Raw genomic sequence first — 57,433 nt, forward strand, 5'->3', positions numbered from 1 at the left:
GGCCGGTACGCGAGGCGAGCTCGCGCGCCTCGACAATGGCGGGCGAGGCGGCGTGGTCGAGCAGTTCAACCGCGCCGAGCCCGAGCAGGGCCGTGACCCGCGCCGGAATCAGGCCGTGTTCCGCACCGGTCTGCGCGGCACGCGCATAGGCGGCCCGCGCCGTCGCGGTGTCGTGGCGCATCGCACACCGGCCCAGAGTCGTGAGCGCCTGGCACACCGTCTCCCAGCGCGCCTCCTGTTCCGCCCGGCCGGCGGCCGTCGCGGCCAGGTCGCCCGCCCGCCGCAGATCTCCCGCGCCGAACGCGGAGTCGGCGGCCAGAACCAGCGCCCGGGCGTCGCCGGGCCGCCCCGCCCGTTCGATGAACCTGTCGGCTTCACCCCAGCGACGCGCGACGATGGCCGCCTCGGCCAGCCGAAGGCACAGCTCGGCGTGCCGGTCGCCCACCACCTCGGCCAGCGCCCCGGCACCGGCCTCCAGCGCGGCGGGCGCCTGACCGAGCAGCGTCAGCAGACGGACGTGTTCGATCACCACCATCGGCCGCAGCGTCCTGGTAGCCGACGCCCGCACCAGGTGATCCTGCGCGCTGCGCAGCGCGCCGGTGTCCATGTCGCGGCGGGCCAGCCGGAGGAAGATCTCGGCCGATCTCGTCCCTTCGCCGGCCGCGGCCAGCAGCTCGGCCGCGTACGCCTCGCGCGCCGGTTCGCCACGGCTCAGCAGCACCTCGGCGGCGCGGCGGGCCACGGCGGCGCGCTCGGGCGGCGTCACATGTGCCAGCACCGCCGCTCGCGTCAGCGTATGCCGCCAGTGCAGTTCGTCTCCCGCCGAGACGAGCAGGTGCGGGGTGGCGCCCCGCAGCGCGCCCAGCACCAGCGGCTCCGGCACGCCCGTCACCGCGCCCAAGATCGTCCAGTCCGGGTCCGTGCCGAGCACGGCGGCCGCCTCCAGCACACCGCGCTGCACGGGTTCGAGCGCCGCCAGTCGAGCGGCGACGCGGCAGACGATCCCCTCCGGTACCGCCGGTGTCCCGCGCCCGAGAGCCGACTCGAGCACACCGGCCACCAGTTCCTCCACCATGTACGGCAAGCCGTCGGCGTGCTCCACCACGAAGCGAAGCCCGGCCTCGGCAAGCGGGAGACCGCCCGTACGGTGCTCGGCCAGGGCCTCCACCTCGGCCGTGGTCAACCGCCCCAGCCGCAGCGCCGTGACGTCCTCCCTGCGGCTCAGGCGGCTCAGGCGGCTCAGCACGCCAGGCAGCGGCTCATCGTCACACGCCGACGCCGCGACCAGGATCGGCTGGCCCCGCACCGCCCCCGCCAGATACTCCACCACAGCCAGCGTCTCGGCGTCCGCCCAGTGCATGTCGTCCAGGACCAGCAGGCAGCCATGGTCGCCGCCGATGACCCGCAGCAGCGACAGCGCCCCTTCGCAGACGACCAACGCGGGATCCACGTTCAGCGGCATCCCGCCGTCGCCGGCCCACTCCGGCAGCAGCCCTCCGAGGACCGCCCGGCACGAGGAGTCCTCGGCGGAGGCAGGCCACGCCTGCCGCAGATGGCCGACCAGCGCTTCGGACAGCGGGCGATAGGTACCGCCCCCCTCCACGGCACGTCCGGTCACCACGGCCAGCCCCGCGTCCCTGGCCCGCTCGGCGGCCTCGCGAAGCAGGCGGGTCTTCCCGATGCCCGCCTCCCCACTCACCAGCAGCACCCCGCCCCGCCCTCGCCGCACCCCGTCGACCAGGCTGCGCACGGTGGCCAGTTCGGCCGCTCGACCCACCATCACCCCGTCACTCGCCATCAACCCCATCCCTTCAGTACAGCCGACGGGCCACATCGGGAGTAGGTCGTAATGCGCACTCGCTGATCCCCGGCCCCAAGGCCGTGCCATCTTCGAGGGCCCGAGTCATGCATTCCGCCGCTCGCGGCCTACACGGGGGCCGGCATCGACACCACGATCAACTCGATCGCCGATGCTCGAGGCAGCCCTCGCCATCGTCATCGTCGCCGCGCTGTACGCGTCGAAAACGATCAGCGACCGGGCTTTCCTCATGCTGCCGTGGACAAACCCCACCCGATCACGCCGCCAGTGAGCGGGCTTCGGCGATCAGTTCGCACTGGCGCTGCCAGTCGTCGCCGATGACGCCGAGGACGAGGTGGTCGGCGCCGGCTTCGGCGTACTCGCGGAACCGCTCGGCTGCCTGGGGTGGGGGGCCGGTGATCGGTAGGTGGGCGGCGACCTCGGGGGGCACGCCGTACTGGGTGAGCCCGGCCGTGGTGTCGCTGAGCAGCGACTGGGAAGGGGCGGGGCCGAGTAGTACGCTGCCGCCGACGGCGAGTTGCGGCATCGGGCGTCCGTACGTGGCGGCGAGCTCGGCCAGCTCGCGGCGGCCGTCGGCGACCGCCGTCGCGGTGATCATGGAGGGGAACCAGGCATCCGCGTATCGGGCGGTGCGGCGCAGTGCCGCCCGGGAACCGCCGCCTACCCAGACGGGCGGCATGGCCGCTCCCGGGGCCAAGGCGATGGAGACGCCGGATGGCAGCACCGCCGACCGGCCGGTGACCAGGTCGGGCAGCACGTCCAACGCGGCATCGGTACGGCGGCCGCGCTCGGCGTACGGGACTCCGACCGCTTCCCAGGCGCTGCTGCCGTGCACCGCGCCGCCGGAGCCGACCCCGAGGATGACCCGGTCTCCGGACAGGTGCTGGAGAGTCGCGATCTGCTTGGCGGCCCAGGCCGGGTGGCGCAGCGCGAGGACCATCACCCCGAACCCGATCCGCAGCCGCTCGGTGACCGCGGCCACGGTGGCGAGCGTGAGGGTGCTCTCCATGGTCCCCACGGTGGCGGCGAGGTGGTCACCGGTGAACAGCGCGTCCAGGCCGAGGCTCTCGGCGTGACGCGCGCAGGCCCGGACATCGACGGCCGCGCTCCGGGACGACGGAAACATCACTCCGATCGACAGGCGCTCACCGTGCCTGATCACTGGGCGCCCCCCGGAGATCGTACGAGGAGGAGGGTCTTGCCGACGGTCGCGCGGGAGGCGATGGCGGCGTGGGCGTCGGCCGCGCGGTCCAAGGGATACGTCTGGCCGATCAACGGCTTGAGCCTGCCGGTGGCCGCCGCCGTGAGGGCGGCCTGGGTCAGCTCGCGCATCTGTGGCGGGGTCGGGGGAGTACCTCGGATCGGCGTTATGTTCTTTCCATCGGGCAATGCGGTGAACGATCCGCTGGCCATGCCGTACGACGACAGCCGCCCGCCCTCGCGCAGCAGGCCGGCCGCCGCGCCGCCGATCTCGCCGCCCACGCCGTCGAAGACCACGTCGACGTCGCCCACCTCGCTCCTGACCTGGTCGGCCCAGCCGGTGACCGTGTAGTCCACCGCCACGTCGGCCCCGAGGTCCTTGGCGATCCCGGTCTTGCGCGGCCCGCCCGCCGTGGCCACCACGCGGGCTCCCGCGTCGCGCGCGAGCTGGACCAGCAGGCTCCCGACCCCTCCGGCGGCGGCCTCGATCAGCACGGTCTCCCCGGGCCGCAACGCCGCGGCACGGATCAGGCCGACCGCGGTCCGCCCGTCCGCGAGCAGCGCGACGGCGTCGGCCAGGCTCAGCTCCGGCGGGACGTCGATCAGCCCGGTCGCGTCGACCACCGCCAGCTCCGCGTAACCGCCGCGACCGCCCGTCGTCGTGATGACGCGCCGACCCGCCAGTGCCGGATCCCCCCCTTCGCCGACGGCGGTCACGATGCCACCGACCCCGTTGCCGAGGATCGCGGGCAGCGGCGGCAGCATCGCCGGATTGGGCGCCTGGCCCGCACGCACCTGGGTCTCCACGAACGTGATGTTCGCCAGGTGCACGTCGACCAGGACTTGGCCCGGACCCGGCACCGGGTCCGGCACCTCGGCCAGGGCGAGGTTGGCCGGCGGGCCGAACTCCGACAACACCACAGCGAACATGAGTGTCACCCCCAAAGGCTGCTATCGGAGCGAGATGCTCCGATTTACCGTGAAGGCATGCTATCGGAGTGTTTTGCTCCGAATGAACTAGGCTTCGCTCGTGGCAGAATCGCAGCACCGCTCCCGGCGGGGGAGGCAGGCCGAAGCCGAGCGGAACGACCGCCGCGTGCTGGACGCGGCCCGGGAGGTCTTCGCCGCGCACGGCGCCGACGCCACGGTCGCCGAGATCGCGGCGCGGGCCGGGGTCGGGATGGGCAGCCTCTATCGCCGGTACGGCAGCAAGTCCGACCTGCTGCGGCAGCTCTGCACGCAGGCCATGGAGGAGTCCATTCAGGCGGCCGAGGCCGCGCTCGCCGCCCCCGACGCCTGGACGGGCCTCAGCGACTACGTGCGCGCCTGCGTCGCGCGGGGTTCGGGTGCGCTCGCGCCGCTGGCGGGCTCGCTGGAGACCACCCCGGAGATGTGGGAGACCAGCAGGCGGGGCCGTCGCCTGCTGGAGCACGTGGTGGCCCGGGCGCACAGCGAGGGCGTGCTGCGCTCCGGCGTCACGGCCCTGGACGTCGCCTGGCTGGTGGAGTTCTTCGGGCGGCGCGGCCCGGCCGCACCGGGCACCGAGGACGAGGCCATCCGCCGGCGACTGCTCGCCATCAGCCTCGACGGCCTGCGCAACCGCGACGCCGGACCACTCCCCGGCCCCGCGCCCAGCGCACAGCACTACGAGCGACGCTGGCAGACCGAACCGCGCACGAGCTGAATGCCCGCGGATCGAGGCCATCGATGAAGCCCATTGATAACAATCGTTTCTGTAGATCGATCCGCGTCCTTACGCTGGTTCACGCCGTCACATCGAATCCTTGTAAAACTGGAGGTGGCGTCCGTCATGACCAGCTGTCCTATCCGCTTCGACCCGCTCTCGCCGGAGCAACTGGCGGATCCGTATCCGCTTTACGCTCGGCTGCGGCGTGAGGCTCCGGTCTTCTACGCCGAGGCGCACGGGCTGTGGGTCGTCAGCCGGTACGAGGACGTGCTCGCGGTCGTGCGCGACACGGAGACCTTCTCCTCCCAGAACGCGGTCCGTGCCTCCGTGCGACCGCTTCCCCAGCCGGTGCTGGACGTCCTCGCCACGGGCTGGCCCATGTCGCCGACGCTCACCGACAGCGACGGGCAGGTTCACCGCAGGCTCCGCCTGCTGGTCACCAAGGCGTTCACCCCCAAGCGCGTCGCCGAACTGGAGGGCCGCATCCGGGAGAACGTAGACGCTCTCATCGACGAGTTCGCCGATGACGGCCGCGCGGACATCATCGAGAGGTTCGCGTGGAATCTTCCGATGTTCACCCTCACCGACATGCTCGGTATCCCCCGCGCTGACATACCCACGCTGCATCGGTGGAGCGTCAGCTGGTTACGCATCCTGCAGGCGACCGACAGCGTCGAGGAACTCGTCATTTGCGCGCGCGACGTCGTGACGATGCAGCGGTATTTCATGGACGAGTTTCAAGGGCGGCTGGGCGAGGACCTCATGTCGAGCCTGCTGGCCGCCCGCGTGGCCGGCGGCGAGCCCATCAGCCATGAGGAAGCCATGCGCGTGATGATCAACCTCATCATCGCCGGACATGTGACCGTCACCCGCAGCATCGGCAATGGTCTCACCACATTGCTGGCGCACTCGGATCAGCTTCAGGCCGTGCTGAACGACCCGGACCTGGTTCCGGCCATGGTGGAGGAGGTCCTGCGCTTCGAGTCACCCGCGCAGGGACTTTTCCGTACCGTCCGCAAGGGCACCGTGCTCAATGGCGTGGAAATCCCGGCCGGCGCGCACCTGATGGTCCACTGGGCGTCGGCCAATCGGGACGAGCAGGTTTTCGGCGAGTCCGACGTCTTCGATGTCACCCGCGACTCCATGGCCACCCACGTCGCCTTCGGAAAGGGAGTCCATGCCTGCTTGGGCGCCCCGCTCGCCCGCCTTCAGTTGAAGATCGCGTTACCTCGGCTGTTCGAGCGGTTGCCGAATCTCCGCATGGCCGCGGGTGCGGACACCGCCGTGCGCGACACCATCTTCTTCGCGCGCGGATTCAAGCGGCTCGAGATCGAATGGGACGTGCACGAGCCCTCGGCCGGATGAAACAGGCTCCGCTCGAGCAGCCCAGGTCCCTGGCGGCAGAGCTCATCGATCACAGCGATGACATCCATCGATGACAACCGTTTCCGGTGCTTCCCGTCGTCGCGTAGGTTCACCGCAAGACACATCTTTCAGCTCGCCAGGTGAACGCTTCCGGCTGAGCGACCGGTACGGGTCATTTCGCGGTACGCACAGAGCGCCGCACGCACGCGCCAGCCGTCGATGGCCGGGCTTTGTCCGGCGGTCGGCAGGAGAACGCCAGGACTCTTCTAGGAATACCTGACAAGGAGGAACAGTGAAGGCCACCTGGTTCACCCGCATCGCCGGGGCCGCCGGAGTCGTGCTCATGGTCGCCGCGTGCGGCGGCGGAGGCGGCAACGAAGGTCAAGCCGCCGGCGCCCTCGAGCCCGTCCGCTATCTGACCTCGTTCAACACCTTCGGCCGCGACGCCTACGCCTATGTGGCGCTGGAGAAGGGCTACTTCAAGGAAGCCGGGCTCAACGTCGACATCAAGCCGGGCACCGGCACCGTCGACTCGATGAAGCTGCTGGCCGGCGGCCGGGCCGACTTCGGCATCGGCGACTTCACCGGCACGCTGATCACGACGGCCAAGGAGAAGCTGCCCGTCATCGCTGTCGGCATGGTGCACCAGAACTCATTAGCCGCGATCATCGCGCTGGAGGAAGGCGGGATCACCACGCCGAAGGACCTGGAGGGCAAGACCATCGGCGACCAGCCGGGTTCCACCGTCCAGGTGACCTTCCCCGTGTACGCCAAGGCCGCCGGCATCGACGCGTCGAAGGTCAAGTTTGTCCCGGGCGCCCCGCCCGCGTTACCGCAGCTGCTGGCGAGTGGCTCGGTGGACGCGATCGGCCAGTTCGTCGTCGGCCGGGGGCTCATCGAGAAGGCCGCACAGGGGAAGAAGGCCGTCGTCCTCCCCTACGGCGAGGTCTTGCCCGACCTGTACGGCAACGCGTTGCTGACCTCGAACACCATGGCCAAGGAAAAGCCCGAGGTGGTCAAGAAATTCATGGCCGCCCTGTTCAAGGGCCTGGAGTACTCCATCGCCAACCCCGAGGAATCCGGCGAGATCCTCAAGAAGTACCAGCCCACCCAGAACCCGGAGGTCGCGGCCGCGGAGGTCCGGGCGATGGCTCCCTACGTCACGGCGCAGGGCCAGCCGATCGGCGCGGTCAGCAAGGCCAAGGTCGAGGCGAACATCAAGCTTCTCACCGAGTCGGGTGCGATCCCGGCCGGAATGACTCCCGAGCAGGTCATCGACCTGTCCTTGACGCCGCAGGGCTAGGCGCGGCGGCATGATCAAGCTCACGCACGTCTCGCACGTCTTCGCCGGACGTCAGGGTGAGGTCCATGCGCTGGACGACATCACCCTTGAGGTGCGCCGCAACGAGCTGGTGACGCTCGTGGGCCGCTCGGGCTGCGGCAAGTCGACCATGCTGCGGATGGTCGCTGGGCTGCTGCGGCCCTCGTCGGGAACGGTCACGGTCGCCGGTGAGCCGGTGGGCAAACCCCGGCAGGATGTCAGCTTCATGTTCCAGCGTGCGGCCCTGCTGCCGTGGCGTACGGTGCTGGACAATGTCCTGCTCCCGGTGGAGATTCTCCGCCTGGACCGGGCGGCCAAGCGCCGGCGGGCCCATGAGCTGCTCGAACTCGTCGGCCTCGCCGGTTTCGAGAAACGGCTGCCGCACGAGTTGTCGGGCGGCATGCAGCAGCGCGCGTCCCTGTGCCGTTCGCTGATCCAGGATCCCCTCGTCCTGCTCATGGACGAGCCCTTCTCCGCGCTCGACGCGCTGACTCGGGAGGAGCTGTCGATAGAGCTGCAACGCATCCGCATGGAGCAGGAGATGACCATCATCTTCGTCACCCACTCCATCGAGGAGGCGGTGCTGCTCGCTGACCGGGTGGCGGTGCTCAGCCCCCGGCCCGGCCGGCTTCGCAAGATCGTCGACGTGGACATCCCGCGCCCGCGCACACTCGGGCGCAACGCGTACGCGGACCGGGTCGCCGAGGTCAGCGCCGAACTGCACGAGCTGCTGATGCCGGCGCCGATCGCATCGGAGGGTGCCGTATGACCGCCGCGCGGCGGAGCGGCTCCAGGGTGGCCCGGCGCCTGGTGGACTGGGGTCTCCCGGTCCTCGGGCTGGCCGCCCTGGTCGCCCTGTGGTGGCTGGCCACGATCGTCTTCTCGATCGAGAAGTTCCTGGTGCCCGCGCCGGACGACGTGGTCGAGGCCTTCATCGGCCAGGCCGGCTTCCTCATGGAGCAGACCTGGGTGACCCTGCTGGAGACGGTCCAGGGGTTCGCGGTCGCGGTCGTCGTCGGAATCCCCACGGCGATGGCGATCGCCAGTTCGCGGTTGCTGGAGAAGATGATTTACCCGCTGCTGCTCGCGGTGAATGCCGTACCGAAGATTGCGATCGCGCCGATCCTGGTGGTCTGGATGGGCTTCGGGCCGGTTCCGAAGATCGTCATGGTGTTCCTGCTCTGTTTCTTCCCGATCGTGATCTCGACGGCCACCGGCCTGAAATCCACTCCCGCCGAGCTGACCGAGCTGGTCCGCTCCTACGACGCCAGCCGTCTGCAGGTATTTTTCAAAGTTCGTTTTCCGTACGCGCTGCCGCAGGTGATGGTGGGTCTCAAGACAGCGATCTCGCTGGCGGTCATCGGGGCGGTCATCGCGGAATTCGTCGGTGCTGACGCCGGGCTCGGCTTCGTCATCGTGCAGTCAGGCGCGAGCGCGGACACTCCGCTCGCCTTCGCCGCCATGGCCCTGCTCGGCGTCATCAGCATCGTGCTCTTCTACGGACTGAACGCGCTGGAGAAAGTCATTCTCCCGTGGGCGGAGGAGAACCGTTGAACCACCTCCACGTCCGAGATGCTCAGATGGTGCGAGCCGTGTCGATGATCCGGCGGCGGAGCCACTGATGCGCGAGGTCGGCGTTGTCGCGAGAATTCCAGTACATGGCTTCGTGGATGGCGCTCAGCGACAACGGATATTCCACGATCCGCAGCTGTGCCACGCTGACCAGTTTGAGCGCCAGCCGTTCGGGCGCGATGGTGGCCAGCCGGGTTCCGGCGAGCAGGAGCAGCGGCACCACGAAGCTCTCCGTCGTCAGCTCGACCGGAACGTGCACATTCAGCGCCTCCAGATCCACGTTGGTGATCGGTGAGACGGTTCCCCCGCTGAAGGCGACGTACCGGAGTGAGGTGGCCTGTTCGGGTGTCACCGAATCGTTCACTTCAGGGTGGTTCCGATCGACCACCAGCACATAGCGATCGCTGAACAGCGGCTCGTGGGGGAAGGGAATCTTCCGGTCGGCGAGCTTGGTCGGGATGATGACCATGTCGACCGCTCCCGAGCGGAGCTGGTCGGCGAAATCGGCCTCGACCGGACGCATGCAGATTCGAAGGTGCGGCGCCTCTTCGGCGATCGATTCCAGCAGTGGGCTCAGGAGCACGATCGTGACGTAATCCGCCGCCATAATCGTGAATGCGGCCTTGTCCCTTGCCGGGTCGAAGCTCGGCGAGCGCAGCAAAACCGCCTCGGCGGCACTCAGCGTCTCCCGCACCGGCCCGACCAGCGCATCAGCAAGCGGCGTTCGCTGCAGGCTCCGCCCTTCCCGCACCAGCAGCGGATCATCGAAATGCTTCCGCAGTTTCGCCAACGAGGCACTCATCGCAGGCTGCCCGACCGACATCCGCTCGGCCGCCCGCGTGACGTTACGCTCAGTCAACAGCGCGTCCAGCGCGACAAGAAGGTTGAGGTCGACACTCGTCAGCCTCATGAGGGCTCCGGCCGCTTATCAGACAGATCGACAACTCTCCACCGACGCTACCACTCCCTGAAGCGCAGCGCGTCTATCCCCACCTTCCACCGAGTGGGGCTGCTCCGGCACATGCTTCGCCTTCGGCCACGCCAGTAGCGTGGAGGCCGCTTCCTGACGTGAGGCGCACGCGGACGGCCTCGTCTTTGAACTCCCGCGAATACGCGACCCTACGCCGTGCCAACTCCTACATCCTTCCGGTCGCCCCAACCCTAGTCGGGGAGCTGTCCGGAATCTCTAGGGCACCTCAACGGTCACGGGCCGATCCTTCCTTGTCGTCTGACGTCTGACAAGTGGCTCGTAAGTGTTCTGCAAGTGGTGATCGCCATGCTGGAGCCACCTAAGAGAAGGAAGGAAATCGAGATGCGAAAGATCGTGGCTGTGCTCGCCCTGGTGGCCGGAGTGGCGGGAAGCGTCGCTGCAACGTCCAGCGCAGCGCAGGCGAGGCCGAGCGTTTGCGCGGCAATCTGGCAGGCTATGTCGGACTCGCTGGACATGGCGTCGGATGCTTACGAACACGGAGACTCCGCTGGCGGCGACGAGTGGGTGGACACGTACTGGATGGCTTCCCGCAACTACAAAAGGTTCCGCTGCTAGTAATGCCTGTAACAAAGGCAGGTTAGCCAGTCGTTGATGATAGCGACCAATTGTCGTTTGCTCCAGTTCGACGGTCGGCCCGGCAGTGCGGGGATCTTTCTGCCGGGTCTTAACCTTTGTCGGCCACGGCCTTAGCGATCTCGGCGATGGCTGCCGGGCGGACTCTGCAACATCCGCCCACGATCCGTGCGCCGTCGGACACCCAGGAAGGCCAGCAGGTCCTCCTGCCCCGCCTCCCGCAACGTCCGGCCGCCCCGGTGCTGATCGAGGAACCGGCCGAACACCGCCAGATCATGCGCGTAGGCATTGATCGAGTTCGGCGCGTGGACGCCCCAGCCCGGTAGCTCTCGCAGGAACCGATTCAGCTCCACGTCGTAGGAGCCATCGGCCGACAGAACGAACGGCGTCCCGTCCTTGCCATCGACCCGGGACAGCACCGCAGCCTCCCCGCCAAGCACACACGGGGTACCAACTGCCCGCTTCAGAGACGTCTTGTAGACGAACAAGCCCAGCCCTCCAACGCCCTACCCAGAGAAACAAGTGAGGCTAATGCGACACCAGAGAACTGTGAACATAACTTACGATCTCCACGGGGTTTCCCATGAAGGTGGTCCAGGAACGGCTTGGCACGTCCTCAAAGGCATGCACGCGACCGGTGCTCAGGCGCTGACGGCTAGCATCTCGCGGAACTCCTCGACCACCGGACGTTCCCGTTGCGGAAGGGGTACGGCGCTGAAGACTCGCCGCGCTGTCTCCATGATCATGACGTTGCGGTAGGCGTCCGGCAAAGAGTCGATCACTGTCGCGGCCTGTCGGATTCCCTCATCGACGCCGCCGTTGACCACGGTGCACCAGGCGGTGTGCAGGCGCAGGTTGATCGGGGTGTGGTAGCCGTGAGGGTTGCTCGCGAGCGTGTGTTCCTGCGCCTGGCTGGCCTCGGCTTCGTTGCCCGCAGCCGAGAAGACCTGACTTGCCGTGAAATGGACGGGGTTAAACGAGGAGTCCCAGAATCCGAGGACGACAGGTAGCTGACTTGTCTCGACCAGATCGATAAGGGCTTGTAGGGTGCGGCGGGCTTCGTCGTGGCGGCCCAGCAGGGCCAATATTTTGGCCTGTGCGCGGAGCAGGGTTGCCTGGCCGACCGAGGGACGGGCGGTCATGCCGGTGATCTGCTGGGCGCTGTGGATCAGGCGCAGGGCGGTGGCCGGATCGTGCAAGCCAAACTCGCTATGTCCCGCTTCGTGGGCGCGGATTCTCACGCGCAGGTCGAGATCGTTGGTTGCGTCAGCGGCGGTGCGGGCGGTGCGGTACCAGCGCAGCGCGGAGCCTGGTTCCCCGAGGCGGACCAGGACGCTGGCGTGGAAGGCGGCGAGCACGGCGGTGACGCGGTTCAGCTCGATACGGTCGTTGTCACCGGCGGTGTGCAGCTGTCGCTGTATCTCCGACAGGTCGGCAAGGAGATCGTTGTGAACCTGGTCGGCGGGCCGGGTGTTGATCGCGTGCAGGTGGTCGGCACAGGCGAGTTCCCAGTCTTCGACGCTGCGATGCTGATCGCCGAAAGACAAGTCGAGTAGCTGGCGTACCGGCTCGCCTGCCGCGCCGAGCACTCCGATCCCAGCGCCTGCGGCGGCAAGCTGCAAAAGGCGTCGGCGTTCCATGTCCTCATCCTTGCTGTGAGCGGGGGAGGCTGTATTGAGGGTATTGCGCCGTAGTCGATCCAGCTCTTCTGCAGCGGTGTGCAGCGCCACCAGGTAACCATCCGCGCCGAGCCTGGCATCCAGGGCCTTGACCGCGTCGGCATGTGGTTGTTGTTCCCCGCGTTCCCATTTGGCCAGAAGGGAGTAGCTCCAGTGGATTTCCTCGGCGAGGGGACGCAGATGGATGTTGCGTACCTGCTCACGCCAGTGGCGGAGGGCGAAGCCGAACAGATGCCAGGGCGATTGATTCGGGTCGATCGGGTTGGACTTCGGGCTGGATGTGGTCATCCCTGTCATCCCTTGTGATCGTGTCACGGCGTGTCATTGGCCCATGACACGCTATTTGTCTTTCCCGTTCTTTGTGGCGTGCCAATTATGGCACTGCAATAGGCGAATTCCCGGAGAACGTAAGCGGCTCGGCTGTCGCTGGCACGATCAGCCGAGCCCTGATCGCAAGCGAGGTGCGATCGTGAGGAAGTTTAGGGCTGCGGTCGATCGCAGACGCAAAGACCGTCGAGCGGTCCGTCAGGAGGAGCGGTGCCCGGTGACGGATGTGGTGCGGCTGCGGGAGGAACTACGGCGCGAGCGGTTCGCCCATCTGGCGTTCGCGCTTAATGGACAGGGCGTGTCCTGCACGCTGCGGCTGCCGGGACAGCGCCGGGAGTACGCGGTCCTGGAGATGCCGGGCGGTGCCAGCGGGCTCGTACGGGCGGAAATGCGCAAGGAGACCGCTGGCTGGCGATACACCATGAGCGCCTACACCCTGGGTGGGCGCACCGTGGATGCCCGCACCGTATGGGCAGCGGATGCCGACCCGGTGGGGCGCATTCTGCGGGCGGTGTCGCGGTGACGGTCATGCGGGTGATGGGGTCATTTGTTCTGCCGGGTGAGGCGTTTTCGGTCACGTTCGGGCGTGCGCTCGTGCGGGCGCTGCTGAAGCGGGAGGGCGTCGGCGAGTCGGCGGATGCGCTGCTGCTGGTATCGGAGCTGCTGGGAAACGCGCTCAAGCACTCCAGGTCCGGCATGCCGGGCGGCCGGGTGGAGGTCGCGGTGATCGACTGCGGTGACGGGGTCGTGCGGCTGGAGGTGACCGACGAGGGGTCGGAGGCGAGCACGCCGCAGGTCCGGGACGTGCCCCGTGTCCACGGAATAGGTGACGGGCTCGATGGCCGAGTGCTGGCCGCCGATGGGCATGGTCTGCGGCTGGTGGAGCAGATCGCTCGCCGGTGGGGCTGGGAGAACGACGGGCGCGGCCGGATGGTGTGGTGTGAGGTGGCCCGGTGACCGCGTGGGCGTGGATTTTGGTCCAGCGGGTCACCGATGAGCTGGCCGGGCGGATCACCAGTGGTGAGCTTGGGCCGGGTGCGCCGGTGCCCACGGAGGCCGAACTACAGGACACGCACAGCATTCAGCCCGCGCAGGCGTACTGGATCTGGCGTCAGCTCCAGAAGCGGCGGCTGGCCCACATGACCCGCGGCCGGGTCCTGGTCGTCGGGCCGCCGGCTGAGCAGTGGCCGTCGATGTGGACACCGCCCATTGAGCGGCGGATCGCGGAGGTCGTCGGCGTGCTGGCCAGGCGGATCCAGGCCGGTGAGATCGCCGTGCATGAGCGGGTGGCCACCCAGGAACAGCTGCGGAGCGAGTTCGGGATCTCCCGCGAGGTGGCCACCGAGGTCAGGTACCGCCTGGAGGATCTGGGCTGGGCCTACAGCATTCCCCACTACGGCATCTTCGCGGCTCCGACCGATGAGTGGCCCGCCCAGGGCGGCGGCGAATGACGGAGGTCCACAGCGCGGGGACGCCACAGCTGGACAGAGCCGGTCCGGTTCCGCTGTATGTGCAGATCGCCGACCTGGTGGCGGACCAGATCGAGCGCGGGGAGCTGAGGTTGGGGGAGTCGGTTCCCACGGAGACCGAGCTGCTGCGGGCCTATCGGATTTGCCGGGGGACCGCGCGGCATGTGCATCGGGAGTTGCGCGAGCGCGGTCTGGTGTACACGGTGCCGGGGACGGGAACCTTCGTCGGGCAACTAGGCGTCCCACCCTCACCGTATTCGATGCCCGCGTACGTGCTGATCGCCCGCGACCTGGCCACGCAGATCCAAAACAGCGTGTACCCGCCCAATCGGGCGATCCCCACTCATGGCCAGCTGAGCAAGCACCATCAGGTCTGTATGGGTACGGCCCGGCGCGCGGTGAAGATGCTACGGGAAGCGGGCTGGGCGTTCTCCTGTGGGCCGCGCGGGACCTTCGTGGCACCGCCTGACCAGTGGCCCGATCCCGGATTGTGGCACAAGATGATCACGGCCGCTTGCGGTGCGAACCGGGCTGAGCACGCGCCCGGGGAAGACCCGCCGGATCTGCGCCGATGGGATGACACGTCCGCGCCGGTCGACGGTGAGCCGGTCGCGGGGATCCGGGCCGGTGTGAAAGCCGCCGAGGATCATCTGTCGAAGGTAGGCTGGCTGCGCTCCGCCGCCATCGACCGGCCGCCGTAGAGCCTTCTTCGACATCTCGCGCAGAGGAATCCGCATTGCTGATGATCTGCCTGTACGGGCTCGCCGGCTCGGGCAAGTCGACCGCCGCCGTCGCGTTGAGAACCCTGCTGACCGAACGCGGCTATGCCGTGGAGATCATCAAACTGGCCGCGCCCCTGTACGCGTTGCAGGGTCAGGTCTACCGCGCGGCGGGGCGGCAGATCGGTGCGTGGGAGCACGACAACGAGCTGCTGCGTAGCCTGGCCGCCCACCTTCGGCGGATCAACCCGACTTCGCTGGTCGACAACTTCCTGAGCCGGGTGGACCGGGCACAGCATGAAGGTGCCGACATCGTCATCAACGACGACATGCGCAACGTCGATCCCGATTACCACGCCATGCGGGCTGCGGGTTTCTCCTTCGTACGAGTGGCCTGTTCCGATGAGGTTCGTGCACGGCGTCTGACCGTGCGTGCTGACCGCAACATCGTCGCCGACAGCGACGCCACCTGGGGCTACGACCAGATCGAACCCGACTGGACCATCGACACGAGCCCTGAGGACACCGATCTCGACCACCAGGTCGAGATCGTCGCCGACAAATGGCTGGCACGCGAAACCACGATGTGACGCACGGAACGGCGCAGCCATCCGGTGGGGTGCGATGGCTGCGCCGTGTGCGAGCTCCGGCATCAGAGGGTGGCGGGCCTCGGCCGGCAGCGAGGGCGGAGCATCATCCCTTCAAGCCCGTGTGCGCCAGCCCCTCGATGAACTGGCGCTGGGCCAGGACGAACACGACCAGGATCGGCAGTGCCGTCAGTGAGGCCGCGGCGAGCTGGATGTTCCACATGGGGCCGCCGTAGGCGTCGACGAACTGGGTGAGGGCCTGGGGCAGGGTGAACTTCTCCGGCGTGGAGAGGAACACGATTGGTTCCAGGTAGAGGTTCCACGAGTGCAGGAAGGTGAAGATGGCGACCGCGCCAAGAGCAGGGCGGGCCAGAGGGAGCGCCACCTTGCTGAAGGTGCCGAAGCGGCCCAGCCCGTCGACGCGGGCGGCCTCCTCCAACTCTCTCGGCAGGCTGATGAAGAACTGGCGCATGATGAAGGTCGCCATCACGCTCGGCGCCCCGAGGATCGGCACCAGGATCAGCGGCCAATGAGTGTCGGTGAGGCCGAGTCCGTGGAACATCTGGAACAGCGGCACGATCGTCACCTCGCTGGGGATCAGCAGCCCGATCAGCACGACGACGAAGAGCACGTTCTGGCCGGGGAAACGGATGCGCGCGAAGGCGTATCCGGCCATCGCCGAGACCGCCATGGTCCCGGCGGTGACCAGCAAGGCGATGTAGAGGCTGTTGAAGTACTGGGTGGTGAAGGGCTGCAGCTCGAAGACCTGCCGGTAGGCCGACGTGTCCCACGAGGAGGGCAGCAGGGCGGGCGGGAAGGCGAAGATCTCACTGTCCGGCTTGAACGACGAGGTGACCATCCACCAGGTCGGGAAGACGAAGGGCACACACAGCACGCAGAGCAGGCCGTACAGAGTGATCTTAAGTTTAGGACTCATGGAAGACCCACTTCCTGCGCATGCGCCACTGCGCGAAGGTGAGCGCCGCCACGATCGCGAACAGCAGGGCCGACAGGGTCGCACCGTAACCGAAGTGGTGGAACTGGAAGGCCTGCTGGTACAGGTAGTAGATGAGCACGGTCGTGGACAAGCCCGGCCCGCCCTGGGTGAGGACGGCGATCTGGGCGAACACCTGGAGCGAGCCGACGACCGTGATGATCGAGGTGAGCAGGATGGTGGGGCTGATCAGCGGCACGGTGATGCGGACGAACCGGGTCCACACCCCCGCGCCGTCGACGCGGGCGGCCTCGTGAAGCTGGCTCGGCACGCCCTGCAGGGCCGCCAGGAACAGCACCATGTTGAGGCCGACGTTCTTGAGCACCTGGACCACAACCACCGACACCATCGCCGTGGTTTCGCCACGCAGCCAGTTGGGTCCGTCTACCCCGACGGCACCGAGCAGGCCGTTGACGCCGCCGTCCGCCTGGAGCAGGAACCGCCACACGATCGTCCACGCCACCAGCGAGACCACGACCGGGGAGAAGAACAGGGTCCTGAAGAACGTGGTGCCGCGCAGGCGCTGGTTGAGCAGGATGGCCAGCACCAGGGCAAGGCTCAGGTTGAGGACGACCAGGCCGACGGAGAACATCGCGGTGCCGCCGAGCACCTCGCCCAGCTTCGGGTCGTTCAGCAGCTTGGTGTAGTTGTCGCCGCCGGTGAACTGGAAGGTCCCGGCCAGCACGTTCCACTCGTGCAGGCTGTACCAGAGCACCAGCCCCAGCGGAAGCAGCACGAAAAGCACACTGCCGACGAGCTGCGGCGCGATGAACAGGTAGCCGACGAGGTTGTCCCGGCGGCGGAACGTCCAGTACGGGGAGACGACGGCACGGTGCGTCGCCGTCGTCTCCCTGGTCCGGGTGAGGGTCACGTCACGCGCCGATCATCGGCTGGATCTTCGCGCAGACTCCGTCCAGCACCGCCTTGACGTCCGCGTCGGCCTTCCACAGCGGGTCGAGCTCCGCCCGTACGGTCTGCGACAGTTCGGCCTGCCCGATGTGGCTCGGCTTGACGACGGCCTTCGCGATGCCGTCGATCACGACCTCCTTGAGCTGTTCCGGCTTGAGCAGCGGGTTGGACTTGGCCAGCGTCTCGGTGGTGAGCTGGGAGGCCCGGGGCGGCGGGAAGTAGGCGGCGAGCTTGGCGGAGTTGGCGGGGTTGGTGAAGAAGGCCAGGAAGTCGATGGCCTGGGCGGCGTTGGGGGACTTCTTCAGTGCGCCCAGACCGGCCTGGCCGATGACCGCGTAGTCGCCCTTCGGCCCGGCCGGCAGCGGCACCAGGTCCCACCCGAACTTCGCCCCGTCCAGCAAGGAGGCGCGGGAGATCTGGGTGATGGTCATCGCCGCGTCACCGGCGAAGAAGTCGACGGTGGTGCCGGGGCCCGGCAGCGCCTTGTCCACGAAGATCGCCTTGTGCAGGAACGTCATGGCCTCGAGCATCTCGGGGCTGTTGAAGCCGCACGTCTTGCCGTCCTCGCTCCACGCCCTGGCGCCCCAGCCTCCCCAGATGGAGGCGAGGTTGTCCCAGCTCTTGTAGTCGAAGTCACGGACGATCAGGCCCGCCTTGCCCTCCTTCGCCACGGCCGCGTTCATGGCGACGGCGTTGTCCCAGGTCCACTCGCCGGCCTCGATGAGCTCGCGCGGTGTCTTCTGCCCGGCCTTCTTGACCAGGTCGTCGTTGACGAAGATGCCGAATGGCGAAGTGGAGAACGGGTAGGCGTACAGCTCGCCGTCCTGCTCCCACAACTTCGTCGCGGCCGGAGTCAGGTCGGCCAGCTCGTACCCCTGCGCTTTGCCGAGCTCTCCCTTCAACGGCGCCAGCGCGCCGGAGGAGACGAAGTCCGGGGCGGAATTCTCCAGTACCCAGGCCAGGTCGGGGGCGTTGCCGCCGGCGATCTGCGTGGTGAGGGTGGTGGTGTAGCTCTCGAAGGGGATCGAGTCGAAGGTGATGGCGCCGACGTCCGGATGCGTCTTCTTGTACTCGGCCGCGATCTCGTTGAAGAGCTTCAGGTGGGCCTCGTTGGACGTCCAGATCGTCATGCGCAGCGGCTGCGGGCCTTGCTCGGCAGGTGTCTGGCCGCCGCCGCACGCGGTGACGGTGAGCAGGGCGGCCATGGCGAGAGCGGCCAGTGTCCTGGTTGGCTTCATGGGGTGATCTCCTTATGTGGCTTCCCCCGAACGGTCATGTGTCAGTAGCCGGTGACGTCGGGCCAGCGAAGCTCGACGCCGTCGCGGGTCAGGCGCTGCTGGAAGTCCGCGAGGAGGGTTTCCTTCTCCCGTACGGCGTGTGGGGTGGTGGCCTGGTCCAGGCAGAACGCGGCCAGCGCGCCCGCGGCCTCGCCGGCGTTCCACTCCACCGGGTGCAGCCGGTAGGCGCCGTTGGTGATGTGGGTGGTGCCGATGTTCTTGCCCGCGGCCAGCAGATTGGTCATGCGGCGCGGGATGAGCGCGCCCAGCGGGATCTCGAACGGCGAGCAGGCCACGTCGATGTAGTTGTCGCCGCCGGTCGAGGGGTGCAGGTCGATGCGGTACATGCCGACGCCGACCGAGTCGGTGTAGGAGACCGCGCCCTTGTCACCGCGTATGGCCAGCGACAGGTCCTGCTCGGTGACGGTGCACAACGCGCGGATGCGGCGGGACTCGCGGATGTAGGCCGCCTGCGCCAGGCCGTCGGCGCCGCCCGTCACGTCGCCGCGCAGCCGCAGGCCGGGAAAGCCGGTACCGCCGTCGGCACGCGGCGCCTCGGTCTGCAGCCAGTAGAAGACCGAGCGCGACAGCTCGCGAGCCGCCTCCAGGTGCCGGGCGGCGTCCGGCACGTCGATGACCGGTCCCTCCAGATAGTCGATCATCGGCCAGTTGACGAGCGTGATGTCGCTGGCGTACGCGCCCTCGGTGAAGTTGCGGCGGGCGGCGATCCTGCGGAAGGTCCACAGGTTGGCGTCGCCCGCGCTGATCCGCTGGTCGGCCTCGACGAGCTGGGGGTGGTCGTCGGGGTTGGGAGTGAAGGAACGCTCCATGATCGCGAGCGTGCGCGGGTTCGGGCACCGCCACGACAGCAGCTTGTCGCCCCAGAACGGCGGCTCGTAGGCGCGCCAGAAGTCGTAGGAGGCGGGCCGGTCGATCGTGTGGTCGCCGTCGACGTGATCGATCGCGAAGCAGACGGACACGGCCTGCATGTTCAGCGGCTGCGCCTCGGCCGGAGCGCTCGGCTCGCCCGTCTCGGACTGTGCCTCGAACCCGGTCACGTACTCGGTCCCCGTCAGCGGCAACAGCTCGCCGGTCTCGGTGGCGTCCAGCACGTACGGCGCGCGGAGCACGACCTGCTCGGCGGTGTCGCGATGGGCCAGCCGTACGGACGTGACACGGTCGCCGTCCACCTCCGCGCCCACCGGCCGGTACGGCTGAAGCACCCGCAACCGGCCCGAGCCCCGATAGGGGGCGAGCATGGCCTCGATCACCGCGACCGCGACCCTGGGCTCGTGGCACAGGCGGCTCACGTGTCCGGCGCCGGGGTTGAACTCCCGCTGCGCCCGCGCCCGCTCGGTGAGCGGGTAGTGGTCGCGGTAGTAGCGCCGGATGCCCTCACGCAGGGCCCGATAGCTCGCCGTCACACCGAACCGCTCCACCCAGGAGTGCTCGTCGGGCGGGACGGCCTGGCTGGTGAGCTGGCCGCCGAGCCAGTCATGCTCCTCCGTGAGGACCACCGTGCGGCCGGCCCGCAGCAGGGCCAGCGCGGCGGCGACGCCCCCCAGCCCGCCGCCGACGACGGCCGCGTCTGCCGATATCTCAACCACGGGGGAGGTCTCCTGTCAGATTGGGGGCCGGGGCCAGCGTGGTGCCGTCGACCAGCTCGCAGGGCAGTAGTTCCTGCGGGGTTCCGCCGGTCTCCAGAATTTCGGCCAGCAGCTGGACGGCTCTGCGGCCCATCTCGCGCCTGGGGATGCGAAATCCGGTGAAATCTGTGTCGACCTGGACGGGCCGGGTTAATGCGCCCAGGGTGAGGATGGAAAGGTCGTGGGGCACGTGGACGCCGCGCTCCGCGGCAGCTGTGGCGATCGCGACGCAGTCGGCGTACTCCTCGACGAAGACCGCCGTCACCCCGGACGCGACCACGTCCCCCAGCGGCACGTCCGGGGTGAAGTGACGGCCGTCGGCGCCCGTGGCGGCCACACCCTCATGGAATCCGCGCAGGCGGTCGGCCATGGACTCGCCGCCCGTCCCCGCCCCGACGTAGCCCAGCCGCCGGTGGCCGAGGGCCACCGCCCGCTCGACCAGAGCCAGGACGGCCGGAGGGTAGTCGGCCCCCACGTACGGCACGGGCCCGCCCGCGTCGTCGCGGCGGCCGACGGAGACGAACGGGATGCCTTCTGCCAGCAGCCGGGCCAGGTCCTCACGGTCGACCGTTCGGCCGAGTAACACGCAGCCATCGGCCAGCCGTACCCGGCTCTCCTCGTTGAAGATCCGCCGCCGCGCGCCCGAGGCCGCCTTGGCGCTGGTGAACAGCAGCAGGTCGCAGCCGATCTCCTGGGCGCACTCCTCGATGCCGACGAGGAAGGGGTGATAGAAGTCGGCGCTCTCGGCGGGGAAGACCGCCTCGTAGGTGAACACGCCGAGGATGCGGTTGCGCCCGTAGGCCAGCCGCCGCGCGGCGGGATCGGCCACGTAGCCGGTCTCCCTGATCGCCTGCAGCACCCGTTCGCGGGTTTCGGGCGCGATCCGCACGTCGGCGTCGCCGCGCTTGTTGAGCACTAGCGAGACCGTCGTTTGGCTCACGCCGGCCATCCTGGCGATGTCCTGCTGCGTGAGACGCCGACCTTGAGTAGTCACCGTCCGTATCCTTCGTGATCAGGTAATGCGCATTAGCCGCTGGTGGAGCATCATCCTGGACAAGGCCCCCCATTCCTGTCAAGAGTCGATATTTCCTGAAGTAATTCGCATTAGCACCTTGACGCGGTATTCCTCGCGGGATGAACGTGTGAATCCGCACCACGACGTAGCGTGAAGGAGCAGACGTGGAAACTCCCCAGCAACTGATCGGACGGCGGACCGTGTTGCTCGGCGCGGCGGCGGGCGTGGCCACGGGCCTGGGACTCGGATCGCCCGCGAGCGCGGCGGCGGGCCCCGCCGGAATGCCGACCTACCGCTACCTGCGCGACGCGCTGTCCTTACCGCTCAGCCACAACCCCACCGGGGAGTTCATCTTCCCCTGCATCAGAGGGATGTACGACAAGCTCAGCAATCCCCGGGCGCGCTACTACCTGTACTACGCCCCCCACGAGAACCCCGGCGGCATCTGCGTGGCCTTCGCCGACTCCCTGGCCGGACCGTTCGACGACTACTCGGGCAACCCGCTCATCGACAACCGCCTGCCGACCACCACGGTCTCCCACGTGTCCTCACCACACGTGACCTGGGACGCCGCCACCAGGCAGTTCTTCTGCTACTTCCACGGCGAGAACTTCACCACGCGCGTGGCCCGCTCCACCGACGGCATCAACTTCACCAACGAGACCCCGATCCTGAGCACCCGCCTGGTGTCCGGCACCTCCGAGACCTCCTACGCGAGGGTCTTCGAGCACTCGCTGCCCGGCCGGAACAACAAGTACGTGATGATCTTCATGGGCGTACGTAACGGCCGCCGCCTCTTCTACGGCTGGTCGCCCAACGGCTGGGACAACTGGCAGTTCAGCGCCACCGCGCTGGTGAATCCCGAACCCGACGGTCTGACCGACATCTCCGGCCCGCACCTCGTCAAGCGCAACGGAACCACCTACGTGGCCTATCACGGCAACGACGGCAGAATGCGGATCACCGAGGTCGGCAACGCGTTCGACCGGGAGACACACCTCGGCGTCTTCCACTCCCCGATCCCCTCCGACAACGGCAGGGTGGCGGCACCGTCATTCGGCACCCAGGACGGCGTCTCCTACATGTTCTACGAGGCCGGACCGCGACTGGACGCGCGCATCTGCATCGCCCGAGAAGTCTGAGACATGCGGTCGGGCTGGTGAGATGTCGCGGACCACGTTGAGCAGTGGGCGCAGCAGCGGGGAGTCCGCGTCGGCGGTACGCCACAGGACGACCTCGAGCGTTTCGTGGTGCAGGCCGGCGACCGGTCGCCAGACGGCCGAGCCGAGGGCCAGGCTGGCGGTGTGCTTCTCCGGCAGGAACGTCAGGCCGTCGCCGGCTGCCACCAGCGTGATGATGGCCTCCAGGTCGGTGATGTGGGTACGGATGTCCGGGTGCACGCCGCGCGCCCGGACCATGGCGAACAGGTCGTCGTGCAGCCTGGGATAGAGGATCCAAGGTTGTAGCAGCACGACCTGTCCGTGGAAGTCCTCGACCCGGAGCGCGTCGCGAGCGGCGAGCGGATGGTCGTGCGCGAGGACCGCGCCGAGCCGGTCCCTGGCGATGACGGCCGAGGTCAGCGTCGGATCGTCGGCCGGGTGGAAGCCGTACCCGAGCGCGATCTCTCCGGCGCGCAGCGCCTCCCACTGCTCGGCGCCGGTCATCGGGGTGAGCTGGATCGTGATGCGCGGCTCGCGGCGGCGCGCGGTGCCCACGATGCCGGCCAGGTGCCCCCAGTAAGCGGTGCCGGTCTCGAAGCCGATCGTGACCGTGCCGATCTGGCCGGCCGCCACCTGCCGCGCGCCGTCGACCGCGGCCTCGGCGGAAGCGACGATCGAGCGTGCCCGGTCCGCGAAGTAGCGGCCGGCGGGAGTGAGCCGCACCCCGCGGCCGTCCGGTTCCAGCAGTTCGACGCCCATCTCGTTCTGCAGGTCGCGCATCTGCCGGCTGAGCGGGGACTGCGACATGAACAGTCGCTGCGCCGCGCGGTGGAAGTTTTCCTCCTCGGCGATCGCGATGAAGTAGCGCAGGTGTCGCAGTTCCACGGCATGCCCCTCGCTTTGATGCCTTCGAGGTCTCAATATGGTGCAAATAATATCTTGGACGACAGAATGGAGTGCGCTGAAGAATCGGCGCCATGAACCGAATCACGACCGCCGGCGACCTCGAGGCGATCATCGGGCGTCCCGCGGACCTCATCCTCGCGAAGGAACTGCCCGCGCTGGACGACGCTGCCCGGCATGTGCTCGCCACCGCGCCGATCGCGGGCTTCGGCTACCTCGACGCGGCCGGGCGGCCGTGCACCACCCTGGTCGGCGGCCGACCGGGCTTCGCGGAGTCCGCGTCGCCGACCAGGATCGTGATCCCGGCCGACGTCGACGCGGACGGCCCGGTCTCGTTCGTCTTCCTGATGCCCGGCGTCGGCGAGACACTGCGGCTCAACGGCACGGTCGCCGCGCGCACGCCGGGCCGGCTCGCTATCACGGTCGAACAGGTGTACATCCACTGTGCGCGCGCGATCCTTCGCTCCCGGCTGTGGGAGACGGCTTCGCCCGCCGCCCCGGCGATGCCCAGCACAGACGGCCCGCTCGCCGGCCCGCGCGTGGCCGGATTCCTCGCTGCCGCACCGTTCCTCGTCGTGTCCACCTGGGACGGTGCCGGCGGCGACACCAGCCCGCGTGGCGACCTGCCCGGCTTTGTCCGGGTACTCGACGGGCGCACGCTCGCCATCCCGGACCGGCGCGGCAACAAGCGCGCCGACACCGCGCACAACCTGCTCGTCGACGCGCGGATCTCCGCCGCGATGCTGGTGCCCGGCCGCACCGAGGTGCTGCACATCAGCGGTACCGCTTACCTCACCGACGATCCGGCGCTGCTCGCGGACATGGCGCTGGGCAGCGCCGTACCGCAGACCGCGCTCATCGTCACGGTCGCGCTCGCGGAGGTGCGGCGCAGTGACGCGATCGCCGCCGGGCGAATCTGGGACCGGGCCGGGCACGCGGACGCGGACACCGCGCGGACGCTGATGGCGCTGTCCGCGCGGCAGATCGGCGAGATGAAGCCCGCGTTGCGCTGGCTGGGGAAGCCGCTCAGCGCGCTGGCCCGGCCGATGCAGTGGCTGCTCGACAGGTCCTACCGCCGTGCGCTGAAGAACGAGGGGTACGGCGACCGCGCGTGACCGGCTGGCAGGTGCCGGTGGTCGGTGACCACGACTTCACTAGCGTACGGGTCGCCGACTAGCGCCCCGGTAGAACCTCGTGGCCGGTGCGCAGCCGCTTCCAGTCGCCGGCGGGGGATGAGGCGGACGGCTTTCTGGACGCTCATGTCGCCCGGCTCCGTGCCATTACCGGTTCGAGTTGAGTGAAGTCGGTGGGTGCTGTTAGCTTCGCACGGTGGACGACAGGCGTGCACGGACGGAGACAATCGAGGACTTCGCGGCGACCCTGCGGGAACTGCGCAACTCGGTCGGTAACCCGCCTTTCCGGGAGATGTCCGGCCGGTCGGGGGCGATTTCTCACACGACGTTGCACGAAGCCACGAAGGGTAACCGGCTCCCGAGCTGGGAGACCACCGTCGAGTTCGTTAAGGCGTGTGGCGCGGACCCGGCCGCGTACCGCGAACAGTGGGAGAGAGCGAACCTGGCGGTCAGATCGGATCCTTCCATCCGCGCGGACACCTCGGTGGACCGTCCGGCTGGTGGACTCGTAGCCGCTGCCACAGGCGCCGCGGAACCTCGTACCGCGCCCTGGTCGGCTGGCGAGACCTTGGCATCCGTGCCTACGCCGCCGCCCGACGAGACCGCGGGCGACGTCCAGCCTCTGCTTCCTGCGCCGGGGAACAGAGGGCGATTCCGGCTGACCCGCCCGGTCGCGTTCGCGACAGCGGCCGTCACTGTGGGGACAGTGGTCCTCATCGTGGCCGTCGTCAATCGCGGCTCCGGGCCCGACGGACACAGCCTGAACCCGTCCGGCAGCCCATCGATTGCCGCGCTGTCGCCAGCCGATTGCCCGGTGCGTTCGACCAACCCGCCTGCGGCCCCGCCGGTGCACAAGGGCGATGTGGCCGTGTTCATCGACGACATAACGCTCCCCGATTGCACGCGCGTCGGCGCTGGGAAGACCATGACCAAGGTATGGCGGCTCAAGAACGCCGGGACCGTGCCGTGGAAGGGATATTCGCTGCGTCGCCTCGACGTCACGCAGCAAGCTGATCAATGCCAGACCATTCCCGACGTGCCGATCGAGGACACGCAACCAGGCGAGATGGTCGACATCCGGACCGTCATCACCACGCCGAGGAAGCCGGGCCTGTGCTACGTGCGATTCAAGATGGTGGACGCTTCGGGAACGGTCGTGTTCCCCGGAAGCCGGCCGGTCAACTTCCAGATCATCGTCGACGGACTCTAGTTCCCGCCATGCATGACGTGGCGGGGAACTAGAGTCGTACGGTCTCAGGAGCTGACAACGATCCCCGTGTAGTAGTGCTGGAGGATCCTGGAGTAGCTCCAGCCCGCTCTGGCCTTATCGCGAGAGCCGTTCTGCGACATCCAGTCCCCGTTGACCCAATTGCCGCACGCCGTCGTCGTAGCGCAGTATTGGGCCCGGAAGATCTTCCCGTTGCGAGTCAGCCGGGTGCCCCACGTCGCGTCCACCGCGGCGCTCGTCACCGCCTTCGCGGAGCCGGGCTTGTACACCTGGCTCGACGTGTGGTCGTAGACGTCGAAGCACTGGCCGCTCGCCGTCTTGCGGTTCGAGTGCAGCGCCCAGTACCAGCCGAAGTTCTTGACGGCCATCGCCCCGGCCCTGAGAGACTCGCTCGGCCAGCTCGACACCCACTCGTTGGGCAGGACGTTCTTGACGTAGGTCTTGAACGCCACCCGCTCCACGCGATTGAGGGACTTCCGGTACACCAGGATCGTCGTGGGCAGCCTGGTGTCCGTACCGTCGGTCTTGCACCCGGTCGGCGGCGCGGAGCTCAGGAGCTTGTGCGAGGCGTTCTGGTTCTTGAGGGTGGAGTTCAGGTTGCCTTTGGCGCCTGGGGCGAAGTCCTGGTACGTGCCGGTGTGGCCGGTGTTGTAGTAGACGCGGACGGTCTTGCTGCTGCGGTTCCAGACGGAGGCGGCGGCGTTCTTGATGCATTTGCCCTTGCCGTTGCCGGGTCCCTTGAAGTCGTAGCAGGAGGGCTGTTTGGTGGCGTAGTCGGCGATCGATCCGGTGAAGTCGGAGACTGATCCTTGGTTGTTGCTGTTGAAGTAGTAGCAGAATTCGCCGGTCTGGCAGATGCCGTCGCGGTTCGCGGCCGAGGCGGGGGATGCGGTGGCGAGTACCGTCCCGCCGAGCGTCATCGCGGCGGTGAGCCACGAGATCAGCCGTACAGTTCGTGGAGGCACAGTTGTCTTCCTCGTTTGGTAGAGGCCGCGGTGCGTTATCGGACGCTGTAGCCCTGGGAGTTCCAGAACGAGGTCGGGTTCGGGTTCTCCAGGTGCGGGTCGCCGACGCTCTTGGCCGCACGCGTCTTCCGTCCGGGGCGCATCTCGATGTGGGTGTGTGCGGATGACCTGCTCGACACCCCATGCCACGACTCGTCGGCGATGATCTGGCCGCGGCTGACCTGCTGGCCCACGCGCAAGGACGACAGCGGAGCGGAGTGCAGGTAGATCACCGTCTTGTTCAACGCGGCGTTGTAGATGGCGATCGTGGAAAGTCCCGCCCTGCCGGTGGTCCCGCGCACCAGGTTGATGACCTGGCCTCCCACCAGGGCGTGCACATCCGCGCCCACACCGCGGGCGATGTCGATGCCTTCATGCCGGCCGGAGGTGGAGGTGTAACCGTCGAAGCCGCAGGTGATCGTGCCGCTGGCCGTGTACAGCGAGAACGACATGTTGCTGCGCGATGGTGATGACGACGGGCTGAACTTGTGCGAGGCGTTCTGGTTCTTGAGGGTGGAGTTCAGGTTGCCTTTGGCGCCTGGGGCGAAGTCCTGGTACGTGCCGGTGTGGCCGGTGTTGTAGTAGACGCGGACGGTCTTGCTGCTGCGGTTCCAGACGGAGGCGGCGGCGTTCTTGATGCATTTGCCCTTGCCGTTGCCGGGTCCCTTGAAGTCGTAGCAGGAGGGCTGTTTGGTGGCGTAGTCGGCGACTGATCCGGTGAAGTCGGAGACCGATCCTTGGTTGTTGCTGTTGAAGTAGTAGCAGAACTCGCCGGCCTGGCAGATGCCGTCGCGGTTCGCGGCCGAGGCGGGTGATGCGGTGGCGAGTACCGTCCCGCCGAGCGCCATCGCTGCGGTCGCCGCGGTGAGGATCCTGGTGAGCGTTCTCATGCTGTTCTCCTTCTGGCTGCGGAGCCTGGGTTTCGGATGGTCAGTGGAGACTGGGTTTCGGAAGAGTCAGCGGCGCTGGTACTCCTCCCAGGTGCGGATAGTCACCTTCGGGCCGTCGTCCGGGCCACGGCCGGTGAGCCCGTTCAGGCCGAGGTAGTAGTCACCGATCTGGTGCTGGGCCTGGCTGGAGAGGCTGGTGTCGCTGATGGCGGCGGCGTGGATGTGCCACGGCCAGTCGCCTTGCCTGGGGCTACGCACCCATGCCGCGAAGCCGACACGGCGCAACGCGCGGACGGCCGCGGTGCGGGTGGCGGAATTCAGCCCCGTTACCGAGATGTCGACGACGCCGCCGCCGTCGTGGGTGCCCGCGGACGTGGGGTCGCCGCCGGGGTTGTACGAACCCTGATCCAGCTTGAGGTCGCGGCCGAGCAGCCGCTTCGCCTCGGCCAGCATGCTTCGCGTGCGGGTGTTGATGACGAAACCGCCGGTGGACACCCGGGTGCCCGGGTCGATGACGTTGGTGACCGTGAAGCGGCCGGCTCCGAGCCTGGTGAGCGACGTCCTGCCCGGCAGGCCGTTGGCGTCGAGGCCAGTGAGGCCGAGCGACTTCTGGTACTTCGCGTAGGCGGCGACCGTTGTGGTGCCGAAGTAGCCGTCCACCCACTTCGCGTCGAGGAGGCGCCGGTCGCGCAGCGCCCGCTCAACGAGGAGCACGCTGGCCTTGGCACCCGGGGTCAGCGTGTCGTCAGGCCGCCGCGGGTCGATCTGGGCCGCCTTGACCGTGGCTTCCATGTTCACGCTCGGAAGGGCCCTAACGTCGGCCGCCTGAGCCGCCGCCGTCCCGGACGCTCCGGTCAGCGAAGCGTGCAGGACGGCCGCCGTGAGGGCAGCGGCGTATGAGGGCAGCTTCATCGTTACTCCTGGATTCGGGCGCTGGGGGCGATTCCTGTGCGGCCGAATCCAACGTTTCGGATTGCTTGCGTGTCCTCAAGAAGATCGTGTTGTCAGCCTGTTCGACAGGCTTTCCCGTACAGGCGTACGCGCCATCTGACAGGTGATCCGATGGCGAGTGCCCTCAACCGCGACCCCACAACGCATCGAGTAGGACGCGTATACGCGCGGAACTCACCTGCTCGGCGTGGGCAGCAGCGCGTCCGCGGCCTGTTGCAGCTCATCCCGGTCCCAGGTGGCAACGGCTCCGGGGATCGCGTCCGGGAGAACGTCCTCCATGTAGCGCAGCGTGTGCCAGCGAAGCCCGACGAGCGCCAGCGCGACCTGGAGGCAGCCGAGGATAGCGATCATGACGGCCATGCCTCGGCCAGGGCCGGAGCCGAATGCGCCACCCACCGCCTCGCTCAGCCAACCGCCCTCGGCCATGGCGGGTTCGAAAACGGCGTCGGCCAGCCAGCCGGCGGCGAAGTAGCCGAGAGGCTCGGTCAGATTGGCGGTCATGCGGTTGGTGGCCAGGATCCGGCCCTGCAGTTCCAGGCCGACCTTAAGCTGGATCATGGTCTGCCAGTGGCCGTTGATCAGCGCGATGGAACACATGATCATGGCGAGGCCGACGACCGGAAAGGCGGCCATCGGCTGCGCTCCGGCGACGATCATTCCGAGACCGGTGAGCAGGACGAAGCCGATCATGCCGGTGGCGCGCCGCTCGAATCCGCCCCACAGCGCCATCGCCACCCCTCCGGCGATCCCGCCCAGCGCGCCGACCATCGTGGCCAGGCTCAGCGCCGTCGTGTCGGCAAACGAGAGCATCATCGGGGGTATCAGCGCGAACGTGAAGCCCAGCAGCAGGTTGTAGCCGAGGAAGAAGACCACCATGGCGACCAGGCTGCGACGCCGAGCCAGGTACCGCAGACCTCCGGCGATCTCTCTGAAGATCGACTCTTCGCGCCTGCGGAAGAGCAGTTCCGGGAAGCGTACGGCGAGCAGGGTCGCCATCGCGACGAGCGCCGTCGCCAGGTCGGTCAGCATGGCGCCGCCGAGGCCGGTGAGCACGATCAGCACGCCGCCCATCAGCGGGCCGACCGCCTGGCTCAGGGCCAGCACGACCTGCAGGATTCCGTTGGTCCGCGCCAGGTACTGCTTGGGGATCAGCTGCGCGACGGCGGCCAGGTACGCCGGCTGCTGGAAGGAGGTGGCGATGGAACCGATGGCGGCGGCGAGGTAAACGTGCCATAGCTGCAGTAATCCGGTCGCAAGCATCAGCAGGCAGAACGCGGTGCCGGCGGCGTTGGCCACCTCGACGGAGATCAGCAGCGATCGCCGGTTCCACTTGTCGGCCGCCGCGCCGGCCAGGGGCAGGACGAGCAGCCCGGGCAGCAGGGCGGTGGCGAGGATGGCCGAGAACTGGGTGGCGCTGCCCGTGTCCTGGTAGACCCAGATGCCCAGGGCGAACGCCAGCGCCCTGCTGCCGATCATGGAGACGAGCTGGCCGATCGTGACGAGGGCGAATCCCCACAGATTCGTGGTGGCACGTGGCCTGGAGCGCGGCCGGTCAGGCGGCGGGTTAGGGGTCGCGTGGAGTCGCCGGTTCACCCAGTCGGCGATGGTGGCGGCAAGCGGACCGGCCTGATGCTGGAGGAAGAAGTGCCCGGCGTCGGGCAGAACGGCCAGTTCGGTGTCCGCGCACAGCAGGTTCCACTCGCGATGCCGCTCCTGGTGGAATTCGGTGATGCGGTCGCGTTCCCCGACCACGCTGAGCGCCCGTAACGTTCGGTCCCCTGGGGCATGGCACAGCCGCGAGTAAAGTTCCTCGGCTTCGCGTGCGTCGTGCCGCACTGCCTGGAGCGTCGCCGCCTGCTCGTACGGATCCAGGGCGCCTTGGAGCCCGCCTATCCCACGCAGCACGTCACGATAGAGCCGGTCGGAGCGCCAGCGGTCGCTTGGCAGCAGCTTCGCCCACAGGTCGAACAACCGTCCGGGCAGGCGGGGCGCCGGGAAGGCCCCGCCGAGGACGACGCCGACGACCTGGCTGCCTTCGGCCTCCAGCCGCCTTGCTATCTCGTACGCCAGCGCCGCGCCGACGCAGTGGCCGTAGACGACGATCGGACCGTCAATGGTCGCGCGGATCTCCCGGACGGCGCCTGCCGCGGTCGTCTCGAACGATTCCAGCGGCTGGTCTGGCCGGGTGGGATCGTGGCCGGGCAGTTCGATGGCGTACAGGGGGAATTCCGGCGGCAGCGCCTTGGCCAGCTCGGCGTAGGCCGCGGCGGTTCCCCCGCCGAACGGCACCGCGACCACCGTCGCCGTGGCCTGGGCCGTCCGCTCTCCGCCGGGCAGCAGCCACAGATACTTCCCGGTGTCCGCCTGGCCGAGGAAGTCGGCCAACCGCCGGACGGTCGGATGCTGGAAGATCGAGATGACCCGTACGTCTGGGCCGATGCGGCGGGCCAGTCGCATGGCGGTGAAGGAGTCCCCGCCGGATTCGAAGAAGTCGTCGTCTATCCCGATCTGGTCGAGTCCGAGCACGTCACGCCAGATCTCGGCGATCCGCGCATCCCGGGTGTCGCGCGGGGGTGTCCGCTGCCCGTGCCGCAACGTCGGCGGGCCGGGTTCCGGCAGTGCGTTCCAGTCGAGTTTGCCGTTGGGCGTCAGCGGCAGCCGGTCGAGTTCGACGTAGGCGGTGGGGACCATATAGGGAGGCATCGCCGCTTGGGCGAACTCCACCAGTTCCGATAAATCGATGTCTTTATCGGAGACGTAATAGGCCGCCAGGGATGCCCGGCCGTTGTTGTCCTGCCGGGTGGCGACCGCGACCTCGGAGATGGCCGGATGGCGGCGGAGGACCGCTTCCACATGAGCGGGCTCGACCCGGTACCCGCGGATCTTCGTCTGGCGGTCCAGCCGACCGAGGAACTCGATCGAGCCGTCCGGATGCCGGCGGACCCGGTCACCGGAACGGTAGGCGCGCTCTCCGGAGAATGGATCGGTCACGAAACGGGTGGCGCCGGGTTCGTCCGGGTCGAGGTACCCGCGCGCCACGCTGCTCCCAGTGATCAGTAGCTCGCCCGCCGTGCCCTGGGGGACAGGGCGCAGCTGCTGGTCCACGACATCCGCCCGGACGTGCGGCAAGGGCGACCCCAGGGGAACGGAAACCCCTTGCCGTGAACCCGATTCGGCCGGGACCTGATAGGCCATCACGGAGACGGTCGTCTCGGTCGGCCCGTAATGATTCCAGATCGACACGTCCGGACGAGCGGACCGGATGGCGTCGACCAGGTCCCACGGACAGGCTTCCCCCGCCAGCACCAGGAACCGCGCGGGCACCACGTCCGCCAGCAGGCCGGCTTCAGAGATGGCTTGCAGATGGCTGGGCACCAGCTTCATGAAGTCGATGCGGTGCCGGCGGAAGTAGGCCGCGAATCGGTCCGGGTCGGCCGCCCATTCGTACGGCAACACATGGAGCGTGCCGCCGGTCGCCAGGGCGCCGAAGAGGTTGGTCAGCCCGAGGTCGGCGGCGAAGGTCGAGACGATCGCGAAATTCAGACCCTCGGGAATCCGCATCCGGTCCAGCAGGGCGGCCAGATAGCTGGCGAAATGCCGATGTTCGACGACCACGCCCTTCGGCTTGCCCGTCGATCCCGAGGTGAACAGGATGTACATCACCTGGTCGGCGTCCACCTCCGGCGCTGGCTCGCCGCCGGGGCATCCGGTGAGATCCTCCAGCATCACCGTGGTCACCACGCCCTCAAGCGGCAGGGCCCGATCCACCTGCGCATGGGTGAGCAGCAGCCCCGCGCCCGAAGCCCGCAGCACCGCCGCCAGGTGGTCGGCCGGCATCGACGAGTCGAGGGGGACGTAGCTCAGACTCGATTTCAGCGCGGCAAGTATCGCGACGACGTAGTCGATGGAACGCTCGAACGCCAAGGCGACCGGGCCTGCCTGGTCGCGCAGGTATCCGGCCAGCCGGTTCGCCCTATCGTTGATGTCCCCGTAGGTGATGACCTCGTCGCGGCACCGTACGGCGATCCGATCGGGATGCGCCTCCGCCTGGGCCTGGAAACGCGTGATCACGGGTATCTCGTCGTGGGCGGCGGGAACCGGCCCCGGCATCGGGTCGCTGGGCGGAACCGCGGGCAGGGTGGCCGCCGGGGCGTCGAGATCCGTGAGCAGGGCGTCCAGGACCGCGACGAAATGCTCGCCGAGTCTGGCCGCCAGGTCCTGACCGTACAGGTCCGTGGCGTAGTTGAGTGTTACCCGCATCGAGTGGCGCGCGTCGATGAATGTGCAGGTCAGATCGAACTTGGCGCGTGCCCTGAGGACGTCGAAAGGCTGGATGTCCAGCCCGGGCACCGGCTCGGTCAACTCGGTGGCCGGGTAGTAGTTGACCATGACCTGGGCCAGCTTGCCGACGCTGAGATCACGTTCGGGGGCGAGTTCGGCCACCAGATGCTCGAACGGGAGTTCCTGGTGGTCGAGGTCTTCCAGGGTGCGCTGCCACACCTGCCGCACCAGGTCGCGCCTGCTCCCCGGACCGCCGAAGCCGAGCCGTAGCACGAGCGTGTTGACGAAGCAGCCGATCAGCTTCTCGGTCTCGAGGCGATCGCGCCCCGACACCGGTGTGGCGACCACGACGTCATCGGCGGCGCAGTGCCGGTGCAACACCTGGCCAAAGGCGGTGAGCAGCAGGGCGAACGGGGTCACCGAGGCGTCCCTGGCGACTGCGTGCAACCGGGAGCGTTTGCCCTCGTCGAGCTCGATGTGGAGTTCCGCGCCGCGGTCGGAGCGTACGGGGGGTCGCGGGCGCGCCAGCGGTAGTTCCAGAATCGGCGGCATACCGGACAGCCGTTGGCGCCAGTACGCCAGCTGGGCCGCTGCCTTCCCGGTGTCCAGGTGCGCCCGCTGCCAGGCGGCGTAGTCGGCGTACTGGATCGGCAGCGGGGGCAGATCGGAGCCGGTGTAGCCGCGGAAGACCTCCTCCAGCAGGAGGCGGCACGACCACGCGTCCGAGGCGATGTGGTGGACGACGAACAGCAGCGCGTGATCGTCGGGGCCCAGCCGCGCCAGCGTCACCCGCAGCGGCGTCTCGCGCTCCAGGTCGAAGGGCTGTTCCGCGAGGCGGGCGAACAGTTCGCCGGCCGCATCGGCAGACAGATCGACGTATTCGATGACCGGTGGCTCTTCGTCGACAACGAGCAGCGGCTCTTCACCGGCAAGGGAAGAGCACCTCGTCCGGAGCACCTCGTGCCGCGCGACCGTCGCGGCCACGGCCGAGCGCAGGGCCTCGGTGTCCAGGTGGCCGCGCAGGCGTACGGCTTCGATGTTGTTGTACGTCGGGCTGTCCGGCCGGAGTTCCTGAAGGAAATGGATCCGGTTCTGCGCGAACGACATCGGGAGCAGCCCGGATGAACGGTCGATCACGGGTATGGCGGCGGGTTTGGTCCGCATCATGCGGCCGAGCTGGGCTCGCTGCTCCGGCGACAGGCGCGCCAGACGTTCGGCCAGGGAGGACTCGGTCATGACGTCTCTTCGCGCTGGAGGTCGCCGTCGCTTACCTCGCCCAGAGCGTCGAGTAACGCGTCCAGGTCGGTGGGACCGTCCGCGAGGAGCCGGCGTTCCATGATCGTTATCCCGATGCCGGCGACGGTGGCGGCGGCGAACAGGTCGCGCTGCGACAGCCGTACATCGAACTCCTGCCAGATCCTGGACGTCAGCTGGGTAGCCATGATCGAGTCGCCGCCCAGAACGAAGAGGTCGTCGGCCGCGGATACCCTCTCGACACCGAGCAACTCGGCGAACCGGTCGGCCACCCAGCATTCGATGTCGCCATGCGGTGCGATGTATTCGGGTTCGTCCCGGGCGGCGAGTTCGGTCAGCGCGGCTCGGTCGATCTTTCCGGTTCGGGTACGGGGCAGTTCCGCGACCTCGACGAAACGGGCGGGGATCATCGCAGCGGGAAGCGCGCTCGTCAGGTCGCGCCGCAGATCCGCGACGGTGAAGCCGGCCGTGGGCACGACATAGGCGGTGAGGCGGGCTTCCTCCCGTGCTCCGCCCGCCCGGGTCGCGGTCACGAACGCGTCGCGGACCGACGGGTGGGCGCGGACGGCGCGGACGACCTCGGCGGGGTGGACCCGTACGCCGTTGATCTTGACCTCGTCGTCGGCGCGGCCCAGGACGACCAGGTCGCCGTGCTCGTCCACGTGGCCCAGGTCACCGGTCCGGTAGGCGATGACCCCATCGCCGAGGGCGGCGAAACGTGCCGCGTTCTCTTCGGGCATGTTCAGGTAGCCGTGGCTGCACGAGCGGCTGACCAGCACGATCTCGCCGGAGGGCACCGGCTGGGTCAGGCGTGCGCGCACCAGGTCGGCGTCCAGCACGGCGTCGGGTTCGATGAAGCAGTAGCTGGTCCCGGGCACCGGCCGGCCCGCCGGGAAGGTGGCGGGCTCAGCCGGGATGCGCTTGTAGACGGTGGCCTGCCCGCTCTCGGTGGAGCCGTAGGAGTTCACCCGGAGCGTCGTGTTCGGGAAAAGCGTGGGCCATCCGCTCAGCACGTCGGCGGCCGGAGGCTCGCCCACGAAGAACACCGCGTGTACGGCGGGGCATGTCACCCTGCCGTGATGCAGCCAAGCCCGGGCTACCGACGGCACGGCCGTGATCACGCTGATCCGCCGCCGGGCGAGCCACGACACCGTGGCTTCCGGTTCCTCCGTCGCGCCGGGCTCGGGTATCACCACGGTCGCGCCCGCGACCAGCGGGGGGAACATGTCCCGCAGGCTGGCCTCGAAACTCAGTCCGGTGAGGAAGGCGAAGCGGTCGCGGGGCCCGATACCGAACTCCGGGCCGAACCACTCGGCGAAGGACAACACCGACGCCGCCGAGCCGAGCACCGGTTTGGGGGTGCCGGTGGAACCAGAGGTGAAGTAAACGAAGGCCCCATCACCGGGAACCTGCCGGCGCGGGTGGTTGTCGAGGCGGACCATGCCGGTGTCGGTCAGGAGAAACTCCGGGCGTACCATATCGAGGAAGATCGCCCGTCGATCTGTGGGGGTGTCGGGGTCGATCGGGAGCACCGTGCCGCCCGTGGCGAGAACCGCCAGAAAATCAAGCAAGAATTCTGCGGATTTCGCACGTTCCATCGCGACGAATGTGTCGCGTACGCCACGGGCTTCCAGCTCGGCGGCCCGATCGTCTATGTATTTGCCCAGCTCCCGATAAGTGATGGAGCCGCCGGCGTGCTCGATGGCGATGTCCGGTTCCAGCTCGTCCGCGTGGGAGCGAATCACCTGAACGAGACGCTGCTTGGTATTCATTAGGTGACCTCACAAATTAGGGGCAGATCTTCCGGAACGGTTCTGTCGGTATGTAGCGCTGCCATTCTTCGAGAGTCAGAGACCGTCCCGCGATTTCACAGATCAGCGAGGAGGGGTCGGCGGGCAGGGTCATCGCCCACAGGCGGGCGGAATCCCGGCCCGCGCTGGCGACGGTCTTGCCGTCAGGACTGAAGGCGACCGCCTTGACACCGCCGGGATGCGGTCGCGGGTCACCGAGCCGGCGGCGCGTGGCCATATCCCACAGCTGGAGGGTGCCGTTGCTGCTCGCCGTGACCAGGTAGCCACCGTCCGGGCCGAACGCCACATCCCAGACGGCGTCGCCGTTGTCGAGAGGGTCGCCGATGGCGCGGCAGCCGCGCACGTCCCACAGCCGAACGGTGTCCTCCAAGCCACCGGCCGTGGCCAGAATGCGGCCATCCGGGCTGAACGCCAGGTCCGCGACGCTGCTGGTGTGGCCGCGCAGCGGAGGGCAGACCTCCTGGCGGGTGGTCACGTCCCACAGGCGGACCGTCTTGTCGGAGTTGGCGGTGGCGAGGATCTTCCCGGCCGGGCTGAACGCCGCACCCAGGACGCCGCCGTCCTGCAGCGCTGGCCCGATCGGCTCGCCACCGGGCACCGTCCAGAGGCGTACGGGACCGAGTCCCGCGGTGGCCACCATCGCCGCGTCCGGGCTGAAGGACACCGTGCCGATGACGCCGATCAGGCCTTCCCTGGCGGGGCCGATAGGGTTGCCGGTGGCGACATCCCACAGGCGGGCGCTGACGTTCCGGTCGCTCGCGACCGCGAGGATCTTGCCGTCCGGGCTGAAGGCCACGCCGCCGACCTCGCCGGTGTGGGCGAGCGGAGCGCGCGTGGCCGCTCCCCACAGGCGGGCGGTGGTGCCTCCCCCGGTGGCTATCGTCCTGCCGTCCGGGCTGAACGCCGCGTCGCTGATCCGCTCGTGGCGCAGTTCGCCGGTTGGGCGGTGGGCCGCGACGGTCCACAGGCGGGCGGTCGTGTCGCCGGCGGTGGCCACCGTCGTGCCGTCCGGGCTGAAGGCCACCGCGTCGATGAGGTCGGTGTGGCCCGTCAGCGGAGTGCCGATGGATTGCCGGGTCTCGACGTCCCAGAACCGGGCGGTTCCGTCGAAGCTTCCGGTGAGCAGGGTCGTGCCGTCCGGGCTGAAGGCTACGGAGGACACGCTGCCCGGATGGGTGAGGGGTTCGCCGATGGGGCGCTGAGCCGGCACGTCCCAGAGCCGGGCGGTGCTGTCGAAGGCCGTGGTGGCCAGGGTCTTGCCGTCGGGGCTGAACGCCACGGCCCTGACCTCATTGGTGTGACCTTCGAGGGGTGGGCCCGCCGGTCGGCGGGTGTCCACGTGCCAGAGGCGGGCGGTGTTGTCGAAGCCGCCCGTGGCCAGGGTCTCCCCGTCCGGGCTGAAGGCCAGTGCGAAGACCGCGCCGACGTGGCGGCCGGGCAGGGGCTCGGCATGCGGGTCACCCGTCAGGTTCCACAATCTGGTGATGCCGTCGCCGTTGCCTGTGGCCAGGGTCGTGCCGTCCGGGCTGAAGGCCACCGCGTAGACGTCGTCCTTGTGGACGAAGGGCTGGCCGATGGGGCGCTGCGTGGCCACGTCCCAGAGGCGGGCGGCGTTGTCCCGACCGGCCGTGGCCAGGGTCTTGCCATCCGGGCTGAAGGCGACCGCGTACACGTCGTTGTCGTGGGCGAGTGGTCGGCCGAGGGGGCGTCGGGTGGCCGTGTCCCATAGTCGTACGGTGCCGTCGTCGGAGGCCGTGGCGAGGATCGCGCCGTCCGAGCTGTACGCCACCGCCCGCACGCGGTCTTCGTGTCCGGACAGTACGGCCCGGACCGAAGTGGCGACAACGGCTTTCATGCCGTAACCCGCTTCGGGAGTCGCGTGGAATTTCCAGGCGGCGAGGGAAAGCAGGCCGGAAAGAACGGGGTCGGCGGTGCGGACTTCGTCACTGCGCAGGGTCGTCAGCCGGGACAGGGCTTCTTTGCGCCGGGCCTCTATCGTCTGCTGCTTCTCCCGCGAGTCCTTGATCCAGAGCGTGCCGACGGCGATCAGCGCCACGGCGAGGGGAACGGCGATCCAGCCGGCGAACGGCCAGATGTTGGGGCGGCGTGCCTGTCTGGCGGCGATGTGCCAGTTCGGTGCCGGAACGATGACGACGTCCTGTCCGGCTGCCTCGGCTTCCTGCTGGTCCGGGGTGGGCACGATGACGCGGGCGTTCTTGCCGGCGGCCTGGAGTTTGCGTTCGTAGCCGCCGACCGACCGCATGTTACCCAAGTCGTCGATCTTGCCGACCACGGCGTTGGCGCTCACCAGCCGCCAGATGGGCGGGGGCAGGTAGAACGGCCGTCGCAGGCTCCGCAGTTCGTCGAGCAGTACGGCGAACGCGGCGCCCAGGGATTCGCCTTCGACTTCGCCGAGCGGCCCTTCCGTGCGTTCGAGCGACCACAGGACCGTACCGGTGATCTTCTCACCTGCCTGGGACCACGCGCGGCCGAGGGCGATTTGGAACCTCTCGTCGGCGATGAACAAGGACATGCGCCGGGGGTCGGGTACCAGCCCTCGGGGCGAGTCGCGGACCAGAGTGGCCTTCAGCTGGGCGTGCCATCCCTGGTCGGCAAGGTCGAGCAGCACGCGTGGGCCGGTCAGGCGGCGGCCCTCGGGTGGACGGCCGGCCAGGGTGCGCAGGGTGACGGCGATGGCCGGGGCGGCGCCGGCCAGGCGGCGATCGTCACCGGCCAGCGCCGTGAGGATCTCCAGCTGCCGGGTGTCGTCGTGCCCCGTCCATTGATCTGACAATGGTGAACCGTGCGCCGCCGCGTGCCAGAGGAGGGCCTTTCGCAGGTATTCCTCGGCGCGTTCTTCCTCGACCAGGCTGAGCGCGAGTCCCGCCAGGCTGCGCAGCGCGTGCACCGTCGGCTTGTCCGATGCCTGGAATGGCGGGCCCAGTTCTTCGACTATCCGCCTGTCCACCAAACCGTGGTATCCGAGTGGCTCGTTGAGCGCGGCGTGCAGGCGGGTTTCCCCATGGTGGAGGCGCTGAAGGGAAGCGGTGTCGCGGTCCGCCACCAGGCGGGCGAGCAGACCGGGCAGCGGCTGCTCCGGGCCGAGGAACTCGTCGCAGAGCAGGCGTTCGTCGCGGTCGGGCCGGCCGTCGCCGAGGATGTCGTCGAGGGAGTCAGCCTGATTCAGGCTCACCGTGTCTCCCCGGTCAGCGCGGCCAGCAGCCCGTGCAGCGGATGATCGGCGGGGAGGCGCGCGGCGAGTTCCCGCCAGGGACGGAGCGCTCTGTTCGTCCTGACCGTACGCACCGAGCTCCGGAGATCGTCTGCGTGCAAGAACTTCACCTCGGCCAGGCCGATCGGCGGATCGTCGAACGTGACCTCGAACTCTCCGGAAGGCATGGGGAGGCTCGCGAATCCCACCAGGCCATCAGACGTGACCTGTAGAGGGATGAAGTACGAAAAATCACCATCGGTTCCCCGTACGTCGACGGGCAGCACCATCACGTGATAGGTGCGGGACACGGTGGCGGCCAGGTCCGGTGTCAGCGTCGCCGCCACGTCGATCTCAAGGCGCCCGGTGTCCGTGACATGGAGATCGATCGTGAAGGGGTCGCGATGCAGTTGTTCGGAATGGCGCCTTATGCGCCGGTCCGTCGCGGCCGCCGGGCGGAGCGTCGAGGTCAGGCGCACCAGGTGCCCGTTTCGGGCGCCTGCGTGGTCATCGCCCGTCAGGTGCTGGGATGCGAGCCGGGCGCTGTATGCGAGGAATGGGTCACCCGAAGCGAGCACATCCATGAGCCGGGAGAGGCCGAGCCGCGCTACCCGCGGCACGCGCGAAATCTCCAGGCGTGGCAACCGGGCGCACAGCGCGGTGGCGCCCAGCCGAGCCACCGTGGCGTCGGCGGCGCGCTGACCGGCGGCGAGTTGTTCCAGCGCCGCGGTGAAACGTGATCCCGCCGGGGTGAACCAGTGCCGCAACCAGATGGGCGTTCCCGGGGTGGTGCCCTGGAGAGCGGCGATCACCTCCTCGGCCAGCCGGGAGACCAGGTCCCACGGGAGCACGTGGAACAGTTCCGCCGGCGGGTCGCCCTCTTCGGCGAGACGCCGTACCAGCAAGTGACGTAGGGGGATGCGCTCGTTGCCGAGCGCCTCCAGTTCGGCGGCGTCAAGGACTGCTTCGGGCCACTGGGCCTCGATCCTGTCGATGATCGCCAGCCCTGCCTCGGAGACCTCGATCGGCTGGGCCATCTCGTCGAGTTCGACCACGATCCGGCCACTCTCCTGATGGACCAGCCCGAGGACGCCGGGACTGATGTCGAGGGTCACGCGCCGTCGCAGCCAGCCGGCTCCGAATTCCGGCAGTAGCCGGGCGTCGGCCCGGTCGTCGCCGTCGTTCACATCGGCCGAGGGATCCCACCGGGCGGTCCCGGTTTCCGGCCGGTGGACGGCGATGGTCCAATTACTCAGAGGTTTATGCGGCATTGTGTGGTCCGTCCGACAGTTTCCGGAGGAGAGCCGCTGCGACCGGGCCCAGGTCCGCGGCCAGTTCGATTGCCCGGCGGCGGTGTTTCTTGGCCACACCGTTGTGCCAGACGGCGGTCAGCAGCTTCCATTTGCCGGTCGGGATCCGTTCGTTGAGGTCCGCCGGGAGCGAGCCGGCCCAGTTCGCCAGCGCGGAGGCGTCGGCGTCGGGCCAGCGGATCAGGAACTTCAGGCCGCGCAGCACGATGCTCGCCTGCTCCACTGGGTTGTCGCCCTGGTAAGCGATGACCAGCCTGCTGGGAGCGTGCCGCAGGTGCTCGATGCCGTGCCCCGACGGGTCGATGATCAGCTGCCGCCGGAGGTCGTAGTAGAGGGAGTTGACGGTGAAATCGCGACCAGCGGTGTCCTCGGTCAGGTCCCCGCCGGAGGAGAGGAACCGGAATCCGCCGAGCGTCAGCGCCTTGTATTCCACAATACGTTTTCCCGCCGCGAGCGGCTTTATGTAGACGACGCCCCGCATTGAGACACCCCGCTCATAGTCGCCGGACCCGGCGCGCGCCAGCGATTCATGGGCGAGGTCGTAGAATTCGCCGGTCGGTATCGTCCCGCAGAAGTCCAGATCCTTTATCGGGTGCTCGGGCTCGGTGAGCAGATCGCGTACCGCACCGCCGACGAGCCAGATCGTGTGGTGCCGATCGTCGATTTCGCTGAGCATTAACGGAAGCAGCGCTTCGACTTCTGAACGGGAGATGGCCCGGTCGACCGCGCTGGGCAGATAGGGTGCGATATCGTCGGCCGAGCTCAGATATTCTTGTTTCAGACCGGCTACCGGATGTAATCCGCATCGGTCGATCCGAATGCCGTTCGCCACGTCCCGAGGGGAAGGTATCGGCCGCGCCGGGGGTTCGTCGCGATTCTCATCCCCTTCGAGCAGGAGTCGATCGCCGTCGGCGCCGGGTGTGCTCGGTTCGTACGCGAAACCGAGGACCAATTCGCCGTCCACGAGGTCGCCTCTGACCAGAGGGCCATTCGCAGGACGCTCGTACGACGTACGGAGATCATCGGGCCTGGATAGCCCCACAGGCGACACCACCATCGAAAATCCACCAATCGACCATCAGATCCAATGGATGACATACACGCATATTTCGACGCAGCGGTGCTTCTTTGAGCGCCTGTCCCCTATCGTCGGATAAGCGGCAAACGGCTGGTCCGAGCACTCGGCCCACTCCGGATGTCTAGCTAAGCAGCCCTATGTCGCTGTTGTGGCGCAAGTTACCAAGGGTGCGAGATGTCCAACGATGCAAAAGCGGCCGGGCTGCTCCTTCGCCGCATGCTCACCGAGCGTGCGGAGTACCGGGCGAAGTGGCAGTACCAGCAGAAACGGAGATCATCATCGGATATGAACCGGACTGCCGTCGCGGAAGTGATCACACAGTATCTGTGGGCTGAGGGCGAGCGTCATGAGTCCAAGACGGCTCGCCACATGAAGGACCGCGTGGGCCGTGCGCTCGCGGGCCAGGTGATGAGCCCGGAGACGCTGGAGTGGTTCATCACGGCATTCGAAATGCCTACCGAAGATCAGCGAATGTTGGAGGAGGCATATCTGCACGGAATGCTCCCGACCGACCTGCCGCCCGCCGATACCCTGCAGAAACGGCAATCGCTCCCTCGCCCCCAACGGCACCGCACGATGATGGCCTTCGAGCGCCGGACCATCGACGTCACCGGACGGGCCGCATCCCACCACTCCCTCCGCACCATCATCGCCTGCGAGGACGGAGTGGATCGCTATCCCTGTTTTCTCTCCCCCCGCATGGCCGGCATTCGCGTCATCCATGGCGGTCGTGTCGTCACCCCTTACCGCCCACCCGTCATCGAGATCGCACTCGCCCGGTCGCTGCGGGAAGGCGAGACGACGTCATTGGAGTACCGGCGCGATTTCGAGCAGATCGGTGGCGTCGACACCGAGTACCGCCGCGTCGCCAACGGACGCGCGCAGAACCTGGGAATCGTCGTCCAGTTCCACCCGCACCGCTTGCCGAGCAAGGTCTGGTGGGCCACCTGGGATGCCCACCGTGGCGGCAACGTGGTGGAGGAGCAGCCGGTATCCCTCGACGCTGACCATCGGGCCCATCGATTCCTGCCCTACATGAAGAACGCCGCCGCCGGTTTCCATTGGGTCTGGTGACCACCGATCAGCGCGGGTGTGCCGGGGCTCCCTCCGACAGAAAGTACTTGACGATGTGGAAAGTGAAAAATACTTTCCAAGTAGGAAAGCCAAGAGGAGGTCATCATGCACATCACCCCCGAAGAGGCGGCGCAGTCGCTGGCCCAGATCCGCGAGACGCAGCACAGGGCGCTTCGATCCGCACCCCCGATGTTCCCGTCCTGGTACGTCGTGGCGGTCTGGGTCTTCATCACGGGCGTACAGTTCTTCACCGAGGTCACCCCCCTGTGGGCGCTCTGGATCGCCATCCCTGTTCTCTCAATCGGGCTCATAGCCGCCGTGCTCAAGTTCGTCATGGAGGTTCGGAACCAGTCCGTGCGCCCCCATCCCTCCGTGGTGGATCCATGGGCATGGGGTGGCTTAGCGATCTGGATCGTCCTCACGGCACTCGGAAGCACGGGATTGGCGCTGGGGTTGCAGGCGCTCGGCGTCGCGTACCCGCGAACCGTGATGGGCGTCACAATGACCGTGATCGTGGTGATCACCACGCCTATCCTGACCCGATGGATGTCCATGCGGACCGTTCGCCGGGCGGAAATGAAGAACTGATGACCCCGCAACTCGATCCGGTCATCCACGCCCCGACCCGGCTGCAGATCGTCTCCCTGCTCGCCGCCGCCGAGGAGGCCGAGTTCGCCTTCGTGCGCGACAGCCTGGACATCAGCGACTCGGTGCTGTCCAAGCACGCCAGCGCCCTAGAGGCGGCCAGGTACGTGAAGATCCGCAAGGGACATGTGGGCAAGCGCCCGAGAACGTGGTTCAGCCTGACGCCCGTTGGCCGCAAGGCGTACCAGAACCACGTGGCCGCCCTCCAAGGCATCGTCGCTCAGTCCGGCCTCTCGGTCGTTGACGTGCAAGCCGGACAAAGCTGGAGTGCCGATCTCCTGGGAGCGGCAATGGAGCAAGCCGTGATCGACCCTCATGACGTACGAGCCAGCGACCAGGACCGGGACAAGGTGGCCGAAATGCTGCGTATCGCAGCCAGCGACGGCCGCATCACCATGGACGAACTGACCGAGCGCATCGAGCGCACCTACACTGCGCGAACAATCGGCGAGCTGGCTGTGATCGTGGCCGATCTGGGGCCGACCAACGTGCTGTCATCGACCCCGATGTGGTAGGCCAGCTGTTTCGGCCGGCAAGAGAACGAGAATGAGCGTTTATCCGGCTGGCGACCAGTGGGCGCGGCTCATTTCACACGGTTTCGAGGCCAGGTTCGGTGCCATGTGGGTGGAAGGCGATGATCCCGAGGGCACCGCGCACGAGTTACGGGCCGATCCGGCCACTCGGCTGGACTGCGATCTCCAGACCGCCATGCGCTGGTACCAGGCGGATTCCCGACGGGGCCTGGGAAGACTGAGGGCCGGGGGTTCGCTGGCTACTGGAACGGCAATCCACGCCTTGGCGTACGTGCGAGTCGCCGGAGTTTCTGCCGCGATCCACGGGCTGGTCAGGTGACGGGTACGATCTTCGCCTCTGTGAGCGTGCCGTTCTCGATCTGCAGCAATCCCAGTGTGCCGTGCGGCTGGCGTCTGCGGTCGGTGGGTGAGCCCGGGTTGAGGATGCGCAATCGGTCGGCGGTCTGGTCGATGGGGATGTGGGAGTGGCCGAAGACCACCAGTTCGGCTTCGGGGAATCTGGCCCGCATTCTGGCCAGCCGCCCTTTGGCCTGGCCGCTGTCGTGGATCATGGCCACGCGCAGGCCGCCGAGCGTCAGCTCCAGTGTCTGCGGGGCGTGGACGTCTGGGCCGTCGTTGTTGCCCTTGACGGCGTGGACGGGCGCGTAGGCGGCCAACTCGTCCAGGACCCAGCCCACGCAGACGTCCCCGGCGTGCAGGATCGCGTCGGCACCGCGCAGGTGCTCGGCCACTCTGGGAGGGCACGTCTTCCAAAAGCGCGGCGCGTGTGTGTCTGACAGTACGACGACCTTCATCACTTCCATGATGCGGCAGAAGGTCTGCGGTCAGGACGGTGAGGTGGCGGACCTCGGTCATGGCGGTGTGGGCGGAGGCAGGCGCTGCAGGACCCTGATCAGGGACAGGTACTTCTGGTCTACACCGCGACCCCGGGAACCGAGAGCTACGAGAACTCAAGCTCCTGTCCGCGGTTCGGAGATCGTCAACCCGGTGGAATCACAGGCATGATGGCACCGTCCCGTGTTCTTCAAGCGCTTGACCGGTTCAATGCCGCCCACCCTTGGGACCACAATGCTCACTATCACCACTGGATCCTGCGACAGCTTCCCAGAAGTTTCGGGAGCGCCCTCGATGTCGGCTCCGGCAGTGGTGATCTGGCCCGGCTCTTGGCTACCCGCGCCGAATCGGTGTACGGAATCGACGCCGACGCCGCGATTGTTGCCCGAGCGCGGGACTCGACATCCTCGGCTTCGGTGCGATTCGCGGTCGGAGACGCGCTGACCGATACGCCGCCCGGTCCGTACGACGTGATCACGTGCGTCGCCGTGGTTCATCATTTACCGTTCACGGACGCGATCACCCTGTTTCGCCGGCAGCTGGCGCCCGGCGGAACCTTGGTGATCGTTGGCGTGTCCCGTGCGCACAGTCTGAGTGATCATCTACTCGGGCTCGCAGCCGTTCCGCTGAACCTGCTGATGGGCTGGCTCAAGAACAAGGGCCGCCGGGCCGCCAGGCCGATCTCGATGAACGCCCCGACTCGACCAGCGGCCATGACATTCCCAGATATCGTCCGCGAAGCCAGTGGAGTACTGCCCGGGGTGCGGTTGCGTCGTCGGCTGTTCTGGCGTTACACGCTGGTTTGGCATCACAGGCCGTCTGGAACGGTGAGTTCGTGTACGAGTCCGTAGATGATCAGCCCCAGCCGCTGTCGACCTGCTGGAATTACTGGATCGCGGTTTCTACCGGCGATCAGGCGGGCGTCATGGAGATCTTGGGTCTGACCGAGCCCGAGCCCGTGTCGTTCGCGGCCGCCGCGGAGATCATCGACACTGACGGCCACAATGGGTATCTGGGTCGCGTCTTCGTGACACCTGAAGTCGGTGGCTGGACGCTCGTCATGGGTGCTTGGTGTGATCCTTACGGCATTGAGCGGCGCGAAGACGTGCTCCGGCTGTGTACGGAACTCAGCGAACGCTATAGCCGGGCGCACGCCTATTACTACAGCGAGCAGGCCGACGGTTCGGCGTGGCTCGTCACCGAGAACGGCATGGTGGTACGGCGGTACGCCGCCGCCGGGGAGCCGGGGGACGAACTGCTGGCACTCGGTGAACCACTGCCCGTGGAACAGGCGAAGCGGACCGAGTTGGGGCTGCCGACCCAGTGGGATCCGGCCGCGGAGGACGACGAGGAGTGGTTGGGCGCCGCGTTCGAGTTGGCCCCGGAGGTCGCCTCGGCGCAGGGTGTGAGTCCGTTCGTCCTCACGGCCGACACACCGTGGAGTGGGGTGGGCGTCTTGGCGGTTACGCCGTACGGGGGCGCTATTCGCCGATCTTCTTTGCCCAGAGGGTGACGACTGTGGAGATGGGGAGCGTCTGGTCCGCTGGGGGTTCTTGGCGGGTGACTATCCAGTTTCGGTCGTTGACCTGGAAGCGGTTCTGGCCGGTGGCGTCGCGGTCGCGGAGGAGGTAGAAGCCGGCGGCCTGCATTGTGTCTTGGGCCTGCTGGAGGTTCATGCGGATCCTTCACCTTTTCAGCGGTCGGCCAGGCCGAGGTAGAGCTGCTCGACGAGTTCGGCGGCGTCCACACTCTTGGGTGCGGCCATCGCTTGGTCTCTCCTTCGTTGCTTGGTCGTTTGGAAGGATCAAGCGATGGCCGCCCGTATTTCCGCCATCGCTACAAGTTGGCGATTCGTACACCACTTCCGCGAACGTGACCGCGGACAACACACCCGTCCGACAAGATGGCGGTCAGACGACTCTTTCGGCTCGCAGTTCGGCGATCTCCGACTCGGTCAGGTGGAGTGTCCGAAGTTCGGCGTCGGTGTCGGCGCCAAGGCGGGGAATCCGGAGTTCTGCTGGCCGGCGTGGGCCTAGGCCCAGCACATTGCCGATCGCGTGGAAGTCACCGAGTTCGGGGTGCGAGGTGGTGTACAGGATGTCGCGAGCCTGAATCTGCGGGTCTGCCATGGCGCCGCTCATGGTGTTCACCGGCGCTGCGGCGATCTGTTCGCGCAGGAGGTCGGCGATCCATTCGTCGCGGTTGCGCGTGCGGAACGCCTCCCGGATCGCCTGGTCCTGATCGGCCGGCGGGAGATCCGCGTCGGCAAGATCCGGACGTCCCAGGACGGCGCACAGGGAGCGCCAGAACTTGTCCTCGGAGGCGGCCACTGCGATCCATCCGCCGTCGGCGCTCTGGTAGAAGGAATATCCCGGGGCCGGGCCGAGGAACCGGGATAGGCCTCGCGGCTGGAGGTCGGTGCTGCGGGCCGGCTCGATGCCCCCACCCCAGTAGTCGGCAAAGGCCTGGATCATCCACGAGACGGCACCGTCGAGCATGGAGATCTCGATCGCGCGCCCCTTCCCGCTGGCGCTGCGCGCGATGATCGCGGCGAGGATCGCGACGACCGCTCGCTGGCCGGACTCGAGGTCTGCGATGGGTAGCGGGATGAGGCGGGGCTGGTCGCCCATCAGGGATGCGGCTCCGGTTACGGCGAGGTAGTTGTGGTCGTGACCCGGGAGGTTCGCGTAGGGGCCGGTGGAGCCGTACCCGTTGATCGCGCAGTAGATGAGGTGCGGGTGGCGCGCAAGCAGGCGGTCGGCTCCGAGGCCGAGCCGAGCCATGACGCCGGGGCGGAAGCTCTCGAGTAGCACGTCCGCGCCCGCGCACAGTTGATCCAGCAGGTCGACGCCGCGTGCCGTCTTGAGGTTGAGTGTCATCGAGCGCTTGCCGTGGTTGAGGAGTGCGAACAGATAGCCGACATCCGTGTTGTTGATCCGTGGACCCGACTCGCGGAGGTAGTCACCGCGAGTGGGCTCTTCGATCTTGAGGGCATCGGCGCCAAGATCGACGAGTAGCCGAGAGGCGTAGGGGCCCGGCATGAGCCGAGACAGGTCCAGCACCTTGATCCCGGCCAGCGGCGCGTCGTCAGTGGTCATGTCACTACCTTCTCGTGTCGGTGATCGTCGGCCACGTACCGGGTCAACCCAGGTCGGGCAACCCCTACCGTAACCCTGCAACCTTCTGTAACATACGGCTACACGATTACTGGAACATAGTTGCAGTAACTCTGTAACAACCCGTAAACATTCAGGCGGGATGGTCTCGGTAACGAAGTCGGCGGCCCGAGGGCCCAGGTGGAGAGGCATCAGAGGCAATGGAAGGAACAGGCGCGGAGGCGGTCGAGCCGCTTAGGAGCCCGCCGCTCCCGGAGCGCGGCGGCCGTGCGCCTATCAGTGGGTGGTCGCTCATGGCGATTCCCGGTCTGGTGGTTCTCGCACTCACAGCGCTCGCTCCGTTGGGCTGGATCCTCGTGCGCAGCGTCGCGGACGGCGGATGGGACGACTACGGGCGGCTGTTTGCTCATTCGTACCTGGCGAGCTTCCGGCAGACGATCTACATCGCGTTCGTTGTCGCCATCGTCACGACGGCGCTCGCCTACCCGTTCGCATACGCGCTCAAGACCGGCCCCAAGTGGCTTCGTGCCGTCCTGGTCGCCACCCTGGTCATCTCCTTCGCCTCGGCGGACGTATCACGTACGTTCGGCTGGCAGACGTTGCTCCAGAACACGGGCGTGATCAACGTGCTGCTGAAGTCGGTTGGCGTGATCGAACAGCCGCTTCCGCTCATGTACAACGACTTCGGCACGGTTCTGGGGACAAGCAGCGTCCTGCTTCCCTTCGGGGCCATGACGATCTACGCGAATCTCCGCAACGTCAATACCGATGTCGTCTTGGCTGCGCAAACGCTCGGCGCACGTCGGCTCACCGCCGTCATGCGCATTCTTGTCCCGATGACCGTTCCGGGCATCGCCGCGTGCGCCGGGCTGATTTTCGTCCTGACCCTGGGCTTTTACGTGACCCCGGCCAGGCTCGGTGATCCGAAGCAACCGATGATCAGCGGGCTCATCGTCGACTCTGCGAGCTTCGGTGACTTCGGCCGCGCCGCCGCGATGAGTGTCGTGCTGCTCGTACTCGCGGTCATCATCGGTGGCCTGGTGTCCGGCGGGGCATCGCTGTTGGGGAAGCGGTCGTCGAAATGAGCGGAAACTATCGGATGCGGGCCGCGGGAATGCTCCCCGCCCTCCTGGGATGCGTCCTTGCGCTCGCTCCCCTCGTGATCCTGGCGATCATGTCGTTCAGCGGGCAGAACAATCTGCTGTTCCCGCCGGACCACTACTCGACGAAGTGGTACGGCGAGCTGGTGTCCGACAGCGCTTGGTCAGATGCGATCAAGACCAGCACCGGAATAGCCGGTCTGAGCACCGTGCTTGCGGTGGTGATCGGGATCCCGACCGGACTTGGGCTCTCGCGTGGTCTGCTCGGCCGGATCACCGCCGTCCAGGCGCTCGTGGCGACGCCGCTCGTGCTTCCGGTTGTCAGCATGGCGTTCGGCTTCTATTTCGTGTCGGCCTATCTCTCGATCCTCAATACGCCGTTCCCCCTTGTCCTGTTCCAGCTCGGTCGCTCGCTTCCACTCGTGATCCTCACAGTGATCGCCGCGGACAAGGGCCTGGATACGGTCTACGAGCGAGCAGCGCGCACGCTCGGGGCCTCCTTCAGCAAGACGATTCGGACGATCGTTCTGCCGCTCATCGCGCCCGGGATCGTCGCCGGGACCGTGTTCGCGTTCATCCACTCCTGGGGCGATGTGACCGGTCCGATCTTCCTCGGATCGCCAAGGGCCAACCCACTTCCCCTGCAGATCTGGAACAGCATCAGCTTCACACTCACGCCGATCCTCGCGGCCGCGACCACCTTCTTGTCGCTCGGCGGGCTCGCCGTCGCGGGGGTTGTCTCAGTTCTGTACGTCCTACGCCGACGCAGGCTCTCCGATTCGGTCGTTGAAAGCGCCATCCTTCGTCAGGAGTCCAGCAAGTGAGTTCTCGACCTGATCGTCCTGGGGCCCCCGTCCAGCTTTCGGGCGTCTCCAAGTGGTACGGCGCCAAGCAGGTGCTTCGGGGCATCTCGCTTTCCGTGGCGAGCGGAAGCTTCACGAGCCTGCTCGGCCCTTCCGGATCGGGGAAGACGACGACGCTCGGCACCGTTGCGGGGCTCGTCAAGGCCGACCAGGGCAGCGTGCTGATCGATGACCGCGACGTCACGCGCGTGAAGATGGAGCATCGCGACATCGGGTTCGTGTTCCAGAACTACGCGCTCTTCCCCCACATGACGATTGCGAAGAACGTCGCCTTCCCGTTGCGCATGAGGCGCCTCGACCGACGCCAGATTTCAACGCTTGTGCACGAGGCGCTCGAACGCGTCCGACTCGACGGCCTTGGTCACCGCTATCCGTCGGAGCTATCGGGAGGTCAGTCGCAGCGGGCCGCACTCGCCCGTGCCATCGTCTTCCGCCCGCGGGCCCTGCTCCTCGATGAGCCGCTCGGGGCACTCGATGCCGCGCTACGCACGTATCTGCAGAGGGAGATCGTCGAGATCGCCCGAGAGATCAACGCCACCGTCCTCTACGTAACGCATGACCAACAGGAGGCGCTCTCCATGAGCGACCAGGTCGTGCTCTTCCGAGACGGTGCCATCGAACAGTTCGGCACGCCTCACTCGCTCTACCACGCCCCACAGACGCGATTCTCGGCCCAGTTCATCGGGGCCGGCTGTCTACTCGACGGTGTTGCGGCGCAGACGGGGGGCGGCTGGTGCCTCGTTCGTCCGACCGGCGAGAAGCTTGCGTTGGGCAACGCAGACCTCACGGAGGGTGCGGCCGTGGGAGTGCAGATTCGCCCCGAAATGGTCCGCGCGAACGAGATTTCGGAGCCCGTCCCCGCGGGATGGAATCTGCTCGGCATCGGCAGGGTCACGGACATGATCTTCAAGGGCGAGTACGTACAGAACCTCGCCGAACTCACCACCGGGGAGTGCGTCGAGTGGCGCACGACGGACATGACCCCGAACTGGAGGCCAGGAACGCACGTGAACCTGCTGCTCTCCGAGCAAACCGCATTGAACCCGATCGTCGAGCCGGTCGCCGGCCCGCAGATCAATGAGCCTGTGAGCGCCAATCCCAGAGCCGCGGTGCGTTGACGGACGCTGAACCGCGGCAGAAAACCTGAAACCCACCAGAAAGGACTGCAATGAGAACAGTACACGGACTGCGCCTGCGACGCAGCCGCGCATACTCCATGGCCGCAGCATTCGTCGCCGTCGTGACGGCGACGGCGGTCGCCGGCTGCGGTGCGAGCTCGGACGAGACTTCGGGCAGCGGCGAGCAAACCACCCTGGTCTTCGCGGGCTTCGGCGGAGCGATCGCCGACGCGGAAGCAGAGGCCTTCTTCAAACCCTTCGAAAAAGAGACCGGCATCAAGGTCAACTACACCAACGCACCGGACTGGGGGCAGTACACGGCCGCGATCCAGGCCGGCGACACCAAATGGGACGTCCTGGCGATCGACGCACAAGCGGACGACCTCGAGAAGTACTTCGAGAAGCTTGACTGCACGATAATCTCGTGCAATCAGATCCTCGACTACAGCAACGTGACCGATTACTCGACGATCGTCTACACCTACGCTGCGGCACTTTGCTACAACCGTGCGGGTCTCAACGGCAAGGAACCGACGAGCTGGGCGGACTTCTTCGATCTGAAGAAGTTCCCCGGCAAACGCGTCATTCAGAATACGAGCGGCAACCGGATCAACCTGCTCGTCGGCGCCATGATGGCGACCGGCGCGACGCCCGAGACGGTGACACCGTTCGATCTCAACCGTGCGTTCGCCGAACTCGACAAAGTCAAGGGTTCGATGATGGTCACGGACGGCCAGCCCGCGACGACCCAGGCCGTGCTGGGCGGCGAGGGCGTCATGGGCACCTGCCAGGACTCGCAGGTCGCGGCCGTCGACCCTGACCTCAAGACCATGGGAATGATGTGGAACGGCCACGTCGCGGGCGGTGCGGCCATCCAGATCGCCAAGGGGTCGAAGAACGTGGCGGCCGCACAGAAGCTCATCGCCTACATGACAAGCGCGGAGCACAACGCAGAGCTTTCATACCACCTTGTGGCCGCACCTTCGAACAAGACGGTGCTCGACAAGGCGAACCCTAAGTGGTCGAACTGGTACGCGACGGGGATGACCGACGTTCAGTCGATTCAGTATCCGTGGCCGTACGTCCGCCAAAACGGCACCAAGATCCAGGACGCCTTCACGGCCTGGATCGCCGGCTAGGCCTGCCATTCGGTGCGCCTCGGACCACTGTCCCGGACATTGAACGGTGGCCTGGGAGAAGGAGAGGTTCTGAATCCCGTGAATAATGCAAAAACGCTGAAGTCGGCATTCGACATCGAGGTGCGCGAAGGCGTCCTGACGGTGTGGATCAACCGTCCGGCGAGCCTCAACGCCCTCCGCAGCGGGGACAAACTCGAGCTCGCGACGATCATTGAAGGGGTTGCGCCGGACGTACGCGTCATCCTCATCCGGGGTGTCGGCACCCGTGCCTTCTGCGCGGGAGCCGACATCAAGGAGCTGGCGAAACACTCCGTGGGCAGTGGTGTGGCGTCGCTTTCCGCGGAGGCACGACTGTTCGACGCCTTCCTCAGGTGCCCACTTCCGATCGTGGCCATGGTCAACGGCTACGCGCTCGGGCTCGGGCTGATCATCGCGTGTGTGTGCGACGTCATCCTCGCAACGGAGGACGCGGTCTTCGGCATGCCGGAGGTGCGCAATTCGGTTCCTGCGGGAATGCAGACGCAGTTGCTCGTGGACATCATCGGTCTCAACCGGGCGCGCTACCTGCTCTACACCGGCGCCCAGCTGTCCGCCGCCACAGCGAGAGAGGCCGGATTGGTCTCCGAGATCCTTCCGGATCTCGACGCGATCGAAGCGCGAGCCGGCGAGCTCGCGGCGACGCTGAAGTCGCTGCCGAAAGAGGGGCTCGCACTTCAGAAACGTGTTGTCGACAGCTGGATCCGCAATCCCTTCAACGCCAACATCGAAGGGAATCTGTATCTTGCGGCCTCCGCGTTCGGCGACGCCACTCCAGCCAACGAAATCGGCCGATTCCTCGCCAAGAAATCGGGGTCATAGGTATGCCCCGACCGGACTCGGTCCCGAGAAGCCAGGGACGAGCGGCAGTGGGACGATTCGCATGACCGCCGAATCCGCCGCCCGGCCCCAACCGCTCACCGGCATCAAGGTCGTTGCCTTCACCCAGTTCCTCGCCGGACCGGCGTGTGCTCAGTACCTCGCCGACATGGGGGCGTCGGTGGTGAAGATCGAGCACCCCGACGGTGCGTTCGAACGACGCTGGTCCGGCGCCGAGGTCTTTCCATCCGGCACCGGTGGCCTGTTCCTGCTGGGGAACAGGGGATGTCGAAGCGTTGCGATCGACCTCAAGCATCCGGAAGGCCTGCGAATCGCGCGCCGGTTCCTGACCGCCGCTGATGTACTCATAGAGAACTTCCGTCCGGGCGTGATGGAGCGGCTCGGTCTCGGCTATGACGCCGTCCACGATCTGAACCCCGCGCTTGTCTACGCATCGATCTCCGGTTTCGGACCCACACAGGTCGGCGTTCCCGGTCAGGACCTTCTGATCCAGGCCAGAAGCGGCATGATGGCGATCACGGGACGCCAAGGTGATCCACCGGTCCCGGCCGGCGCGCCGGTCGTTGACGTGCACACCGCGTCGCTCACCGCGGTGGGGATCCTCGGCGCCCTGTTCCAGCGCCAGCGCACGGGACGAGGGCAACACGTCGGAGTCTCGATGGTTGAGGCGGGGATGGACCTCCAGATGGAGCCGCTGTTCTACCACATGAACGGCGGAGCGTTGGAGCGGCCGCGGAGCCCGGTCGGATCGAGTTTCCACGATGCCCCGTACGGCGTCTACCAGACGAGAGACGGCTATATCGCGCTATCGATCGTTCCGCTGGACGCGTTGGAGCGCGTACTGCAACTGCCTCCGGGAACACTCTCCCCGGCCGGGGAGCGTCCCTCGTTCGCACAACGCGACGACATCGCCCTGCGGCTGGTCGGGGAACTCGTGCGCTACGACACGCAGGACCTCCTCGACAGGTTTTCGCGCCAGGACATCTGGGCGGCGGCGGTCAACGACTACGAGGCGGCACTCGCCGACCAGGCCATCGGCGACGCCATCCAGCTCATCGAACTGACCCCGCTTGCGTCCGGTGGACAGCCGACCAGAGCGATCGGTCACCCCATCCGCTACGACGGAGCGCACCCCGACGTGGCGGTGACTCCACCGCGGCTCGGGGAGCACACGGCGCAGCTGCTGGGCGAGCTGGGGCTGTCACGGCAAGAGATCGACAAACTCCGAGACGACGGTGTTATTCGGATGGCGAGCGAAACGGACGGCGACTCGCGCGGTCGCCGGAAAGGCGCATCGTGGGAACGGAGATAGAGCAGAGACTCGCGCGGCTCGAGGCGATCGAGGCCATCTCACGACTGCAGTACGACTACGGCATCGCGTGCGACGACGGCTACCACCCCGAACGTCTGAGCGCCATGTTCACCGAGGACGCCGTCTGGTCCAGGACGCTCGGCGATGGTGACGCGACGCGGGAGTTCGTCGGACGGTCTCGGATCGCAGCGCACTTCTCGGAGTCGCCCAAACGGTTCCTCTGGGGAATGCACAACTGCCTCCCCATCCGGATCGACGTGGAGCCGGGAAGTCGGCGCGCTTTCGGCGTCTGGCGGCTGCTGATGCCATGCGTCGTGCTCCTCGACGGCGAACCCACCGACTTCTGGGTCGCCGGTCGCTATGAGAACGACTACGTCGAGCACGACGGCGTCTGGCGATTCCAGACCGTACGCATGATCTACGAGGTTGCGGCACCGATCCGGTCCGGATGGCCGCCGAGGCTGCTGGATCCTCGGCTGTTCGCCGCGTCACACGTTCAACTGAAGAACTACGAGCAGCAGGGAGACGCGAAGTGTCAGGCCTGAGTGAAGCGCAGCGCAGTGCGGTCGAGGCCGTCGATGAGATCAGCGCCGAGCTGTCGGAGTTCCACATGCAGATCTGGTCGTTGGCGGAGCCGGCGTGGCGTGAGTATCGCTCCGCCAGGCTCTATGTCGACCGGCTGCGGGAGGAGGGCTTCGAGGTGGAGGAGGGATCGGGCGGTATGCCGACGGCATTCGCCGCCCGATGGGGGGACTCCGGCCCGGCCATCGGCATGTATGCCGAGTACGACGCGAGCCCGGGCTACTCGCAGGAGCCGGTGCCCTACCGCAGTCCCCGCGCCGGGTTCCATCCGCTCGCTCCTGGATTCACCGATGCGCACTGTGCGCTCGGTGTTGGCGCGCTTGCCGGAGCGATCGCGACGAAGCGTGCGCTCGAGCGCTCCGGGATACCGGGTCAGGTCCGGTTCTTCGGCGAACCCGCGGAGAAGGTCTCCGGGTCGAAGGTGGTCCATGCGACCAAGGGGTACTACGACGATCTCGATGCCGCCATCAGCTACCACCCCTTCTTCCACACGTGCGTTCGGTGGGACTACCAGAACGCGATGTACTCAGCGGTCATATTCACCTTCGAGACACTTCCCGATGACGAATGGGTCCAGGCTCCCCCGTCGATCACGTCCTACGGTCCGCAGTCGGCGGCGAAGCCGCCGGGGGCTCTCGACGCGCTGGGCCTCATGTTGACGGCGACCAAGTACGTCAAGGAATCACTGTTCCCGCACATGGGGTTGTGGCGGCTCAATGAGTCGATGCCCAACACGAGTCAGGCCACTGCGGACAATCTGCCGATCCGCTTCACTCAGATCCAGTACAGCTGGTCCTCGCCGCTGGCAGAGCTGCAGGACAGCATCCTCGACGCACTCAAGCGCAACGCACGGCACGCGGCGGGGATCGCGCACTGCAAGGTCTCGATGCGTTGGGTGAGCCGGACCCGTCCGGCCCTGGTCAACCATGCAATGGCGGCCACGGTGAACAAATACCTGCACGAGCTCGGCCCGGCCACCTTCAGCGAGGAGGTGTACGAACACGCCCGTGCGCTCGAGGCCGAGCTGGGTTTCGAGCCCAGCGCCGACCCGTTCCTGCGCTCGGTACACGTCATCACCGAGCCGCAGGAGTGGGACGCGATCCAGAGATCCAAGCTCCCGCCATGGCAGGAGTGCACGGGGTCGGACGACTACACTGAGTACTCGTGGCATGCGCCCGTCGCCAGGGTGTTCACGGCCAAGCCGACGCTGCACGCGGTGGGCGACATCTTCCACTGGGCGAACAACACCATGAACGGCATCCCAGCGGCGATCGATCCCACGTGGATCTACGGCGGGAAGACGCTCGCCCTCAGCGCGCTGGAATACTTCGAAAACCCCGAGCTTCGCAAGGAAGCGAGGGAGGAGTTCCTGCGCCGGCGTGACAACGCCGACGAGCGGTTCCACTCGCCGCTGCTGCCAGCCGATTTCAAGCCGCCGATCGATCTTCCCTGGCCCGAGTATGTCGAAACCGCGAGGGGTTTGAGTTGGCAGCTGCCAACCACTCAAAACTTCGGTGAGGAACTCTGAGCATCCACAGCACGTGCCGGGCGGCGGCCTCGCCGCGCCCGGCACCCGCTCGAGAGGAGAACGGATGAACCAGGATTCGGGCCGCGACTTCGTCGGTTACGGTCCACGCCCGCCGGCTGGTCCATGGCCGAACGGCGCCCGAGTCGCGGTGTCGATCGTCGTCAACTACGAGGAGGGCGGAGAGATGACGCACCTCCAGACCTCCGCCCCCGCGGAGACCTCATGTGAGTGGCCCGACTACCCGTTCCCGGCGGGAACGCGCAACCTCGCCGTTGAGTCCATGTTCGAGTACGGCTCTCGCGTCGGGGTGTGGCGAGTCCTGCGAACGATCGACGACTTCGAGGTTCCGTCGACCGTCTTCGCCGCGGCCGTGGCCCTGGAAGCCAATCCGGAGGTCGCCGCATATCTTCGCGCGAGCGACGTGCACGAGGTCTGCAGCCACGGCTACCGGTGGGAGGAGGTGTTCCGGCTGACAGAGGAGGAGGAGCGGGCACACCTCCTCGCCGCCGTCGACAGCATCGAACGAACCACCGGACGCCGACCGGTCGGTTGGTACAGCCGCTACGGAGCAAGCGAACGGACACGAAAGCTCGTCGTCGAGGAGGGCGGTTTCGAGTACGACTCCGACAGCTACGCCGACGACACCCCCTACACCGTAACCGTCGACGATCGGCCCTGGGTGGTTGTGCCGTATTCGCCGGATGTCAACGACCTCAGATTCTGGCAGTCGAACGGTCCGTACCTGGCCCGCGACTTCTTCCGGTACGCCGCAGACTCGCTGGACGTCCTGTACGAGGAGTCCTCCAGTTCCTGCCGGCTCATGTCCGTCGGATTGCATCCCCGTATCATTGGCCGCCCTGGGCGAATCTCGGCACTTCGTGACTTCATCGACTACGCCGCCCAGAAGGACGGCGTATGGTTCGCGACGCGTGCGGAGATAGCGGCTGCGTGGAAGGCACGTGGGGAGGCATGAGCGACCCGGCTGTTCCGGTACGGCGCCTCCGGCTCGAAGAGGACGAGCGACTGCGCCCCAGCGTTGTGGTACAGCGAGTCCTGTCCATTATGCCCGACGTCGAAGCCGCGGACTCGGCGGCGATTCACATCGGTGTGACGGTCATGTCCGCCGGGGCCGCGACGGAGCACTTGTGCCACTCCATCAGCGAGTTCATCTATGTCGTCGACGGGGAGCTGGTCATGACGCTCGACAGACGCGACCTGCTGCTGTCGGCTGGTGACTATCTGACGATCCCGGCGGGTCGGTGGCATGCGTTTCGGAACGAGACCGCACAAATCGCCCTCATGCTCTTCGCGTTCGAGCGCAACCCTACGATGCTGACGTCGAGGAGAGC

53 protein-coding genes and 1 pseudogene (2 of these 54 cut by a window edge) are annotated in these 57,433 nt (G+C 67.4%); 30 read left to right on the forward strand and 24 right to left on the reverse strand.

Translation table 11 applies throughout. The annotated features are described in order from the left end of the window. The 3 genes from Amac_RS29250 to Amac_RS29260 form a co-directional block, all read right to left on the reverse strand. Positions 1-1,798, reverse strand: partial view of an ATP-binding protein gene (locus tag Amac_RS29250; RefSeq protein ID WP_170322708.1) — the 5' portion only. It extends 986 nt beyond the left edge of the window; 1,798 of the gene's 2,784 nt are visible here — the first part of the coding sequence; it begins with the start codon at positions 1,796-1,798; the stop codon falls past the left edge of the window. Positions 1,799-2,075: 277 nt separating this feature from the next. Further along, a complete protein-coding gene (locus Amac_RS29255) occupies positions 2,076-2,981 on the reverse strand; it encodes an LLM class flavin-dependent oxidoreductase (protein WP_246268778.1) in 906 nt (301 codons plus the stop codon). Continuing rightward, the gene (locus Amac_RS29260) at positions 2,978-3,949 is read right to left on the reverse strand and encodes a zinc-binding dehydrogenase (protein WP_155357610.1); all 972 of its coding nucleotides are present in this window, start codon (positions 3,947-3,949) and stop codon (positions 2,978-2,980) included. Before Amac_RS29260 ends, Amac_RS29255 begins: the two co-directional genes overlap by 4 nt. 100 nt (positions 3,950-4,049) lie before the next feature. Here Amac_RS29260 and Amac_RS29265 point away from each other — a divergent pair, with 100 nt between their 5' ends. The 5 genes from Amac_RS29265 to Amac_RS29285 all read left to right on the forward strand — a co-directional run bounded on the left by Amac_RS29265 (position 4,050) and on the right by Amac_RS29285 (position 8,946). Further along, positions 4,050-4,703: a TetR/AcrR family transcriptional regulator gene (locus Amac_RS29265; RefSeq protein ID WP_218041345.1), complete on the forward strand. Its 654-nt coding sequence runs from the start codon at positions 4,050-4,052 to the stop codon at positions 4,701-4,703. A 126-nt stretch (positions 4,704-4,829) separates the two neighbouring features. Continuing rightward, positions 4,830-6,071, forward strand: coding sequence for a cytochrome P450 (locus Amac_RS29270; protein WP_155357611.1), 1,242 nt, complete (start codon positions 4,830-4,832; stop codon positions 6,069-6,071). Positions 6,072-6,363: 292 nt separating this feature from the next. Further along, entirely contained in the window at positions 6,364-7,374 is a 1,011-nt protein-coding gene (locus Amac_RS29275; RefSeq protein ID WP_218041346.1) for an ABC transporter substrate-binding protein, read from the forward strand. Between the two features lie 10 nt (positions 7,375-7,384). Then, on the forward strand, positions 7,385-8,161 hold the full coding sequence (locus tag Amac_RS29280) for an ABC transporter ATP-binding protein (protein ID WP_155357612.1): 777 nt from the start codon (positions 7,385-7,387) through the stop codon (positions 8,159-8,161). Beyond that, positions 8,158-8,946 (forward strand): ABC transporter permease, encoded by a 789-nt coding sequence (locus Amac_RS29285; RefSeq protein ID WP_155357613.1) that lies wholly within the window; start codon positions 8,158-8,160, stop codon positions 8,944-8,946. Before Amac_RS29280 ends, Amac_RS29285 begins: the two co-directional genes overlap by 4 nt. Positions 8,947-8,968: 22 nt before the next feature. Here Amac_RS29285 and Amac_RS29290 read toward each other — a convergent pair whose 3' ends face one another. Further along, positions 8,969-9,874, reverse strand: a complete 906-nt coding sequence (locus Amac_RS29290; RefSeq protein ID WP_155357614.1) for a LysR family transcriptional regulator — start codon at positions 9,872-9,874, stop codon at positions 8,969-8,971. Positions 9,875-10,231: 357 nt separating this feature from the next. On the opposite strand from Amac_RS29290, the gene Amac_RS29295 reads away from it, so the two are divergent. Beyond that, positions 10,232-10,510, forward strand: coding sequence for a hypothetical protein (locus Amac_RS29295; protein WP_155357615.1), 279 nt, complete (start codon positions 10,232-10,234; stop codon positions 10,508-10,510). Between the two features lie 109 nt (positions 10,511-10,619). On the opposite strand, the gene Amac_RS58090 is transcribed toward Amac_RS29295, so the two are convergent. From Amac_RS58090 to Amac_RS29305, 3 genes and pseudogenes are all read right to left on the reverse strand, one after another. Next, complete coding sequence (locus Amac_RS58090) at positions 10,620-10,712, reverse strand: homocysteine S-methyltransferase family protein (RefSeq protein WP_218041347.1); 93 nt, start codon at positions 10,710-10,712, stop codon at positions 10,620-10,622. Next, positions 10,708-10,968, reverse strand: a pseudogene (locus tag Amac_RS56480) (site-specific integrase); the annotation flags it as partial. The gene Amac_RS58090 and the pseudogene Amac_RS56480, both read right to left, overlap by 5 nt. A gap of 201 nt (positions 10,969-11,169) precedes the next feature. Then, positions 11,170-12,495, reverse strand: coding sequence for a helix-turn-helix domain-containing protein (locus Amac_RS29305; protein WP_170322709.1), 1,326 nt, complete (start codon positions 12,493-12,495; stop codon positions 11,170-11,172). 256 nt (positions 12,496-12,751) lie between these two features. Between Amac_RS29305 and Amac_RS29310 the strand changes: the two genes are divergently transcribed. The 5 genes from Amac_RS29310 to Amac_RS29330 are packed head-to-tail and all read left to right on the forward strand — an operon-like array spanning position 12,752 to position 15,312. After that, positions 12,752-13,057, forward strand: coding sequence for a hypothetical protein (locus Amac_RS29310; protein WP_155357618.1), 306 nt, complete (start codon positions 12,752-12,754; stop codon positions 13,055-13,057). A 5-nt stretch (positions 13,058-13,062) separates the two neighbouring features. Further along, positions 13,063-13,491, forward strand: coding sequence for an ATP-binding protein (locus Amac_RS29315; protein ID WP_246268782.1), 429 nt, complete (start codon positions 13,063-13,065; stop codon positions 13,489-13,491). Continuing rightward, positions 13,488-13,985 (forward strand): helix-turn-helix domain-containing protein, encoded by a 498-nt coding sequence (locus tag Amac_RS29320; protein ID WP_155357620.1) that lies wholly within the window; start codon positions 13,488-13,490, stop codon positions 13,983-13,985. The genes Amac_RS29315 and Amac_RS29320 overlap by 4 nt, the downstream gene beginning before the upstream one ends. Then, entirely contained in the window at positions 13,982-14,704 is a 723-nt protein-coding gene (locus tag Amac_RS29325) for a GntR family transcriptional regulator (RefSeq protein ID WP_155357621.1), read from the forward strand. Before Amac_RS29320 ends, Amac_RS29325 begins: the two co-directional genes overlap by 4 nt. 41 nt (positions 14,705-14,745) lie before the next feature. Continuing rightward, positions 14,746-15,312: an AAA family ATPase gene (locus Amac_RS29330; RefSeq protein WP_246268783.1), complete on the forward strand. Its 567-nt coding sequence runs from the start codon at positions 14,746-14,748 to the stop codon at positions 15,310-15,312. A gap of 103 nt (positions 15,313-15,415) precedes the next feature. Here Amac_RS29330 and Amac_RS29335 read toward each other — a convergent pair whose 3' ends face one another. From Amac_RS29335 to Amac_RS29355, 5 genes are read right to left on the reverse strand one after another with little or no spacing between them, the layout of a single operon-like run. Then, the gene (locus Amac_RS29335; protein ID WP_155357623.1) at positions 15,416-16,246 is read right to left on the reverse strand and encodes a carbohydrate ABC transporter permease; all 831 of its coding nucleotides are present in this window, start codon (positions 16,244-16,246) and stop codon (positions 15,416-15,418) included. Continuing rightward, positions 16,236-17,174: a carbohydrate ABC transporter permease gene (locus Amac_RS29340; RefSeq protein WP_155357624.1), complete on the reverse strand. Its 939-nt coding sequence runs from the start codon at positions 17,172-17,174 to the stop codon at positions 16,236-16,238. Before Amac_RS29340 ends, Amac_RS29335 begins: the two co-directional genes overlap by 11 nt. Before the next feature lies 1 nt (position 17,175). Next, positions 17,176-18,450: an ABC transporter substrate-binding protein gene (locus tag Amac_RS29345; RefSeq protein ID WP_218041348.1), complete on the reverse strand. Its 1,275-nt coding sequence runs from the start codon at positions 18,448-18,450 to the stop codon at positions 17,176-17,178. Positions 18,451-18,491: 41 nt separating this feature from the next. Beyond that, a complete protein-coding gene (locus Amac_RS29350; protein ID WP_218041349.1) occupies positions 18,492-20,096 on the reverse strand; it encodes an FAD-dependent oxidoreductase in 1,605 nt (534 codons plus the stop codon). Next, on the reverse strand, positions 20,089-21,129 hold the full coding sequence (locus Amac_RS29355) for a LacI family DNA-binding transcriptional regulator (protein WP_218041350.1): 1,041 nt from the start codon (positions 21,127-21,129) through the stop codon (positions 20,089-20,091). The genes Amac_RS29350 and Amac_RS29355 overlap by 8 nt, the downstream gene beginning before the upstream one ends. 185 nt (positions 21,130-21,314) lie before the next feature. Between Amac_RS29355 and Amac_RS56485 the strand changes: the two genes are divergently transcribed. Beyond that, positions 21,315-22,292 (forward strand): hypothetical protein, encoded by a 978-nt coding sequence (locus tag Amac_RS56485; protein WP_246268780.1) that lies wholly within the window; start codon positions 21,315-21,317, stop codon positions 22,290-22,292. Here Amac_RS56485 and Amac_RS29365 read toward each other — a convergent pair. Continuing rightward, positions 22,203-23,195, reverse strand: coding sequence for a LysR family transcriptional regulator (locus tag Amac_RS29365; RefSeq protein WP_218041351.1), 993 nt, complete (start codon positions 23,193-23,195; stop codon positions 22,203-22,205). The genes Amac_RS56485 and Amac_RS29365 overlap by 90 nt on opposite strands. A 92-nt stretch (positions 23,196-23,287) precedes the next feature. Here Amac_RS29365 and Amac_RS29370 point away from each other — a divergent pair, with 92 nt between their 5' ends. Both Amac_RS29370 and Amac_RS53875 read left to right on the forward strand, forming a co-directional pair. Further along, positions 23,288-24,328, forward strand: a complete 1,041-nt coding sequence (locus tag Amac_RS29370) for a pyridoxamine 5'-phosphate oxidase family protein (protein ID WP_155357625.1) — start codon at positions 23,288-23,290, stop codon at positions 24,326-24,328. Between the two features lie 724 nt (positions 24,329-25,052). Next, complete coding sequence (locus Amac_RS53875) at positions 25,053-25,556, forward strand: NBR1-Ig-like domain-containing protein (protein ID WP_170322711.1); 504 nt, start codon at positions 25,053-25,055, stop codon at positions 25,554-25,556. Positions 25,557-25,600: 44 nt separating this feature from the next. On the opposite strand, the gene Amac_RS29380 is transcribed toward Amac_RS53875, so the two are convergent. The 8 genes from Amac_RS29380 to Amac_RS29415 form a co-directional block, all read right to left on the reverse strand. Next, a complete protein-coding gene (locus Amac_RS29380; protein WP_155357627.1) occupies positions 25,601-26,539 on the reverse strand; it encodes a SpoIID/LytB domain-containing protein in 939 nt (312 codons plus the stop codon). Between the two features lie 35 nt (positions 26,540-26,574). Next, positions 26,575-27,468 (reverse strand): peptidase inhibitor family I36 protein, encoded by an 894-nt coding sequence (locus Amac_RS29385; protein WP_155357628.1) that lies wholly within the window; start codon positions 27,466-27,468, stop codon positions 26,575-26,577. A gap of 66 nt (positions 27,469-27,534) precedes the next feature. Next, entirely contained in the window at positions 27,535-28,380 is an 846-nt protein-coding gene (locus tag Amac_RS29390; RefSeq protein ID WP_174900238.1) for a peptidoglycan-binding domain-containing protein, read from the reverse strand. Positions 28,381-28,593: 213 nt separating this feature from the next. After that, positions 28,594-33,936: a non-ribosomal peptide synthetase/MFS transporter gene (locus Amac_RS29395; RefSeq protein ID WP_155357629.1), complete on the reverse strand. Its 5,343-nt coding sequence runs from the start codon at positions 33,934-33,936 to the stop codon at positions 28,594-28,596. Further along, the gene (locus Amac_RS29400) at positions 33,933-35,726 is read right to left on the reverse strand and encodes a non-ribosomal peptide synthetase (RefSeq protein WP_155357630.1); all 1,794 of its coding nucleotides are present in this window, start codon (positions 35,724-35,726) and stop codon (positions 33,933-33,935) included. Before Amac_RS29400 ends, Amac_RS29395 begins: the two co-directional genes overlap by 4 nt. Before the next feature lie 16 nt (positions 35,727-35,742). Further along, positions 35,743-38,958, reverse strand: coding sequence for a WD40 repeat domain-containing protein (locus Amac_RS29405; RefSeq protein WP_155357631.1), 3,216 nt, complete (start codon positions 38,956-38,958; stop codon positions 35,743-35,745). Further along, positions 38,955-40,247, reverse strand: coding sequence for a hypothetical protein (locus tag Amac_RS29410; protein WP_155357632.1), 1,293 nt, complete (start codon positions 40,245-40,247; stop codon positions 38,955-38,957). Before Amac_RS29410 ends, Amac_RS29405 begins: the two co-directional genes overlap by 4 nt. Then, positions 40,237-41,250: a nucleotidyltransferase family protein gene (locus Amac_RS29415; protein WP_170322712.1), complete on the reverse strand. Its 1,014-nt coding sequence runs from the start codon at positions 41,248-41,250 to the stop codon at positions 40,237-40,239. Before Amac_RS29415 ends, Amac_RS29410 begins: the two co-directional genes overlap by 11 nt. A gap of 288 nt (positions 41,251-41,538) precedes the next feature. Between Amac_RS29415 and Amac_RS29420 the strand changes: the two genes are divergently transcribed. From Amac_RS29420 to Amac_RS29435, 4 genes are all read left to right on the forward strand, one after another. Then, positions 41,539-42,438 (forward strand): hypothetical protein, encoded by a 900-nt coding sequence (locus Amac_RS29420; RefSeq protein WP_155357634.1) that lies wholly within the window; start codon positions 41,539-41,541, stop codon positions 42,436-42,438. A gap of 105 nt (positions 42,439-42,543) precedes the next feature. Beyond that, entirely contained in the window at positions 42,544-43,026 is a 483-nt protein-coding gene (locus tag Amac_RS29425) for a hypothetical protein (protein ID WP_155357635.1), read from the forward strand. Continuing rightward, positions 43,026-43,598 (forward strand): transcriptional regulator, encoded by a 573-nt coding sequence (locus tag Amac_RS57740; protein WP_307729766.1) that lies wholly within the window; start codon positions 43,026-43,028, stop codon positions 43,596-43,598. Before Amac_RS29425 ends, Amac_RS57740 begins: the two co-directional genes overlap by 1 nt. Before the next feature lie 31 nt (positions 43,599-43,629). Beyond that, on the forward strand, positions 43,630-43,935 hold the full coding sequence (locus Amac_RS29435) for a hypothetical protein (RefSeq protein ID WP_155357637.1): 306 nt from the start codon (positions 43,630-43,632) through the stop codon (positions 43,933-43,935). Here the strand turns inward: Amac_RS29435 and Amac_RS29440 are convergent. Then, positions 43,928-44,419 (reverse strand): metallophosphoesterase family protein, encoded by a 492-nt coding sequence (locus Amac_RS29440; protein WP_246268781.1) that lies wholly within the window; start codon positions 44,417-44,419, stop codon positions 43,928-43,930. The two genes, Amac_RS29435 and Amac_RS29440, sit on opposite strands and share 8 nt — an antisense overlap. A 198-nt stretch (positions 44,420-44,617) precedes the next feature. Between Amac_RS29440 and Amac_RS29445 the strand changes: the two genes are divergently transcribed. Next, positions 44,618-45,301, forward strand: coding sequence for a class I SAM-dependent methyltransferase (locus Amac_RS29445; RefSeq protein WP_155357639.1), 684 nt, complete (start codon positions 44,618-44,620; stop codon positions 45,299-45,301). Beyond that, positions 45,286-45,963, forward strand: a complete 678-nt coding sequence (locus Amac_RS29450; protein WP_218041352.1) for a hypothetical protein — start codon at positions 45,286-45,288, stop codon at positions 45,961-45,963. Before Amac_RS29445 ends, Amac_RS29450 begins: the two co-directional genes overlap by 16 nt. On the opposite strand, the gene Amac_RS29455 is transcribed toward Amac_RS29450, so the two are convergent. Then, a complete protein-coding gene (locus Amac_RS29455; RefSeq protein ID WP_155357640.1) occupies positions 45,932-46,126 on the reverse strand; it encodes a PASTA domain-containing protein in 195 nt (64 codons plus the stop codon). The genes Amac_RS29450 and Amac_RS29455 overlap by 32 nt on opposite strands. 234 nt (positions 46,127-46,360) lie before the next feature. Further along, positions 46,361-47,548, reverse strand: coding sequence for a CaiB/BaiF CoA transferase family protein (locus Amac_RS29460; RefSeq protein WP_170322713.1), 1,188 nt, complete (start codon positions 47,546-47,548; stop codon positions 46,361-46,363). A 311-nt stretch (positions 47,549-47,859) separates the two neighbouring features. Here Amac_RS29460 and Amac_RS29465 point away from each other — a divergent pair, with 311 nt between their 5' ends. The 10 genes from Amac_RS29465 to Amac_RS29510 all read left to right on the forward strand — a co-directional run. Continuing rightward, positions 47,860-48,651 (forward strand): ABC transporter permease, encoded by a 792-nt coding sequence (locus Amac_RS29465; protein WP_170322714.1) that lies wholly within the window; start codon positions 47,860-47,862, stop codon positions 48,649-48,651. Positions 48,652-48,725: 74 nt separating this feature from the next. Continuing rightward, entirely contained in the window at positions 48,726-49,490 is a 765-nt protein-coding gene (locus Amac_RS29470; protein WP_170322715.1) for an ABC transporter permease, read from the forward strand. Beyond that, complete coding sequence (locus Amac_RS29475; protein ID WP_155357644.1) at positions 49,487-50,647, forward strand: ABC transporter ATP-binding protein; 1,161 nt, start codon at positions 49,487-49,489, stop codon at positions 50,645-50,647. Before Amac_RS29470 ends, Amac_RS29475 begins: the two co-directional genes overlap by 4 nt. 98 nt (positions 50,648-50,745) lie before the next feature. Then, on the forward strand, positions 50,746-51,786 hold the full coding sequence (locus tag Amac_RS29480) for an extracellular solute-binding protein (protein WP_170322716.1): 1,041 nt from the start codon (positions 50,746-50,748) through the stop codon (positions 51,784-51,786). A 39-nt stretch (positions 51,787-51,825) separates the two neighbouring features. Beyond that, the gene (locus Amac_RS29485; protein WP_170322717.1) at positions 51,826-52,644 is read left to right on the forward strand and encodes an enoyl-CoA hydratase/isomerase family protein; all 819 of its coding nucleotides are present in this window, start codon (positions 51,826-51,828) and stop codon (positions 52,642-52,644) included. Between the two features lie 61 nt (positions 52,645-52,705). Next, a complete protein-coding gene (locus Amac_RS29490) occupies positions 52,706-53,974 on the forward strand; it encodes a CaiB/BaiF CoA transferase family protein (protein WP_155357647.1) in 1,269 nt (422 codons plus the stop codon). Continuing rightward, complete coding sequence (locus Amac_RS29495; protein ID WP_170322718.1) at positions 53,959-54,519, forward strand: nuclear transport factor 2 family protein; 561 nt, start codon at positions 53,959-53,961, stop codon at positions 54,517-54,519. Before Amac_RS29490 ends, Amac_RS29495 begins: the two co-directional genes overlap by 16 nt. After that, positions 54,507-56,084 (forward strand): zinc-binding metallopeptidase family protein, encoded by a 1,578-nt coding sequence (locus Amac_RS29500; protein ID WP_155357649.1) that lies wholly within the window; start codon positions 54,507-54,509, stop codon positions 56,082-56,084. Before Amac_RS29495 ends, Amac_RS29500 begins: the two co-directional genes overlap by 13 nt. 148 nt (positions 56,085-56,232) lie before the next feature. Continuing rightward, the gene (locus Amac_RS29505; RefSeq protein ID WP_218041353.1) at positions 56,233-57,057 is read left to right on the forward strand and encodes a polysaccharide deacetylase family protein; all 825 of its coding nucleotides are present in this window, start codon (positions 56,233-56,235) and stop codon (positions 57,055-57,057) included. Beyond that, a protein-coding gene (locus tag Amac_RS29510; RefSeq protein WP_170322719.1) for a cupin domain-containing protein crosses the window boundary here: on the forward strand, positions 57,054-57,433 show its 5' portion. The gene runs 22 nt beyond the window's last position; only the first 380 of its 402 coding nucleotides appear in the window; the start codon lies at positions 57,054-57,056; the stop codon falls past the right edge of the window. The genes Amac_RS29505 and Amac_RS29510 overlap by 4 nt, the downstream gene beginning before the upstream one ends.

The organism is Acrocarpospora macrocephala (genome assembly GCF_009687865.1).
GTDB classification, from domain to species: domain Bacteria; phylum Actinomycetota; class Actinomycetes; order Streptosporangiales; family Streptosporangiaceae; genus Acrocarpospora; species Acrocarpospora macrocephala.

Coding starts and splice junctions, on each gene's coding strand:
- Amac_RS29260 (WP_155357610.1), bottom strand. CDS start 3,949: ATGTTCGCTGTGGTGTTGTCGGAGTTCGGCCCGCCGGCCAACCTCGCC.
- Amac_RS29270 (WP_155357611.1), top strand. CDS start 4,830: ATGACCAGCTGTCCTATCCGCTTCGACCCGCTCTCGCCGGAGCAACTG.
- Amac_RS29280 (WP_155357612.1), top strand. CDS start 7,385: ATGATCAAGCTCACGCACGTCTCGCACGTCTTCGCCGGACGTCAGGGT.
- Amac_RS29285 (WP_155357613.1), top strand. CDS start 8,158: ATGACCGCCGCGCGGCGGAGCGGCTCCAGGGTGGCCCGGCGCCTGGTG.
- Amac_RS29290 (WP_155357614.1), bottom strand. CDS start 9,874: ATGAGGCTGACGAGTGTCGACCTCAACCTTCTTGTCGCGCTGGACGCG.
- Amac_RS29305 (WP_170322709.1), bottom strand. CDS start 12,495: ATGACCACATCCAGCCCGAAGTCCAACCCGATCGACCCGAATCAATCG.
- Amac_RS29315 (WP_246268782.1), top strand. CDS start 13,063: ATGCGGGTGATGGGGTCATTTGTTCTGCCGGGTGAGGCGTTTTCGGTC.
- Amac_RS29325 (WP_155357621.1), top strand. CDS start 13,982: ATGACGGAGGTCCACAGCGCGGGGACGCCACAGCTGGACAGAGCCGGT.
- Amac_RS29330 (WP_246268783.1), top strand. CDS start 14,746: ATGATCTGCCTGTACGGGCTCGCCGGCTCGGGCAAGTCGACCGCCGCC.
- Amac_RS29335 (WP_155357623.1), bottom strand. CDS start 16,246: ATGAGTCCTAAACTTAAGATCACTCTGTACGGCCTGCTCTGCGTGCTG.
- Amac_RS29345 (WP_218041348.1), bottom strand. CDS start 18,450: ATGAAGCCAACCAGGACACTGGCCGCTCTCGCCATGGCCGCCCTGCTC.
- Amac_RS29370 (WP_155357625.1), top strand. CDS start 23,288: ATGAACCGAATCACGACCGCCGGCGACCTCGAGGCGATCATCGGGCGT.
- Amac_RS29385 (WP_155357628.1), bottom strand. CDS start 27,468: ATGAGAACGCTCACCAGGATCCTCACCGCGGCGACCGCAGCGATGGCG.
- Amac_RS29390 (WP_174900238.1), bottom strand. CDS start 28,380: ATGAAGCTGCCCTCATACGCCGCTGCCCTCACGGCGGCCGTCCTGCAC.
- Amac_RS29395 (WP_155357629.1), bottom strand. CDS start 33,936: ATGACCGAGTCCTCCCTGGCCGAACGTCTGGCGCGCCTGTCGCCGGAG.
- Amac_RS29400 (WP_155357630.1), bottom strand. CDS start 35,726: ATGAATACCAAGCAGCGTCTCGTTCAGGTGATTCGCTCCCACGCGGAC.
- Amac_RS29410 (WP_155357632.1), bottom strand. CDS start 40,247: ATGCCGCATAAACCTCTGAGTAATTGGACCATCGCCGTCCACCGGCCG.
- Amac_RS29420 (WP_155357634.1), top strand. CDS start 41,539: ATGTCCAACGATGCAAAAGCGGCCGGGCTGCTCCTTCGCCGCATGCTC.
- Amac_RS29425 (WP_155357635.1), top strand. CDS start 42,544: ATGCACATCACCCCCGAAGAGGCGGCGCAGTCGCTGGCCCAGATCCGC.
- Amac_RS57740 (WP_307729766.1), top strand. CDS start 43,026: ATGACCCCGCAACTCGATCCGGTCATCCACGCCCCGACCCGGCTGCAG.
- Amac_RS29435 (WP_155357637.1), top strand. CDS start 43,630: ATGAGCGTTTATCCGGCTGGCGACCAGTGGGCGCGGCTCATTTCACAC.
- Amac_RS29440 (WP_246268781.1), bottom strand. CDS start 44,419: ATGGAAGTGATGAAGGTCGTCGTACTGTCAGACACACACGCGCCGCGC.
- Amac_RS29445 (WP_155357639.1), top strand. CDS start 44,618: ATGATGGCACCGTCCCGTGTTCTTCAAGCGCTTGACCGGTTCAATGCC.
- Amac_RS29455 (WP_155357640.1), bottom strand. CDS start 46,126: ATGAACCTCCAGCAGGCCCAAGACACAATGCAGGCCGCCGGCTTCTAC.
- Amac_RS29460 (WP_170322713.1), bottom strand. CDS start 47,548: ATGACCACTGACGACGCGCCGCTGGCCGGGATCAAGGTGCTGGACCTG.
- Amac_RS29465 (WP_170322714.1), top strand. CDS start 47,860: ATGGCGATTCCCGGTCTGGTGGTTCTCGCACTCACAGCGCTCGCTCCG.
- Amac_RS29480 (WP_170322716.1), top strand. CDS start 50,746: ATGGCCGCAGCATTCGTCGCCGTCGTGACGGCGACGGCGGTCGCCGGC.
- Amac_RS29490 (WP_155357647.1), top strand. CDS start 52,706: ATGACCGCCGAATCCGCCGCCCGGCCCCAACCGCTCACCGGCATCAAG.